Consider the following 55,096-nt stretch of genomic DNA (forward strand, 5'->3'; position numbering starts at 1 on the left):
TCTCGGCGCATCAGAACTATTCGGCTTCCGAGCGCGGCACTGGCAAAGGCTTTGCTGTGCTTGCGTTGCAGGTCAGGCGGGAAGTGCTTGCACAACGATAGGCGCCGGTTTTCAGGCAAGCGCGGTCATGCGTGATCAGCGCCTAACGAAACTTCCCACTCCAACGCTTGAACGCCCGCCGCCCGCACAAAACACCCCAGCACAACCACAGCCCAGCACCCGTCGAGGCAATAAAAACGGCAATGGCCATCAGCAGATAAAAACCGAAGCGCCACGGCTGTTGACCGAAGACCAAGTGCTCGCGGACTTTGGAAACGCCTCGCCCCGTCGTGACGTCGAACTGCCAAAGGGTCGCGGCGTTGTGTATCACATCAGCACTGGCCAATGCCCCGAGCAGACATAACAGCGCACCGATGAGCGAGTAGAAGCGAATTCGATAATTCGGGATCACGTACGTTTCCTCTCCCTGGAAGGCCGACAATCACCGCGCTCAGGCGATGTAGAAGAAGTAAAGCGCCAAGCCAAGCAACTGCATGAGCAGCAGAATGGAAAGCAAATGATTACACCCCTTCCAGACGTTGCTCACCGGTTTGTTTCTGGCGACTCGGTAACGCAGGTAACTGTCGAGTGAAAGCGACGCCGTGGGGATCAACACGAACAAAAACGTCAAAAAGAAATTAAACATTTCCTTTGCCCATCGACTCCCAACATGAAACCGGATTTGTTCGCTGCATCGTGCGCTGCTCAAGTCGTCTGAGCAGACAGCTTAGCTGATCGGCATGTGCCCGGAATCCTTGGGGTTGTGCACCGCAGTGATCCCGGGCGATACCACTCGTTGGGGACCAGTCAGTGACATGCAAACCCGCAACACCGCCATTAAGTGGCAAAATCCCCTGACCCTGATGATTTCGGAGACCACAATGCTTCGCGTGTTTGAACAACGGCTCGACCCATTTCCTCCCGACGAAGCACCGCCTCCACCCGTCGGCCTGATGCGGTTCCTGTGGGCCTGCACGCGCGGCGCACGCGGTTATATCCTCGCGCTGGCGCTGCTCAGTGCCGGCGTGTCGATCTATGAAGCCTGGCTGTTTTCCTTTCTCGGTCAGGTCGTCGATCTGCTCTCGACGTGGCAGGCCGGCGGCGGTGTCAACGCGCAGGAAAGCCGCGTGCTGTGGGGCATCGGCATCGTGTTGTTCATCAGCATCGGCCTGGTGGCGCTGCGCACCATGGTTCAGCACCAGATCCTCGCGATCAATTTACCGTTGCGGCTGCGCTGGGACTTCCATCGGCTGATGCTGCGGCAAAGCCTGTCGTTCTTCTCCGATGAGTTTTCCGGACGGGTCACGACCAAGGTCATGCAGACCGCACTGGCCGTGCGCGAAGTGTTGTTTACGCTGATCGAAATCGCACCGGGCATCGGCGTTTACTTCATTGCGATTATCGCCTTGGCTGGCGGCTTCGCCCTGAAACTCATGCTGCCGTTCATTGCTTGGCTCGCATTATTCGGGCTGGCCATGGTTTATTTTGTGCCGCGCCTGGGGAAGGTCGGCCAGGAACAGGCCGATGCTCGATCATCGATGACCGGGCGCATTGCCGACGCCTACACCAACATCACCACGGTCAAACTGTTCTCGCACTCCAAACGCGAAGCGCACTTCGCCCGCGCGGCGATGGAGGATTTCAAGCTCACCGGTTTTCGCCAGATGCGTCTGGTCAGCCAATTCGAAATCGTCAATCAGGCGCTGGTGGTCGGGCTGATTATCGGTGCCGGTGGCTATGCCCTGTGGCTGTGGCATCTGGGTCAGGTCGGCACCGGGGCCGTGGCGGCGATCACCGCCATGGCGCTGCGCATCAATGGTATGTCGCACTGGATCATGTGGCAGATGACGTCGCTGTTCGAAAACATCGGCACCGTGCAGGACGGCATGGCCACCCTCACCCGTGGCCCCAAAGTGCAGGACGCGCCGAACGCCACTGTGTTGGTGCCTGCCGGCGGCGCGGTGTCTTTTGACAAGGTCAATTTCAACTACAACGGCGAACGCCAGGTCCTCGACAATTTGAGCCTGAACATCCGCGCCGGCGAAAAAATCGGTCTGGTCGGCCGTTCCGGTGCGGGCAAATCGACGCTGATCAATCTGCTGCTGCGTTTTTACGATGTCGACAGCGGTGAGATCCGTATCGACGGGCAAAACATCGCGCACGTGACCCAAGACAGTCTGCGCAGCGCAATCGGCATGGTCACCCAGGACACGTCGCTGCTGCATCGCTCGATTCGCGACAACATCGCCTACGGCCGCCCGGACGCTACCGACGAAGACATCCGCCGCGCCGCCGCCAATGCCCAGGCCGACGGTTTCATCAGCCAACTGAGCGACAAGCAAGGGCACAGCGGCTACGACACCCTGGTCGGTGAACGCGGCATCAAACTCTCCGGCGGCCAGCGCCAACGCATCGCCATCGCCCGGGTGATGCTCAAGAACGCGCCGATCCTGCTGCTCGACGAAGCCACCAGTGCGCTGGACTCTGAAGTCGAGGTGGCCATTCAGGAAAGCCTCGATGAAATGATGCAGGGTAAAACCGTGATCGCCATTGCTCATCGGCTGTCGACGATTGCGGCGATGGATCGACTGATTGTCATGGATGAGGGGCGGATTATCGAGCAAGGCACCCACACTGAGTTACTCAACAGAAACGGCATTTATGCGCGGCTCTGGCAGCATCAGAGTGGTGGGTTTCTGGGTGAGGAGCAGGGTGTGGCGGCGGCGATGGATCAGGCATGAGGTATTCAAAAGGCTCAGGCCGGCCACCGACGCATCTCACGTTGATCAGTTCCTTGGACGCCGATACCGGCAGCCTGGTGTTTGCCCACACCGAAGTCGGGGAGCACAGAGTGCATTACACATCACGTGTCGAGTTGCTGAGCCTGCTCAACAGCCTTTTGCGTCAGCGCGTGCCCATTGCTGTCGGGGGCATGCTCCCGGGACCTGCCGACGAAGTCGACAGGTTAATAGCGAACGAAGTACTTGAAGGGCCGCACATAGAGCTGTCCTGGTCCGGCCCCGGGCAATGGACCCTGCGCGAAATCGACGGCACTGCTGGGCAATGGCGATTAGTCGCTGACACTCGAAGTATGGCCAATGTGTCATTCGATCCGGAGTCGCTGAAATTCTCAGGCCGGTAGAGGACGGCATCGGCCAAAAAGCGGCCATGCAAGGCGCCCAGGTAACACAGGATTACCCACGCCTTCATGGCTAAGCTTTCAACCCATCGGCACCGCAAACACCGCACTGGCTCGCGCAACCGTGCGCTCCCCGACATGCAAACTAACCGCCGCAAACGCCAGTTGCCGGCCTTTTTTCGAGTACTCCAGACGCACTTCCAGCCACTCGTTCATTTTCACGGCGCCGAGATAATCCAGGGTCATGCTCGCCGTGATCAATGGCTGCGGAGGGTCGCTGGAAAAGGCCATGGCGTAGCCCATCCCGACATCGGCCAATGTCGCCAATACCCCGCCATGCAAGGTGCCACGGCCGTTGGCATGGCGTGCGTCAGTCAACAAACCCAGCTCCAATTGCAGCCCGCTGCCGCGCGCGTAGATCGGGCCCAGCAAATCCAGCAACGGGCTGCTGCGGGTAAACGGGGTGAAACCCTCGGGAATTGCGCTGGCGTCCATGATTCCTCCGTGCGCCGGCGACTACCGGCGTCATTGACCTGAATACTTCGGTTCAGTGGGAGGGTTTATGGGCGAACACGTGACGGGGCAAGCACTATACGGATGCGGAATCTGCGGTGATAAAGCCCGACGTCCTCAAAAGATCAGCGCAAACCGCTCCCTTTTTTACCCCACCGATGTAACTCGCGCCGCCGGCGCAGGATGACGCGACGTCACCAGGCCAATAAAGGAAATCGCCAACGCCAGACCGATCGTTGTGGTGACTTCGGTGCGGTGTTCCGGGGTGATCATCATCACCGCCAGCGCGGCACAGATAAACACGATTACCAGCCATGTCAGCCAGGGAAACAGCCACATGCGAAAGGTCAGCTCGACGTTGCGCTGGCGCAGTATCCGCCGCATGCGCAACTGCGATACCGCAATGGCGAGGTACACCAGCAAGGCAATCGCGCCGGAACTGGCCAGCAGGAATTGAAACAGCCCGGCAGGCATGAAATAGCTCCATACGGTGATCAATGCACCCAGCACGGTACTGGCGATGACAGCTGCGCGCGGCACGCCCGCCGACGAAGTCACCTTGAGCATCTTCGGCGCATCGCCACGACGACCGAGCGAGAACAACATGCGCGAAGCAATGTAGATCGAGGAGTTCATGCAACTGGCCACAGCGATCAGTACGACGACGTCGACCATGAACTTGGCGTGGGGAATGTTCATGATTTCCAGGGCGCGCTGATAAGAGCCGACCGAGGCCAGCAACGGATCATTCCACGGCACCACGGAGATCACCACGAAGATCGACAGTAGATAAAACACGCCGATACGCCAGATCACCGAGCGCGTGGCCTTGGCAATGTTTCGCGACGGGTCGTTGGATTCGGCGGCGGCGATGGTCACCGCTTCGGTGCCGATGAAGCTGAACATGATGGTGATGAACGCGCCGACAACCGCCGACAGACCGTTGGGCGCAAATCCGCCGTGGTCGGCCATCAACCCGCTCAAGCCACTGACTTCCCTGTCGGGAATCCAGCCCATCAGCACGGCAAACCCGACACCGATGAAACCGATGATCGCTACGACCTTGGCCATGGCGAACCAGAACTCGAATTCACCGTACTTGGACACGCTGAACAGGTTGGTCACCACCAGCGCAATGATCGAGCCCAACGCAAACAGCCAGGCATCGACCTGAGGAAACCATTGGTTCAAAACATGGCCGGCCGCCAATGCTTCGATGGGAATCACCAACACCCAGAACCACCAATAGAGCCAACCAATGGTGAACCCCGCCCAGCGCCCGATCGCTTGATCGGCATAGGTCGAGAACGAGCCGGTGTCCGGATTGGCCACCGCCATTTCGCCGAGCATGCGCATGACCAGCACGACGAGCAGACCCGAGAACAGATAAGCCAGCAGCACCGCCGGCCCCGCTGCGGCAATGGCATGCCCCGAGCCGACGAACAAACCGGCGCCGATAATCCCGGCGATGGACAGCATGGTGACGTGACGAGGCTTGAAGCCCTGCGCCAATTGGCTACTCGAATCCATGGAGTTCGGGCTGATCATTGGTTTTTTTATTCTCTGCTGATCGACATTTGAGCGAGTTGATGTGAGCAGACGATCATCATCGTTGCCTGTAGAACTCCCCGAAAGAAGCCTCCCTCAACCGCCGCAGTTCCTATCAACCCCATGATCTGTATGGGGTTATCTTGACTTAAAGACACCTCACCTTACCCGGCCTGTCCGAGGAGTCAGTAGCCTGATTGCGCCATGATCGTGTCTGATATCGACATTCGAGAACTATATGTTCACGATAAAAACTGGCTGGTCACCTCGCGCACATTGCAACCTGTGTTCGCTGCAGCGCCTCATAACTCGGCAACTCAATCGCATCCGCCTTCGGCGAAAGGACTTTGTTTATACCCCGGCAACGCCAACACAACCCGCGCCCCGCAAGGCGCATTCGCCTCCGCCCACAAGCGTCCGCCATGCGCCTCGATGATCGTGCGACAGATCGACAGCCCCATTCCCAAACCGGTGGCTTTGGTGGTGTAGAACGCGGTGAAGACTTCTTCCGCGCGCTCGCAGGCAAACCCCGGCCCGGAGTCGCTGACCGTAATCTGCACGTTATCACCGACGCAATCGCTGCTGATCGACAGTCGACGCGCGCCCTCCTCCATCACCTCCATGGCTTCGAGGCCGTTGACGATGAGATTGAGCAATACCTGTTGCAACTCGACCCGGTCGGCCAATACCGCCGGCAAGTCGCTGGCCAATTGCACGGACACCTCTGCCCCGTATCGAGTCGCCTCACCACGGGTAAACCCGACCATTTCGCCCACCACCGCATTGAGGTCCAGTGCTTGCCGTTGCGGTGGGGTTTTGCGGATCAGCGCGCGGATCCGGCCGAGTACGTCGGCCGCGCGGTTGCCATCGGCGATGATGCGTTTGAGCCCCAGTTCGACTTCATCGGTGTTCGGCGGTTGTGCGCCGAGCCAGCGCAGTGCGGCGTTGGCATTGGTCACGGTGGCGGCGATCGGCTGGTTGACTTCGTGGGCGATGGACGCCGCCAACTGGCCCATGGTCGCCACGCGGTTGGCGTGGGCCAGTTCCGCTTGTACCTGGCGGTAACGGCGCTCGCCTTCGCGCACTTGTTCTTCCGCTTGTTTGCGCTCGCTGAGGTCGAGGACGAACGCCACGCCCTGTTGCTGACTGGCTTCAAACGCGGCCAGACCGACGATCACTGGCAGGCGAGTGCCGTCCTTGCGGATGTATTCCTTCTCGAACGGCTGGGCGCGCCCGGTGCGGATCGCCGTCGCCAGCGCCGCTTCGCTTTCGGCGCGTCGTGCCGGCGGGGTCATGTCACGCCAATGCACTTTCCCCGAAAGCAGATCCTCGCGCTGATAGCCGACCATGCGCAGGAACGCGTCGTTGGCCTCGATGATTTCCCCTTCGACGCTCCAGACAATGATGCCGATGATATTGGCATCGACCAGCCGGCGGATCTTCGCCTCACGCTCGGCGACGTCGCGATACAGCCGCGCATTGTCCAGCGAGATCGCCGCTTGTGAAGCGACCAGCCGCAGCACGGCAATGCGCGCCGGGCTGAACACCCCCGCCGACAGATTGTTCTCCAGGTACAACGCCCCGGCGACCCGGCCCTGATTCATCAACGGCAGGCACAGAATCGACCGGGCGCCGTGCTGTTGCATATAAGGATCAGCGGCGAATGCCGGATCGGCGACGGCATCGTCCAGACACAGATTTTCGCCGGTGCGCAGCGTCTGGTAGAGCACCGACTCGGCCAGCGCCATCGCATTGACCGGTTCATTGCACATTAATGTGGCGCTGTCGCCAATGCGCGTTCGCGCGGCGATATACGACGTCTCGCCTTCGGCAAGAATCAGCACACCCTGCTCGGCGCCGGCCTGCTCGATGGCGGTGCGCATGATCGTTTCGATCAGCCGGTCGAGGACAATTTCGCCAGACACGGCCTGGGAGACCTTGAGCACCGTGGCCAGGTCCAGATGCTCGACGGCAGTAATGATGGTCGCCGTCGGGCTGGGCAGCGCGTCGTCCTGGCGCAGAAAACGGTGCCGTCGCTCCAGTTGCCGCACCTTGCCATCGGCGCCCCAACGCAAGTAACCGTAGCGCGCGTCTTGCAGGTAAACGCGGGCGATTTTCGCCAGACCGCGAGCACCGTAGAAACGCGCCGCCAGTTCGTTGGCCAAAGCCTCGATGTGCACGAAACCGCTATCCACCGCCAATTGAATCGCCCGCTCATACAGCGACTCTGCTTCAATCAGTTGCCCCGCAACCCGAGCGATTTCCGCGCCGACCAGTGTCACGTGACTGGCGAAGGTTTCGGCACACTGTTGCGCCCAGGTCTGCAGTTGATTGTGGTGTTCTGCCAAGCGTTGCAGTTGATCGCCATCGACGGCGCCGTGGGCGGCCAATGTCAGCGCTGCGTAGAAGTGGTATTCGGCCTCCTCGAAAAAAGAAGAAATAACCCACATCAATTCCCGCGCCTGGGCCGCGCAGTCAGCGGCCGCCGCGTAATCTGCCGCCAGATAGCGCGCCTGCAACTTGCGCACCCAATACTTGCCCCGAGCCAGCGCCAGATCAGGCGCAGCGAGGTTTGCCTCGAAGCGCGTTTCATCGAATTGTTCATCATTGAAACTACCGAACTCCGCAGTCTGCCCGCGCAACATGCGGATCAGTGCCCGCTGGCAACTCATGAAACTCACCACCAGCCCGAAACGGATTTTCCGCGCATAAGCCAGCCCCGCCTCGGCTTGAACCTGCACCTCCGCCAGCGGCTCACCAATAAACAGCAAGTCGGAAATCAGGCTGTTGCCGGCATAGGCCGCATAGGGCAAATCGCCAATGCGGTTGCCGGCGCTGAGCGCACGTCGCAGCAATTCGCGGCACTCGCGTACCGGTCGCATCCAGCGCACCACAAAAATCGAGAAGCACAGGTAGGTACGCGCTTCGTATTGCGTAAGGCCTCGGCGGTCAACCAGATCGCAGCCCAAACGGCCAAAGCGGTAACCGCTGGTGTAGTCACCGAAGCGCCGCCCGGCGACCCGCACAACGTTGGCGTAGAGCATGCAGGAGGCGTCGCAATTGCCGTGCTCCAGACTCAGACTGACGGCTTTACAGATGGTCAGGCATGCGAGGTTCGCATCGGACTGCAACGCCGGGGCCAACAGCTTGCTCAACGCATCCAGCGTCACCAGTGAGGCCGGATCTTCCATCAGCGGCAGGTCGATCAATTGTTCGATGCTGCGGTCACCCAGTTGCGTCCAGATCTGCTGGTATTCCTGGCGCACTTGCTGATCGTCCGGATGCGCCGTCCAGTCGATGCCAACCTGACGCAAATAGGCCAGGCAGACCGCCACCGCACGGTCGCTGCGATCAAGCAACAGGTAGACGTCCATGTGCAAACACGTCACCGCCGCGCGCTCCACCGTGGTTGCCGCACGCTCGGCCAAAACCCGCAAACGGGCGTCGGCCAGCGTCAATTGCCCGGTGAGAAATTGGCACTCGGCGCGGTTCAGCTCCAGGGCAAATGCCAACTCATGGCGACTGTCGTAGCCTTGCTCGCCAAGCACTGTTGCACCCGCGCCCAAATAGGTCAGCGCTGAGGTGTATGCGGTCGAAGCCTTGGCGCGCTGACCGGCGAGCAGGTTGTATTCGGCCAGTTGTTCACGCTCGGCCCGGTCGCTGATCAGGCTGGCGCCGCGATTGAGCTGGCCGACGATTTCGAAGATCGCCTCTTCGCGCCCCTCGAACGGCGTTTGCAGCGCCAATAGCCGGCCGATGCGCAAATGCGTCTGCGCACGTTCGGCTTCGGCGATCAGCGAGTAAGCCGCCTCGTGCACACGGTCGTGGGCAAACGCACAGGCGCCGTCCAGACGTTCAACCAGATCCTGACGCACCGCCGGCCACAGCGCCGTGTGCACGCGAGCCGTGGACAGATCGAGCACGGTGGCCAGCGTGTCGATCCGCGCGACGTTTCCCAGGCACGCCAGTTGTTGCAGGGCCTGCCGGGTTTCCAGCGGCAAACGCGCAAGCTTGCCGACCATCAGATCGACAACGTTGTCGGTGTAGCCTTTGCCGTTGATCAGCTCAAGATCCCAGCGCCACCGATTGAGCTGATGGTCGTAAATCAGCAGTTCTTCCTCGGCGAGGGCCTGGAGAAACTGAATGACGAAAAACGGATTGCCGCCAGTCTTGTCCAGCACCAGCCGCGCCAGCGTGACGATGCTCGCGGGTGGGCAGCGCAACGATTCGGCGATCAGTTGTTCGATGTGCACGCCGGCGAGCGGGGTCAGGCGAATCTCGTCGATGTGCGCGCCGGCACTACGAATGGCTTTGAGCTTGCCGCTGAGCGGATGGTCAGCATCGACCTCGTTATTGCGGTAGGCGCCGACCAGCAGCAGGTGGCCAACCTCAGCGCGGGTCAGCAGTTCTTCGAGCAGATCCAGCGTCGCCGCATCCAGCCATTGCAGGTCATCGAGGAACAGCGCCAACGGGTGTTCCGGTCGGGCAAACACGCTGATAAAACGCTGAAACACCCGCAGGAAACGCTGCTGCGCTTGTTGCGGTTCAAGCTCCGGCACCGCTGGCGGTTCGCCTATGATCAGTTTCAGTTCGGGGATCAATTCGGTCATCAGCCGCGCGTTCGGCGACAGTGCCTGCAACAGCGCCGCGCGCCATTCAACGAGCACCTCGCGGCGCTTGCCCAGCAGCGTGCGCACCAGTCCTTGAAAGGCTTGAACCAGCGTCGCATAGGGAATATCGCGCTTGTACTGATCGAACTTGCCGGAGGCGAACAGCCCCCGCGACGGCACCAGCACCTTGTGCAACTCGCTGACCACCGAGGATTTGCCAATCCCGGAATAACCGGACACCAGCACCAGCTTCGGCGAATGGCTCTGCACCACGTGTGCGAACGCCTCGATCAGCGTTTGCACTTCGCGCTCACGACCGTAGAGCTTCTCCGGGATCAGCAGGCGATCGATCGCGCCCTGCTCGTTCAGCGTGAAAGTCTCGATGTGCCGGGCACGCTGCCAATCGTTCAGGCACCGACGCAGGTCGTGCTCGACGCCAGCAGCGGTTTGATAGCGTTCCTCAGCGGTCTTGGCGAGCAACTTCATGACCACCCGCGAGAGCATCACCGGCACGGTGGCCACCCGTTCGCACGCCGGCATCGGTAACCGCGCGATGTGGCAATGCACCCATTCCATCGGATCATTGGCGCTGAACGGCAGCGAGCCGGTGAGCATTTGATAAAGGGTCACGCCAAAGGCATACAGATCACTGCGCGAATCGATCGAGCGATTCATCCGCCCGGTTTGTTCCGGCGCCATGTACGCGAGGGTGCCGGCGATGGTTTCCGGTGGTTCCGGCGCCTGCCGTTCACGAGGCAGACGTGAGGCGAGGCCGAAGCCGGTCAGGCGTGTCTGGCCATCGCTGCAATTGACCAGAATGTGGTGCGGCTTGAGGTCTTTGTGCACCAGCCCGCACTGGTGCAGGCGGCCCAGCGCCACGGCGATGTTGATGGCCAGCAGCAGGCCGGTCTCGGTGTCCAGCGGCGCGGTCAGCAAGCGTGACAACGGCTCGCCGCCGGGGTCGTCGAACAGCAGACGCGTGGTTGCGCCTGCGCGTTCAAGGGCCTGCGGTTGCAGCGCCCATTCACCGTTGAGATCGTTCTTGAGGCTGTATTCGTGTGCGAGTCGATCGAGAGTCGCAGGCAGCGGTTGAGCGAGGGTCGGGCGCATCACCAGAACATTGCGGCTGCCCTCCCCCTGGCCGAGTTCGCGGGCAAACACCCGTTCGCCGTCGTCCCACAAAATCTGCTTTTTGCTGGCCATGTGTGCGAGACCGTCAAAGGGTTGCTGCTGCGCGGTGGATGATCCGCGCTGATTCAGCTCAAATTGTTCGCCGCGCCGGCTCTATGCCCAGCGATTCGGCCATACGCACCAGATCCGCCACCGAGCGTGCCGACAGCTTCTTCATCACCTGGCCGCGATGGACTTTCACCGTCACTTCGCTGAGGTTGAGCTGCGCCGCAATCTGCTTGTTCATCAGCCCGCCGATGACGAAGCCGAGCACCTCGCGCTCGCGCACGGTCAGCGTCTCGAAGGCCAGACGCGTGGCGGCGCCGGACTGCTCGGCGATCAACCGCGCACTGTCGCGGGCCAGTGCACTGGCGACGGCGTCGAGCATGTCCTGATCGCGAAACGGCTTGGCGAGAAAGTCCACCGCACCGGCCTTCATCGCCTTGACAGTCATGGCGATATCGCCGTGTCCGGTCATGAACACGATGGGAATGCACACGCCGGTCTTTTCCATCTGTTCCTGAAAAGTCAGGCCGCTTTCACCGCGCAGGCGCACATCGAGCACCAGACAACCGGGCACGTCACGTTTGGCCGCGGCGAGAAAATCCTGGGAGGTTTCGAACGTCTGCACTTGCAGGCCAATGGAGCGCAGCAAACCGTCGAGGGCCTGGCGCATCGAGGCGTCGTCGTCGACGACATAAACCACCGGTTCGCGCAACGTCGGCGGGTTGGCGCTGGGGCTGGAATGCGACCACAGGGTCATGCTGTCTCCTCGGCGAGATCGCACGGGTGCGATGTGCAGGTGAATAAATCTAGTCCATGATGGCAAACGCAGCCAGAGGCCAGCCAAACGGTCGCGCAGCAGGCTAGCAGTCGGCGCGCGTTGCCGACAGGCCAGAAACCCCTGAAAATCGGCCATGCCATCTCCACCCCACTTCAGCCGTTTGAACAGGCACGATTTCGATGTCCAGCGATTCCTTGCAGCTGCGGATTTCCACCGCGCCAACCCGCGACGTGGTGTTCATCGCCTACCCGCGAATGAGCCTGCTCGACCTCAGCGGCGCCCAAACGGTGTTCTGGGCCGCGAGCAGAGCCTTGGCCGAACGTGGCCAACCCGGCTATCAACTGCACACCGCCAGCCTTGCAGGCGGGTTGGTGCACACCGTCGAAGGTTTGGCCGTCGACACCCGAGCGTTGCGCGAACTGGACATTGCCGCGCTGGATACCCTCGTCGTCCCCGGCGCACCGGACATCTGCCAGACCCTCGATGAACACGGTGAGTTGACCGAATGGCTACGCCGCGAGGCCCCGAGCGCGCAACGCGTGGTCTCGGTGTGCAGCGGCGCGTTTCTGCTGGCCAAGGCTGGCCTGCTGAACGGCAGTCGCGCCGCGACGCACTGGGCCATGTGCGAGACGTTGCGCGAACGCTTCCCGGCGATCGAAGTGGATGCCGATGCAATCTTCATCCAGCAAGGGCCTGTGTGGACATCGGCCGGGGTCACTGCCGGAATCGACCTGGCGTTGGCGTTGGTCGAGGCTGATGTCGGCCGCGAAGTGGCTTTGCAGGTCGCCCGCGAACTGGTGGTGTACCTCAAACGCCCCGGCGGTCAGGCGCAATACAGCACACTGCTGCAAGCGCAAGTGCAGGACAGTCCGCTGTTCGACTCACTGCACCTGTGGCTGATGGAAAACCTCGACGATCCCAAGCTCAGTGTGGAGCGTCTCGCCGAGCAGGCCAGAATGAGCCTGCGTAATTTTACCCGGGTCTACAAACAGAGCACCGGGCGCACGCCGTCCAAAGCCATCGAATTGTTCCGCCTCGAAGCGGCCAGGCGTCTGCTGGAACATTCAGCGCACAACATCGACAAGGTCGCGCGTCTCTGCGGCTTTGGTGACGAAGAGCGGCTACGCGCCTGCTTTCAGCGGCACCTGTCGATTTCACCGCGTGATTACCGTAGCCGCTTCAGCCGTGAAGGCTGATCACCGTAGGCACTGACTAGCAAAGGATCTCGACGCGCTATACCTAGGTATAGTTTTGCGCCGGTGCGGACGGCGTATGGTGCAAGAACGACAGGAGTCGTCACGCGTGCCCATCCGGCCAGGGAGCCTTATGCACAACACGGTTGTCATTGCAGTGGTTGACGACGACGAGGCCATTCGCAGTGCGCTGGGAAGCTTGTTGCGCGCCAGTGGTTATCGGGTTCAAACCTATTGCAGCGCCCGCGCGTTCCTTGAGTCAACAGACCTCGATCAAGTGCATTGCCTGATTTCCGACATCCAGATGCCCGGCCTCAGCGGCCCGCAACTCCATGAAACGTTGCACGCGCAAGGCTGGCGCATTCCGGTGATTTTTGTCAGCGCTCATCCCGGTGCAATGCCCACCCGCACTCCCGACGTTATCGCTTGCCTGCCCAAACCCTTCCAACCCGAAGACTTGCTCCGCCATATCAAACAAGCCCTGAATAAAACACCTCCCGTGTAGGAGCAGCCTTCGGCAACGCCTACAGTTCGATACCTTCGTATACCTCCCTTCAACGCATGCGTAATCAACGCACACTGATGGACAACTGCGCCCGCAGCCCTCACGCCATAGCATTGTTTTCGACAGCGGGCGATTAAGCGCCATGCAGTACGGCAAGCAGTTTGCGGCGGCCAGTGATCGTCACGCCAGAGTCGAAATCACGACTCGGTTTATCCATCCATCAGCGTCAGGGAGCACATTATGAAACAGCAATTATTGGTGATCGGTGCAGGGTTCGGTGGACTCTGGAGCACGTTGAGCGCCGCGCGTTTGCTGGATATGCATCACCGTCAGGACGTGGAGATCACTCTGCTCGCCCCGCAAGCCGAACTGCGCATCCGTCCGCGTTTCTACGAACCCGATGTGCACAGCATGTATGCGCCGCTGGACGCGCTGTTCGCTGCCGTCGGTGTGCGTTTCGTCAAAGGCACCGCTGAAAGCATCGACGGCCAGGCACGGCGTGTCGGTTATCGCGATGAAAGCGGTCGCCCGGGTGAGCTTTCTTACGATCGCCTGGTGCTGGCCAGCGGCAGCCAACTGGCTCGTCCGCCAGTGCCGGGCCTGAAAGAACACGCCTTCGACGTTGACCAGATCGAATCGTCGGCGCGCCTGGAACGTCACCTGATCTCGCTGGCCAGTCAGCCGGCCAGCAAGGCTCGCAACACTGTAGTCATCGCCGGCGGTGGTTTCACCGGGATCGAAACCGCGACCGAGATGCCAAGCCGTCTGCGCGCCATTCTGGGTGAAGATCAAGACGTTCGGGTGATCATCGTCGACCGCAGCAAAGACATCGCCGCAACCATGGGCGACGGCATTCGCCCGTCCATCATCGAGGCCTCCAAAGAACTGGGTATCGAGTGGATCGTCGACGCCACGGTCGCCGCCGTTGATGCCAACGGCGTGACCCTCGCCGACGGCCGCCACATCGAGAGCAACACGGTGATCTGGACCGTCGGTTTCCGCGCCAGTCCGCTGACCGAACAGCTCAACGCCGAACGCGATGGCCAGGGCCGTCTGCACGTCGACGGCAACCTCAAAGTGCAAGGTCTCGATCACGTATTCGCAGCCGGCGATGTCGCCCGTGCCGCCACCGATGACGTCGGCAACTTCTCGGTAATGTCCTGCCAACACGCCATCAGCCTCGGTCGTCACGCCGGCAACAACGCCATCGCCGATCTGCTCGGCGTCGCGCCAACCACTTACCGTCAGCCGAAGTACGTTACCTGCCTCGACCTGGGTACCTGGGGCGCCGTGTACACCGAGGGCTGGGATCGCCAACTGAAACTGGTGAAAGCCGAAGCCAAAGAATTGAAGACGCAAATCAACAGCGTGTGGATTTACCCGCCGGTCGCCGAGCGTAGCGCCGCGCTGGCCGCTGCTGACCCGGCGATTCCGGTGGCTTGATCGCCCCGTTCAACCTCGAACCGATGTCTTGCCTGAGTACAAGGAGAACACCATGACCGTGCATCTGGATTCCTTCACCGCCAACAGCGCAACCCTGCAAACCCCACCCGAAGAACTGGTGCCGTCGCGCTACGCGCTGCGCCTGGGTGACATCGACGTGATGGTGATCAGCGACGGCGTCCTGCCGCTGCCGACCCAGACCATGTCGACCAACGCCGATCCCGAAGCCCGTGCTGCGTGGTTCAAGGAGATGTATCTGGGGCCCGACGCATTCGACTGGGCACTCAACGTGCTGGTGGTGCGTAGCGGCGAACAGGTGATCCTCGTCGACGCTGGCCTCGGCGGGCAGTTCCCCGGGTTCCCCCGCGCCGGGCAATTTCCCAAACGCCTCGCGGCGGCCGGGATCGACCTCGCAGACGTCACCGATATCGTCATCACCCACATGCACATGGACCACATCGGCGGGCTGCTCGTCGACACGGTGAAAAACCGTCTGCGCGACGACGTGCGCATCCACGTCACCGCCACCGAAGTCGACTTCTGGACCTCGCCGGACTTCACCTGCACCGACATGCCCGCACCGGTGCCGGACGTGCTGCGATCCACCGCCAACGCGTTCATCCAGCAGTACCAAAGCAAACTGCGGATCTTCGAAGACGCGTTCGAAGTCGCCCCCGGCGTCGTCGCCAAACTCACCGGCGGCCACACCCCGGGCCACTGCGTGGTCTATGTGAGCTCCGGCGAAGAACGCCTGACCTTCGCCGGCGACGCCCTGTTCCCGGTGGCCTTCGACCACCCGGACTGGCACAACGGCTTCGAGCACGACCCCGATGAAGCGGTGCGCGTGCGCGTGCGCTTGCTGCAGGAGGCCGCCGCCAGTGGCGAACTGTTTGTCGCCACGCACCTGCCCTTTCCGTCGGTCGGGCGGGTTGCCGTGAATGGTGAAGCGTTCCGCTGGATTCCGGCGATCTGGGATTACTGATTCAGCTAGCGAAACATCGCTTCGCCCGGCCTTGGCCGGGCGAAGTCGTATTCGCCTTTTACCGGTCCGTTCCGGAACAACCGCTACCATTGCTCCGTTACATGGAACGACGGTCGATCCTTGTTCTCTACCGCTGAACCTACAACGGAGGGATTGGCCATGATTGCCCCTGAAACCGGTATGAAACCGGGTGAGCGTTATCGCATTGAAAGCGTCGAGCGCGCGCCGCAGTTTTCTGGATTTTTCCTCGACGGCAAGTATTACCTGGGCCCCGAGTTGCAAACGGCCGTGGGCTGGCTTGAAGGGCAGAATTTCCTGTATGACCAACTCGATCCCAATGGCGAACCGGTTTATCCGGACAGACTCGTCGGCACGATCACCGGGCGAACACTGGAGCTAACAGACGGCCTGCGTCTGAGCATAGAGGAAATACCGTTTCAGGCCGAAGCCGCTACGCCACTCCAGACGCTTGACGAAGCAACCATTGCAACCCGACCACTGGCGATATCGCAGCGGCAAACAGCAGCAGGCTTGCGCCAACCGATGCAACCTTCGGCGCTTCTGGTTGCAGGCGCAGCATTGCTGGTCGGGCTGTGCCTGTTGGCGATCAATCGTTCTGGTCGTCGAGTCAGGTAGCCTTCACGACGTGGGTGGTGGCCGCTCTCTTGTCACGACCCGCGCTCAAAGGCTGATCACAGCACCTACTTCGCGCATGAAGATTTCCACGGTTTTCGGACCGATGCCGTCGAATTCTGCGAGGCGTTTTTCAAAGGCCTGGCGATCAGCACTGGCCTCGACCATATGGCTGACCTTGCCCGCGTACTCGTCGTTTAGCTTGCGGGCCAAGGCGTGAAGTCGCACGGCGGTGGTCTCGTCATAACGCACGTAATGCGCCTCCCCGAGCATTGCGACCAGCTCACGATGGCTGCACGCTGCCAGTTTGCGCGGTGTATCGCGACCGTGTTTATCAGCGATCACCCGATAGGCTTCGGCAGCGATTTCGGCCTGTATCCGCTTGCCCATCAAGAAACTGGCAAGCAGCCACTTAAACAGTGCAGCGTCATCGTTGTGCTTGAAATGAATATTCAAATCCTCGGCGCTGATCGTCTTGTTCACCGGTTATCTCCGGGGCTGAAATCGTGGGGTATTTTCGTCCGCGTGTGTGCTTGGCAGACGCTTGATCTTTAGGCCGCCGCCGGTTCCAACCGTTCAAAGCAAAGCGTTTGTCAGCAGCCTGAAACAAACCCCGAAAATCCTTTGAATTTTTTTTGTCGGCAAAACTCATTTGCGTATGAGCGTAAGGAGGAACTCATGAGCAACGTCGACATCTTCGTCATCGAATACAAACTTCACGGCCAGCCAAAGTCATTCGTCATTCGCGCAAAAACCATGCGCAACGCTGACGCATGGCATTGGGCGAGTTGTGACGCCGGCATTGCACCCATTCCCAAACCCGGCAAACCACCGTTGAAAGTCATCTCCAAACCCCAGGCCGAGCGCTTCGGCATCACCGAAGTGAAGTGGCGTGAAACGGCGACCGTGGACTGGACAGAGGCATAGTCATGCTCAAACAAATCGGTAATACGCTGATCCGCCGCGACCATCGCGCGAGTTGCCATTGCGGTGCGGTCATTCTTGAAATCCACTTGCCCGACGGCCTGCCCACGCCGCACCGCTGCGACTGCTCGTTCTGCAAACGCCGAGGTGCGATTGTGGCGGCGGTACCGGCGGCTGACCTGAAGGTGATTCGCGGTAAATCAGCGTTATTGAAGTACAGCTTTGGCCAGCAAGTGGCCGAGCATTTTTTCTGCGGAAATTGCGGTATTTACACCCACCATCGACGCAGCACCAATCCGCATGAGTTTGGTTTCAATGTCGGGTGTCTGGAAGGGGTCAATCCTTATGATCTGGGTGAGGTGCCGGTGGCGGATGGTGGGGTTTGGCAGTCACCGTGAGGGCAAATGACCGCTGGCGAGCACATCAAGGTTCGCCAGCGGTTCAATGAGCAAGATCGGCATTACCTAAAGAAGCCTGCCTTACTGCACTTTCAGATCAAGCAACTCACCGCCCTCCTTGCCCAGCCGCTCCAGATACGCACCGGCCTCAAGCAACTGATAAGGGAAGTACAGGCCTGGCGAAGTGGGTGACTTGCCATCCAGCCCGAGCAGTCGCTCCAGCAACATGGCCACGCTGAGCCCCGTCAATGCTGCGGCGCCTGCCGGGTGAACGACGGCATGCCGCGTGTGCAACGTCCGACCCTTGCGATCCTCGCCGACCATTTCGATGAGAATTTCGGTCGACATCGGCCGACCCGCGCGCCGCGAAGAACTCACCCCGCTGGCCAGATTGAACTGCACATTGGGCGCATCGGTGGCGGCAGCCAGCCCAGTGACGTCAATGGACGAGAAACCGCTGGCTTGCATCGACGTACCATCCACCGCGCGGAAGCTGACGTTCTTGTCCACTCCTTCGCGCCAGATGTATTCCCCCTCGCGCCGAGTCAGGGCGGCGGGCAGCATCTTGTTCAGGTGCTCGAAATCCTTGGCCACGGTCGGCCCGCCACCGTCCTCCTCGTCGACCAGCGCATCAATGCGGATATCGCGCACCCGGGCAAAGGCCTCGGCAAGGTGCAGCGTCGCCACCGTCGTCGCGCCCACCATCCACTCGTAACCCAGCACGATGGGCGCCGCGTCAGGGCGATGGATGTAGTTCGCGATTTGCGGTGCAATCTCGAAAATGCCGGAAGAAATGCTCAGGTGCGGAATCTTGCGCTTCTGTGCGAAACGCAGTCCGGCCAGGGAATGATCCATATAGAAAACCGCCACGGCGCTGATCGGCCGATCGCCCAGCCCCAGGTCATCGGCAGCAGGGTCAATGACCACGCCCTGCGCCCCGCCCATTTCCTCGGCGGCTTGTTGAGCCTTGGACAAGTCACGGCCGCCGATCAGCAACGGGACATCGGGATAGGCAGCACGCAACGCTTTGGCAGAACGGTGGCCGATGGCGCCGGAGCCGCCCAGAAACAAAATCGGATGAACTGACATGGGTATCCTTCCTCGTCTTTTTTGGGTTGCAACTTAGTGTTGGTGCGTTACCTGTCGTGAGGGTTCCAACGCAGTGATCTGAGTACTGACGCATGTCATTTTGAACGGCGTGTTGATGGCGTGTGTTTAGGAGTTTTCCGTAGCTGTTTAAAAGACACGTCGCGTTACCTGCTTAAGGCTACAACGTCTTGCGCCATTGCCTACGACTACGCCAGAATCCGCCGGCTTGTGCGTCTGGGGGGCGGGTTTTATCGTACCGGGGTCACTGAAAAACAGTGATGGGGTTTGGTAGCCCGCTTCCATATGACGCATAACGTCACCGTGCGCAGATGCTGTTTCAGCGTTTGTCTTATGGTGGCCATGCGCAGGGCGTCTTCGGGCGCGCCGGATTTTCCATATGGGCCGGTCTACCAACCTTCGTATGGCCACCACCTTTCGTTTGGTAGCGAAGGTGATGGCTCCTTAAGTCCCATATGGAGCTTCATCTATGTTCAAACGCAGCCGAACGCGCCCTTGATTACTACCTCACGCCAACCCAACGCATCATGGGCAGCGACCAAAAACACGCTCCCATGTTTCTGGCCAACGCCGACTACGACAGCGAGTCCCTGCTCGTTAACGCCAGCGAATCCCTAAGCTCAGCCACCGAAATGCTCTGCAACTTCGCCGCCCTCCTTGACCCAGGCCACCGCAAAACTGCGCTGGGGATTGCGCAAGTGGTGATGCTGGGAGAATTGGCGGTGAATCAAGCGCTGGATAATGTTGTGCCGGTGGATTGATAGGTAATCCCTTTGTGGCTGTGGTGTGGCTGCTGTCACAAAGGGATCAAGATTGCATTGGGTGTCTGCTTTCGGCCAGAAGCGCCCGGTCTGCCTGATAAATAAATCTGTCCCAATCCACACGGCAATGAGTTCCCCTTCCTTGAACCATGGAGGCAATGTGATAGCATGGGTTCGCCCCCCGGAGAGGGGGAATTTTTCTACATCCCGCAAGGAATATGCCCCTGTGAAAGACTTCGTCATCAGCGTCAACAACACCGTCCTCTATCTCTCCCTGGCGTTCATCTGGCTGGTCGCTATCGTCGCGATTTTCACCAGCGGGTTCCTCCCGGCGCTGGGTATCTTCGTGGCCGGCACCCTGTGCTGGTGCATCATTTCCGGCTTCTGGTTCGTCCAGTCGGCGACCTACGAAGAACTGCGCAAGCTGAACGCAAACAAAGGCTGAAACGTCAGGGTGGAGCAGTAAGTGGCCCGCCTACCCTGAGCGCTTGGCTCCGTGCCGAGCGCTCTCGCCCACTGCGAATGGCTCGCATAAATCCCGCATTCTCCGAAATCCTGAGATCCCCGCCATTCCCTAGCCCCGAGCGCAGAGAAAAACCTGTAATCCACCCACAAACCATCGTAATTTACCCACCATAACTACAAGGTCGTTTGGGGATACACGTGGGAGCCTACCGTCTGCTGTTGGCCGTTCTGGTCGCTGTTTCGCACATGGGCAAGTTGTTCATGGGGTTCAACCCGGGTGTGGTTGCCGTGATTTCCTTCCTGCTCATCAGTGGTTTCGTGATGACTTCACTGATCGAGCGCAACTACAAGGCGCCCGAGAAAGTCGGTCGGTTCTACCTGGACCGGGCCTTGCGTCTTTACCCGCAATTCCTGTTCTACTTCGTCGCTTCTTGTACGGTGATCTATTTCCTGCTGCCCGGCACGCCACAGTGGGCCGAACTGACCTTCAGAAACATCGCCGCGAACCTCGCGATCGTGCCCCTCGGTTTCTATATGTTCGGCGCGAGTGGATCGTGGATTGTGCCGCCGGCGTGGTCGCTCGGCCTTGAGATGTGCTTCTACCTGGTGATCCCGTTTCTGCTCATCTACCGAGCACGGGGCGTGGCTTTCGCCTTGTCCGTTGCGGTCTTCATCCCCGCGTGCCTGGGTTTCATCAACACCGACTACTACGGCTACCGCTTGTTGCCGGGTGTTCTGTTCATATTCCTGTGCGGCAGTTACCTCTACAAACCGCAGGCCAAGGGATTAGTAATCGCCGCAGGCACCGCTGTGGCGGCGGCACTGATCTTTGTGGCGATCATGGCGGGCTGGATCGAACGCCGACCGTCCAACGCTGAAGTGGCCGCGGGAATTGCGCTGGGCATTCCTGCTGTGTACGTGTTGACGAAGCTGAAGTTTCACCGGATTGACGAGTTTCTCGGGAACATCAGCTACGGCGTGTTCCTGAATCACTTCGTGGTGATCTACTTCCTGCACGGTCTTTGGCCGATCACTTCATTCGATTGGCAAAAGGTTGCATTGGTGCTGGTGTTGTCGTTCTTGCTGAGTGGTGTTTCGTACTATTGCGTCGAGCGGCCGGCGTTGACGCTTCGGCATGCGCTTCGGGCGGGTAAGAAGGATCGAGTGAAGGAAGTGCAGATGGGTGAAGCAGCGGTTTGATGTCGGTGGGAGACAGGGCATGCGTATGGGAAGGAATTTGTCTCTGTATCCAAGTCGCTTACCCCCACCCTCCTTAGTCACAACACCAAAAATACTGGAAACAATGCTCGATGAAGATTACTTGGCAACGCTACAAGACATACGAAGAAGCTAAAAATCAGTGTCGCGTTATTTATCTCCATGAATGGGACGACAAACCGTTCTACTGGGGAAAAGCACACAACAGCTTCTTTGGTGGCCACAAGCGCCAGATCGACGACCTTCATGCGAGCGGAAGGTACAACTCTGGCTATCGCCACTGGATTGAAGGGTGTTTGAGGCATGGCGCCAAACTCTATCTCGGAAAGCTTAGTGATCTCGCCTTGGCAAATATCGACGATGTAGAGAATTGGCTTATTTACACGTATGGGCACGAAATGAATTCGAAAGTACACGCACCATCAGTTGACCTGACCATTACGCATCTAGGCGACGTGCCAGCCTCAATCACACAATCTGACTTCAACACTCCATATCAAAGGCTGGTGGATTCGAATGCGATTGTTTAGCCAAGTGAATAGTTGTGTCCGTTTCTGACTGAATGCAGTCATTCGCGAACAACGGCTTGCGGCGCTATGATCGCAACACTCGATCTCGTGGACCAACCCCATGTCCCCCCAAAAAACCCGCCCAACCCCCGCCCCGCTCCTCAACCCCGGCGAATCCGTGGTCCTGTTCGACGGTGTCTGCAAACTCTGCAACGGCTGGGCGCGTTTTTTGATTCGTAACGATCATCAGCGTCGCGTACGTTTGGCAGCGGTTCAATCGCCGGAGGGGCAGGCGTTGCTCGCGTGGGCCGGCCTCCCCATCGATCAATTCGACACCATGGCCGTCATCCGTGATCGTCACTACTGGGAACGTTCAGACGCTTTCTTCGAGGTCATCAGCCAGTTACCCGCCCGCTGGCAGCCATTGCGACTGCTGCGCGTCTTCCCGCGAAGTCTGCGCGACTGGGCCTACGACCGCATCGCGCTAAACCGCTATCGACTGTTCGGCAAGTACGACACTTGCCTGCTGCCAACGCCAGACCATGAACAGCGCTTCCTCAAAGCAACGGCACCTACGCCAGCAAACTGAACAATTGCAGCGGTGTCATCTTCGTCACCATCATCAGCACGATGACAAACATCCCGGCAAACCCGAGCACGCCCATCCACAACCATTGGCGATACACGCCCTGGTATTGTTGATCGAGACTCGCTCCCGTCTCGTTCGCCCTCGATGCCATCACATACAAGCGCTTTTGCAGGAGCAAAACCGGCAACCACAGCGAGCCGACGCAGAAGAAGATGATCAACGAGGTCAGCACCCACTCGGTGCTCATGCTCAGCCCCGAAAGTCGCATCAACAGATACCCCGTGATGATTTGCACGAACCCGGCCGGTGTGGTGATCCACGTGTCGAAACGCACGACCATGCGCGCGACGTGCGCTATGACCTGCGGGTTGCGCGTGCGGCTGGCGGCGATCAGGTAGAGGTAGGAGCCCATGCCGAAACCGAACAGGAAGATCGCGGCGATGATGTGCAGGTATTTCAGGCACAGATAGAGCATGTCAGCGCTGCCCGTCCGAGAAGTGCACGGCCAGGCTCAGGTTGGCCGGGTCGTTGATGGCAGCCATGTACTCGGCGACGCGGATTTCGCCCACACACGGTCGGGCGCCGGGTGGCGGCGCGTAGCCTCGGGCCATTTTCGTCGCCAGCGCGACGGCGGCGCAGCTGGGGATTTCCGGGCCTTTGTCGTTCAGGGCGGTGAGTTGCGCGGTCATCGACAGCGGTTTGCCGTCAACGCCGAGGCCCTGCACATCGATGTACATCGCGCTTTTACCGTCGCCGAAACGCTCGAAGCGCAGGCCGAGGCGATGCAGTCTTGCTGCCCACAGGGCATGGTCGCGCACCAGTCCGACCTTCAGCGCTTGAGCCAGCAGACCGTTGGCGATGCCGCCGAGTTTTAGCCCGGCGCCTGCCTTGAACTTCAGGCTGCGCGCGCCATAACGGCCGGCGAAAATATCCATGTCCGGCACATCGACGTTGGCCAGCAGCCGCGTGCCCATCTGCGGCATTTTGCGCAAGGTCAAGTCCAGCCAGCCCGACACTTCGTGCACCTTGCCGTTTTTCAGTTGTTTGATCGGTTTGCCGGCGTAAGCCAGTACGCCTTCGATGGTCGACAGCCCGGGCATTTTCGCCGACGAAGAAATGCCATGTTCGATCGAGTCGATGCGCGAAAAACGCTGGCGCTGTTCATCGATGATCGCTGACGACAATGTCGGCACCGAGCTGCAACCGCTGAGGATCGCCACGCCTGCCTGCTTCGCTCGCGTATCGAGCGCGTCGATACCGTTGACGAAGGTGCGGCAGTCCGCCAGGTCGCAGTAGTTCACGCCGGCGTCGATGCAGCTCTGTGCAACAGCATAGGATTGCCCTTGAAACGGCCCGCCGGTATGCACGACCAACTGAATGTCCAGCGCGCGCAATGCGGCTTTGAACTCGCTGCCCATGGCATCGCCGCACCAGCCTTCGCAGACGTTGCCCGATTGGCTGTTCAGCTCATCGACTTTGCGCTGCAACTTGCGCGGATCACGGCCCGAAAGCACCAGGCCGATGTCCGGCATCAACGCCAGATGCCGGCAGACGATACTGCCGAAATTTCCGTAACCACCGACCACCATCACCCTGAACGGCATGCAATTCTTCCCTAAGTCGTTCCATCACACAGGCGTGCAGGATATAGGGCCGAACGTCAGCAAGCCATTCAGATCAGTTGCTCGCCACCCACTTGCGGTACTGGCGGGTACGCAAGGCGTTGCCGATTTGTTGCATGATCAGCGCGCGCAGCGGTGACACGTGCGGATCGGGTGTTTTCGCCTGACTGAGTTTGCGCAACTGGAACTTGACCACGGCCATGTTGGCCAGCGACGCCATGGCCTTGTTCTTCCAGGTGATCGGCGGCAGTTCCGGGGCGCTGTCCTTGCCCAGCAGCCAGTCACGCGGCAGGTTCGGATCGATGGCCAGTGCCGTGCCGATGCCGACCATGTCCACGCCACTGTTAACGACCATTTCCGCAATGGGCCGACGACGCACGCCGCCCGTGACCATCAGCGGCATCCGCGCGACTTTCTGCAGGTCCTGGGCGAACTCGACGAAGTACGCCTCGCGCGCCAAGGTGCGGCCGTCCCGTGCTTCGCCCTGCATGGCCGGGGCTTCGTAGCTGCCGCCGGACAACTCGACCAGATCCACACCCAGATCGTTGAGCCATTCGACGACTTGTCGTGCGTCATCGGCGCTGAAGCCGCCGCGCTGAAAGTCGGCGGAATTGAGTTTCACCGCCACCGCAAACTCAGCAGAAACCAGCGCCCGCACAGCCTTGACGATGTCCAGCAACAGCCGCGCGCGGTTCTCCAGCGCACCGCCCCACTCGTCCGTACGCTGATTGGTCAGCGGCGACAGAAACTGACTTAACAGATAGCCATGGGCGGCGTGGATTTCCACACCGGTGAAGCCGGCCTGCTCGCCAAGCTGTGCGCTGCGGGCGAAACGCTGGACGACCTCTGCGATCACGCTGGCGGTCATCGCGTGGGGCGTGGCGAAGTGTTTGGACAGGCTGCCCATGTTCAGCGGCACCGCTGATGGCGCCCAGGTTTTCTGCCCGAGATTGGCCTGCATCTGTCGGCCCGGATGGTTGATCTGCAGCCAGAATTGCGCACCGCCCGATCGGCCAATCTGTGCCCAGCGCTTGAACCTGGCCAGTTGCTGATCGTCCTGCAGCACCACGCCGCCCGGCCCGGTCATCGCGCGGCCATCGACCATGACGTTGCCAGTGATCAACAGCCCGGCACCGCCATCGGCCCAGGCTTGATACAGGCGCATCAGTTCTTGCGAAGGTGCCTGATCGGCGTCGGCCATGTTTTCTTCCATGGCGGCTTTGGCGATGCGGTTCTTGAGTGTTGAACCGTTGGGGAGTGTCAGGCTGTCGAACACGTTCATGAGGAGTCCTCGATTGGGCGTGGGACAACCATAAGATTAAAGCCAGCTTTAAGGTCAAGGCCTTTTTATCAACTGTGATTATTTGGCCGTAGCGGCCTTCTCCTCGCGCATCTGGTTGATCAGCAACTGCGCGTTGTCGGCACAGCCGACGTCGGCGGGTTTGCTCTCGATGCCGTGAATGACCCGCAACAGCTGCGCCTTGTTATGCGCCAAGCGTTGCTGGAGGATTTCGATTTCCTCGACCTTGCGTTTAAGCCCGACCAGCATTTCTTCGTGCTGCCAGTCCTGCGCGTTCACCGGCAGTAACTGGCGGATTTCCTCGAGCGAAAACCCCGCTGACTGCGCACCGGTGATGATCTGCAGGATCCACTCGGTTTCCGGGGCATAGTCGCGATAACCGTTGGCCTTGCGCCCAACTGATTTGATCAGGCCGCTCGCCTCATAGAAGCGGATGCGCGAAGGCGCCAGACCGCTGATTTTTGCCAGTTCGCCGATTTTCATGATTGACCTGAGCCGTAATTGAACTTGAAGTGAACTTTAAACCTTCACCTATCAAACGACCAAGTGCGACCTCGACCTGTTTTTAATGCAGAGCAGAGATCCTGTGGGAGCGAGCTTGCACGCGAAGAGGCCGGGTCAGTTACATCATTGTTGATTGACACTACGCCTTCGCGAGCAAGCTCGCTCCCACAGTGGTTAGAGGAGTACGCACGCATGCAAGTTGACGAACGGTCATCCGAATGTTCAGATGCCGCCCAGTTTCAGGTGTCCCATGCCGCCGTGCATGGGGTGAAACGGGAAACCGGTACGTTCTTTTCGAACCAGTCCGGTGCTGCCCCCGCAACGGTATGCGCGTGATGCTTTCGATACACCACTGTGGCCGCACGACCATGGGAAGGTGAAAGCCTCGATACGCGCGAGCCCGGAGACCGGCCTGAATTGCTGTTTGGCAAAATCCTGCGGTGGGCGGGCATGGGCCGGTATTGGCTGTGCGCGATGCCTTCTCCTGCATGCTCTTCTGCGAAGATCCTTTTCGAGAAGACAATGATTCGACCTTTCAACACTTCTGCTCCAACCCTTCTGTTCGGCTGCCTGTTCAGCCCGCTGCTGCTGGCCGATGACGCGCCACTGGAACTCAATCAACAAATCGTTTCTGCACCGTCGGTGGAGTCCACCACCGTCGCTGATATGGCGAAGTTCGGCAGCAAGGTCGAGATCGTTACCCGCGAGCAGATCGAGCGCGCCGGCCCCAGCGCCGATGTCAGCCGCGTGATGCAAATGTTCATCCCCGGTCTGTATGTAGCACCGAAAAACGGACCGTTCGACTACGGCACTTATTCGCTGCTCGGTGGGCGCAACGACGATACGCTGATCCTGCTCGACGGCGTGCGCCTGAACAATCGTCTGTACGGCGGCCTCTATCTGGACACGCTGCCGGCCAACGCCATTGAACGCATCGAAGTGCTCAAGGGCGGGCAAAGCCTGTTGTTCGGTACTCAGGCTGTGTCTGGCGTGATCAACATCGTCACCCGCAGCCCGCAGTCGCGCAAAGCCTCTGGCGAGGTCAACCTGGGCGTCGACAGCTTCGGCGGCACCACCGAAGATGCGCGGGTCGAAAATATCTTCACTAATGGATTCGGCGATCTCGGTCTGCTGGCGTATGTCAGCCACAACGTATCCGACGGCTATCAGCCGTATCGCAACCGCGACATGAAAAACGATTCAGGGAAAAACCGCGCCTACGAAGTCACCACCTTCGGCGGCAAGGCGATTCAGTCGTTTGGCGATGACGCGAGGCTAGAGCTGTTCTACCAATACGCCGACGCCAACCTCGACTTCGCCCGCCCGGTCGACAACCACAACACCACCAACGACCGCGTGCAGCAGATCGCCACGGCGACCTTCGAGCAGACCGTCAACGAGCGCCTGAGCTACTTCGTCAAAGGCCATATCAACGACTGGGACACGCGCTACACCCGCGTCAACAACGTCGAGGGCGGCGGAACCAAAGTCATCAACCACAACGACTATTGGGGCTTCACCGACTGGGGCGTGCAGGCCGAAGGCAAGGCTGAATTGCCCGGCGGCCATGTGCTGGTGTTCGGAAGCGACAACCAGTGGTTCAAGGGCCAGGACGACGTGCTGATCATCGACAACGACAAGGCCGAAGCTCACGCGCTCTACACGCAACTGCGCCCGCAGATCGACGCCCTGCCCGACTGGCACCCGAGCATCGGCGTGCGTCATGAGGCCATGGGCGGTGGCGACAGTGCCACGGTCGGCATGCTCACGTCGCTGTATGACCTCAACGACAACTGGTCGGTGCGCGGCCAATACGGCAGCGCCTACAAACTGCCGAACGCCGAGCAACTGTTCGTCAACGAACCGGGCGACGAGATCGGCAACCGCAACCTGAAACCGGAAAAAAGTCGCAACGCGGAGCTGGGTGTCGACTACAAAGGCTTTCTGCTCGACCGCGAATTCAGCGCCAGCGTGACCCTGTTCAAACGCAAGATCGACGACCTGATCACCCTCGATGACATTCAGTGGGTCAACGGCGAAGGCACGATCCAGATGCGCGGTTTCGAAGCCGACGCCAAACTGGCGCTCAACGATCAATGGAGTTTGCAAGCGGACATGACCCGCAACCTCACCGAGTCGCGTACAGGTGTGACGATCAACGACATCCCGAGTTTCTTCGCCCGGTCACGGGTCGGATATGAATCGGAAAATCGCCTGTGGGGCGTTGGCGGTGCGATCCGCTATATCCGCGACATTAAAAGTTCGAAGCAAGTCGAGTACGGCAATTATTCAGTGGTCGACGCCGACGCTTATCGCTACCTCGACAACGCCCACCAGCACCGCGTGAGCCTGCTGGTGGAAAACCTCTTCGACCGCGATTACATCACCAGCCGCTCTAGCAACGTTGACAACCTCGGCCGGCCGTTCACCTCTGAAGTGCGCTACACGTACCGCTTCTGATGAGTGAGATCACAACCATCGACGGCGTCGACAGCCACCCAGACTGGTCACATGTGCCCGAGCACGCGCGCCATGTGTTCCTCTGCACCGGCCCGCGCTGCACCCAGCGCGGCGCCTTGCAGTTATGGAAAACCCTGCGTCGGCACTTGCTCGCGCACGATCGCATCGAAACGCCGGGCGGCGTCTTGCTGACGCGTACGCACTGCCAGTTTCCGTGCAATCTGGGGCCGATTGTCACGGTGTATCCGGAGCGCTGCTGGTATGGCGTGCACAGCAATGATGAGGTGCGGCGGCTGGTCGAGGGGCATCTGGTCGGCGGTGAAGTTGTTGCGGATTTGCTGATCAAGGCGCGGACATGAGATCGATCCTGGTGGCGCTTGGCGCCCTGCTCTGCTCACTGCCCGTACTCGCCGAAAGTTATCGCAATTGCAGCGAACAATGGAACGCCGTGAAGCCTTCACGCATCGTCGCGCTCAATCAGCATGCCGCCGATATCGTCCTGGCGCTCGGCGCGGGGCCTGCATTGGTCGGCGTGGCTTACCTGGATGACAACGCTGCTGGACAGCGACCATCCGAGTATTTCGGCGTTCCGGTGATCGCCCGGCAGTATCCGGCCAGCGAAGTGCTTTACGCTGCGAAGCCGGATCTGGTGATCGGCGGGTTTGCCACGGCGTTTGGCGATGGTGTGACTTCGCGCTCGGGGCTGGCGCGCAATGGCGTCGGTTCGTATCTATTGGAATCGGCCTGCAACGGACACTCGCTGGATTACTTCGCGCATGTGCGCAATGACTTGCTGACTCTGGGCAAACTGCTGCACAAACAGGCCCAGGCGCGACAGTTGAGCGAGGCCATGGATGCCGACCTCGCCAGCGCCCGAGCCTTGGCTGGTGCGGACAAGCCGCTGTCAGTGTTCTATCTCGACAGCGAGGTCAAAGGCCTCGACAGCGAAGGTCAGCGCGGGTTTGTCACCCCGCTGCTGGCCGCCGCCGGTGCGCGCAATGTGTTCGCCGACATCAATCTTTATCGGGTGACCGTCAACCGCGAAACACTGCTGGCCAGCGACCCCGACGTGATTCTGCTGGCCGACGCCGAATGGTCCCCCGCCAGTCGCAAACGCTATCTGCTGAGCCACGACCCGGTGCTGTCGCAACTGCGCGCGGTGCGCGAAAACCGGATGATCGACATCCCCTTCACCCACCTGCTGCCGACCTTCAACAGTGGTCGAGTGGCCCTCGAACTGGCTCGCCAGCTCAATGCCCTGAAGAAAAATAAATGAACCCGCCGCGCCACACGCCACCTAACGAACAGACCATCAGGAGGTAGCCAATGCAAATCGAAACCGTGTGGATCGTACTGGCGGCAGTTCTTCTGCTAATCGAACTCTGGGCCATCAATCGGGTGCGCAAGAGCGAGGGGAAATCGAGCAATAAAGGCGTGTGGATCGTGCTGATCGTGTTTGTGCCGTTGTTCGGCTTGATTGCCTGGGCGTTGGCGGGGCCCAAGCATGTCCGTCAGCAGTCAGCGTCGTAACCCTATTCATTTGCTGTGGTGCGGGGCTTGCCGTTGGCACTGCCCCGCTGTTCAGGCTTGATCAACTGACGGGCACCAACGGCGGCATCTCTTCCATTTGCGCCAGCGGCACATCGCTGCTGCCGGGGGTCAGAATGACCTTGCGGCAGTTTTCTTCTTTCTTGTCGAAAATCTTGTAACCCTCGGCGGCCTGCTCAAGAGACAGGCGGTGGGTGATGATCGCGTCGGGTTGCAATGCGCCGGTTTCGATGTAACCCAGCAGTTCCGGCAAGTAGCGCTGCACATGGGTCTGACCCATTTTGAAAGTCAGGCCTTTGTCGAAAGCATCGCCGAACAAAAAGCCATGGATGAATCCGGCATAGACGCCTGGCACGCTGACCACGCCGCCGCGCCGCACCGCCGCAATGCATTGACGCAAAGCCTTACCGCTGCTGCCTTCGAGTTTCAGCGTAGCCAGTATCGTCTCGGTGGTGCTGCCCTTGGCTTCGAACCCCACCGCATCGATCACTGCATCGACGCCTCGACTGCCCGGGGTCTGGCGAATGATGGTATCGGCCGGGTCATCGTCGTCATCGAAGTTGATGGGTATCACGCCATAGGTGCGCTGCGCGTATTCCAGCCGATACGGGTGATGGTCGACCATGAAGATGCGTTCAGCGCCAAGCATTTTCGCGCAGGCAGCACTGAGCAATCCAACCGGTCCGGCGCCGTAGATGGCCACGCTCGATCCCTGGCCGATCTGCGCATTAAGCACCGCTTGCCACGCGGTCGGCAGAATGTCGGACAGAAACAGGACTTTCTCGTCCGACAGCGTGCCGGGGACGATGAAAGGCCCGGTATTGGCCTTGGGCACCCGCACCAACTCCGCTTGGCCACCGGGAATGCCGCCATACATCCGGCTGTAGCCGAACAGCGCGGCCGGCGGTGGTATGCGCTTCTTGTTCATGGCCGCACCGGCACCGCTGTTGGTGGTTTCGCACGCTGCGTAGAGTTCTTGCTGGCAGAAAAAACAATCTCCGCAGGCGATCACGAACGGGATCACTACCCGGTCACCGCGCTGCACAGCAGTCACACCTGGCCCGGTTTCCTCGACAATGCCCATGAATTCATGGCCGAAGATATCGCCATGCTCGACCGTCGGTATCTTGCCCCGATACAGGTGCAGGTCCGACCCGCAAATAGCCGTTGCTGTGACGCGCAGAATAACGTCGTCGGGGGCTTCGAGTTTCGGGTCAGGCACTGTTTCGACTCGCACGTCGTGGGCGCCGTGGTAGGTCATGGCTCGCATGGCAAAGTCCTCGTACTGATGAGTGAATGGCTGCTGCTTCACATTGGGAAGGCTCGCCTCAGAACGAGTTCAGATAATTTCTTCAAGATCGGATCAGTGGGATCCGTCATCGCCGTTCACGCGCACCTTGCCGCTGAATACCCGAAAGCCGAACGTGTTGTAGATCAGCGTCACCGGGATCAACACGGCAAATCCGATCAGCATGAACACCTGGCTTTTCGGGCTCGACGTTGCGGCCTTCAAGGTCAGGTCCGGTGGAATGATCAGCGGAAACAGCGCCACCAGCATCAGCGCGAAGGCCAGCACGAAGACACCCAGCGCCGCGAACAACGGGAGAAAATCAAAGCGCCCGGCGAACCCGCAAAAGAAAACCAGCAGGCATGCGCAGAGTAGCGCTGCCGTCGGGACCCACACCCGTGGGTCAGTCAATCGTTGCGCATATTGTTCGTGCAACGTTGCGCTGCAGATGACCAGTGCAATCAACGCCAATACCGTCAGCACCGCCAGAGCCTGTGCCTGCCGGGCGGAACGCCGTTGCAGTTCGGCAACCGTTCGCCAGTACAGCCAACAGGCGCCCAGCCACGTGTACCCCAGCACGAGCACCAGCCCGCAAAACCACGGAAACCACCGCAGCCATTCACTGCCGTCACCGACGTATTGCCCGCTCTCATGCGGCACGCCCTGCATCAATGTGCCCAGCACCACACCTTGCAGCGCGCCGGTCAATAATGAGCCACCCATCAAGGCGCCATCGACCCAGCGCTTGATGCGTTCGCTGGGTGAATAATCGCGAAATTCCAGTGCCATTGCCCTGAGCATCAAGGCCAGAAACATCACAATGAACGGCAGGTAGAGTGCTGGCAGCAGAATCGCGTAGGCCAGCGGGAACAACGCCAGCAGACCGCCGCCGCCGAGCACCAGCCACGTCTCGTTGGCATCCCAGATCGGCAGAATCGTCACGGCCATGGCTCGGCGCTGGTTGCGGCAACGGGTCAGCCCCATCAGCACGCCGACACCGAGGTCGGTGCCGTCGAGCAGCACATAGTTCAGCACCGAGAAGCCGAGGGCGGCGGCGCACAGCAGGGTTATCCAGTCAGTGTCCATGCGAGCGATCCCCTGCGTGCCCCGTTTCATCGGCCAGCGTCGGCTGCGGTCCGGGCTGATTCTCATGGGCAGGCTCGCGCAGGATGCGCAGCAACACCCAGAGCCCGATGCCGAAAACCAGCAAGTAGAACAGCAGAATCAGCAGGGTCGAACCGAGCACTTGCTCGCGCGAGACCGGGGACAGACTGTCGGCCGTGCGCAACAGACCATAGACCGTATAGGGTTGGCGCCCGACTTCGGTGACCGTCCAGCCGCTGAGCATGGCCAGAAAACCGGCCGGCGCCATCAGCACATTGCCCCACAACCAGCGGCGAGCGATGTAGAAACGTCTTCGCCGCCGCAGGATCAGACCGATCAAGCCTTGCCCCAGCATCAACAGACCCAACCCGACCATCAGACGAAACGCAAAGAACACCGGCGCCACGGGCGGAATGTCCTGCGGCGCGAACTCATCCAGCGCCTTGATGGTCCCACTCAGATCGTGACTCAGATACAAAGAGCCAACACGTGGAATCGCGACTTCCCAGTGATTGCGTCGCTCGGTCATGTCAGGCCACGCGAACAGACGCAAGGGTTCGCCCGCACCTTGTGGCGGGCGTGTCCAGCTGCCCTCGATGGCCGCGACTTTCTGTGGCTGGACTTTCAAACTGTGCTGCCCATGCAGGTCACCGACCACGATCTGCACGGGTATCAATACAACGATTGCCCAGAGCGCCATGGAAAACAGCAGGCGTGCGCGGGGATTGTCGGGCGCCTTCAACAATTGCCAGGCGCCGGCGCCCGCCAGCACAGTCGCAGTGCCGAGCATCGCAGCCAGCGTCATGTGCGCCAGTCGATAGGGAAAGGACGGATTGAAAATAATCGCCCACCAATCCTCGGCAATGAAACGCCCGTCAGCGGCAATCGAATAGCCGGCCGGCGTGTGCATCCAGGAATTGGCCGAGAGGATCCAGAACGCGCTCATCAGCGACCCCGCCGCCACCGCACAGGTCGCGAAGAAATGCAGACGCGGGCCAACCTTTTTCAGCCCGAACAGCATGATGCCAAGAAAGCCTGCCTCAAGAAAAAACGCCGCGAGCACTTCGTAAAACATCAGCGGCCCGAGAATGTCCCCGGCCTGCACGGCAAGTCGCGACCAGTTCAGCCCGAACTGGTATTCCAGAATCAGCCCGGAAGCGACGCCGATCGCGACGTTGAGCGCAAAGACCTTGAGCCAGTAGCGATAGACATCCAGATAGACCTGACGGCCGCTGCGTAACCACAATGCTTCAAGGACCATCAGAAAATTGGCCAGGCCGATGCTGAACGCCGCGAGCACGATATGGAAACTGATGGTGATCGCAAACTGCATGCGCGCCGCCATCAAGGCGGAATCAATGGCGTCCATGCAAATTGCTCTGTGACGAAAACGGCCTCTGACCGTTTGCGTCGATCTGCTTCTCGTTCAGCATGAAGTCCACCTCGAGGAACACCCGGATGCGCGTTGGACAGCTACGTCGGGGTGCAAATTCAGACGGGGTTGTGAACTGCAATGCTCGCACGATGCAGGTCATGCAGCCTGCACGAAGGCAGTTTGCCACGAGCGCAGTAAGCCTTTGAAGCAGCGGAATTTTGCCGGAACGATGAATTGGCATGGCAAATGCCACAGTTCCAGAGCATTCACAGCGCCGTGAGACAACGGTCTGTGTTCACTCCGTGACAGCAGAGGCAACGCCATGAACGCCATCGACCTTCTCAAAGCCGATCATGCAAAAGTCAAAGACATCCTCAGCCAGCTCAGCGACTCAACCGAGCGCGCACTGAAAAAACGTGTCGAGCTGTTGGGCAAACTGGAAATGGAAATCTCCATCCATACCCGGCTCGAAGAGGAAATTCTCTATCCCGCCTTCAAGGAAGCGGGCAGCAAAGAACAGGACATCATGTATTTCGAGGCCAAGGAAGAACACCGCACCGTGGACTCACTGGTGCTGCCCGATCTGAAACTCACCGACCCGGGCACCCCGGAGTTTTCCGGTCGGGTGAAAGTGGTCAAGGAACTGCTGGAGCACCATATCGAAGAAGAAGAAACGGAAATGTTTCCGCAAGCGAAAAAACTTCTGGGCAAGGAAAAACTCGAAGAGTTGGGCGCGCAGATGGAAGCCATGAAAGCCAGCTGCAAAAAGGAAATGGCTGCCGGAAATATGGCGGCTTAAATCGTTGCAAGTGGACCAGCCCGGCTTTGGCCGGGCTTTTTTCTGGTTGCTCGCCGCGTCTCCCTGCTGCAGGATCAGCCGATCGACAACAGGGAATGTTGAAATGGATCAGAAAGCATGTGGACGAATTGTGGTGGTCGGTGCGGGCATCGTCGGCGCCTCACTTGCGTACCACCTGTCAGGCAAAGGGGCGCAAGTCACGCTGATCGAGGCTGACGAGATCGCGAGCGGCGTGACGGGAGACTCCTTTGCCTGGATCAACGCTACGCACGCCAGCGTTGATCCGATTGCGCAGTTGCGCGGTATGGCCATAGAAGCCTACCGACGACTCGAAACCGAGCTGCCGGAACTGCAGATTCGCTGGACCGGGGCTTTGTCGTACGACGAATCGGCGGAACATCCTGCTTCGGCAATGCTGTTATCAGCGACCGAGGTGCTCGCCCGCGAGCCCAACCTGAAAAATCCCCCACGGTGCGCGTTATTTCGCGCGGAAGAAGGCGCACTCGACGCCGTGCAGGCCACCCACGCCTTGATTGCCGGCGCCCAGGCGCTGGGGGCGCAATTGCTCACGCAAACCCGAGTGACCGCTTTCAAAACCTGCAACGCAGATGTCACCGGCGTTGAAACCACAGCGGGCACGGTTGATGCCGACCTTGTTGTGCTTGCCGCAGGGACTGGCACCCGACAGTTGACACAGATGCTCAACGTCTCCCTGCCCATCGACGCCTCGCCCGCCATTTTTATCCGCTACAAGACCCAACCGGGCCTCGTCAAAGGCATCATCTCCAGCCCCGAAATGGAAATTCGGCAAAGCGCCAACGGCACGTTGCTGGCCGCTGAAGATTATCTGGGAGAGGCGCCGGGCAACTCGCCGACAGACATCGCCGGGCAAACCGCCGAAGCCATACGCAAAGAACTTCACGGAGTGGTTTCCATTGAGGCGCAAACCGTCGCCGTCGGGCTGAGACCCATGCCCGCTGATGGCATCCCCGTGGTCGGTTACTTGCCAGGGGTCGGCGGGGTTTACGTTTGTGCGATGCATCCCGGTGTGACGCTGGCAGCAATCGTCGGGCGCCTCGCCAGTGAAGAGCTGCTGGATCGCCAGTCATCTGCGGCCCTTGAATCGTGCCGCCCAGAGCGTTTTTTTCAGAATTCCGGCACAGTGACAAACAACGCTGCTCTTACCCGCTGAAAACCCGCCGCACTATCACCAACAACTCGAGAGGCACCGACGCACATGGAAGTCATCAATACGTTACAACCCGCCGAATGTGCGGACATGCAAGATATTCGAAGTGAAATCGACCGACTCGATCAAGCGGTGATCAAACTGCTGGGCAAGCGCTTTCAGTACGTACTCGCTGCCTCGAAGTTCAAGACCTCGGCGACCTCAGTGCGGGCACCGGAGCGTTTTCAGGCGATGTTGGCAACCCGTCGCGACTGGGCCGAAAGCGAAGGCTTGAATGCAGATGCCATTGAGAAAATGTACAGCGACCTGGTCAATCACTTCATTGCTGAAGAGATGAAGCACTGGGCGGCGGCGCAAACGGAAAGCTGACTGTTTTGGCACAAACTTCCGCTTGCTCCGTAGGCTGACAATCAAGGAAAACAGCATTGACGCCCCCCAAGGACACCGCGTTCGCCTATCAAGCGGTCTACCACTACCTCATCGGATTGATCGAGGCGGCCAGTGGCACGACTGAACAGAAACTGCCGTCCCTGCGACAACTGGCCCTGCGCCTCGGCGTTTCGGTGTCGACGACCAAACACGCCTACGCACTGCTCGAGGACGAAGGCAGAATCCACGCCAAAGCCAGGTTCGGCTATTTCACCCGGTCAATACCGGCCGCGCCAGTGACGGCCAACTCCGGCAATCTTCTCGACCATGTCTTCTCCAGCGCCCGTCAGCCCGGCATGCTGGCGCTGAGCAGCGATGCGCCGGCGATGCTGCTGTCGTTGCAGGGGCCATTGTTGACGATGGAGCGCGAACTGACCCGCCAATACCCGCGCACGCACGCGCCGCTCTATCAGCCCCTCGGCGAGCCGGAATTACGCGCGGCCCTGGCCGAACGCTACACCCGTTGCGCTCGCAACCACTGGCAGGCCGAACAGGTGTATATCGGCGCGGACCTGCGCAGCGTATTGGAGTTGTCGCTCAGTGCCTTGAATCTCGGTGGCACTGTGGCGTTGGTAGAGTCGCCCTGCTCGTGGGCGATTCTGCGCCAATTGCAGGCCGCCAACATTCGTGTCCTCGAAGTGCCCCTCGGCGATGACGGCCGCTTCAACCTGCCTGCATTGAAGGCGTTACTCACGCGCGAACCGGTGCGCCTGGCGGTGCTCTCCTCCACGGTGAATATTCCTCAGGGCCAGTTGATGCCCGCGCAGGATAAACAGCAGATCTGTCGCTGGCTGACCGAGCGGGAAATCTGGCTGTTCGAAAACGACACGTGGGGCGAGTTGTGTTTCTCCGATTCACCCGCGCGCTATCGCGATTTTGCCGACCCGGACAAGCTGCTGGTGTTCTCGACGTTCGACAAGATCATTGGCGGCGAAGCGCCGTATGGTTATGTGCTGTGCCGCCAGCATGCAACGCAATTTCATCGATTGTTTATGCAGCGTGGGTTTCGCCTCTCGCCCATTCGGCAGAAAGCGATTGCCAGACTCTACAGCTCCAGGCGCATCGACCAGCACCTGACCACCCTGCGAGCACTGTTGCGCAAGCGCATGCAACAGCTGCAGACCTTGTTGGAAGAACACGGTAACGGTCAGTGGCAGGTAGTCGCCCCACAGGGCGGTGCGAGCTTCTGGCTCAAGGCTGTGCGCCCGATCGACATGCAGCCTGTGTTCGAGCGCTTGCTGGCCGAGCGGATCGTCATCGCCCCCGGCGAGATTTTCAGCCAGCAAGGCGCCTGGAAGCAGCACCTGCGCCTGAGCTACAGCCTCGATTGGGACAAGGACATCAGCCATGCGGTGCAACGACTGGCGCAGGCGTTCACCGAAGAAAACCGCGTCTACAGTCCATAGCAATGCCGCGCCTCAGGAAACCGCCCATGACGCACATCCTCGGCAAACTGCGCGCACGCCTCGCTGATCACCGCGCCGACATCGGCGTAGCGTTTGACGAAACGCGGCAGATGCTCACCGCCCAGGCCGAGTACATCTTCGGTGACCAGCACCTGCCCGTCGCAGGCCGGTGAAGCGCCGATGCCGATGGTGGGCATTGTCGAGTCCAGCGTAATCTGCCGCGCCACGCCCTCGGCCACACCTTCGAGCAACAGGCTGAAGGCGCCCGCGTCGAGATTGGCCCGGGCGTCTTCGGCAATCACTGCACCGGTTTCAGCCGTCAGGCCCTGAGCCTTGAAACCGCCCATGACATTGACGAACTGCGGCATCAAGCCGACATGGGCCATGACCGGAATCCCGCGCGCCACCAGAAACTCGACGGTCGGCGCCAAGGCCTTGTTGGCCTCCAGCTTCACCGCATCACAACCGGTACGCGCCAATACCTGAGCGCAATTGCGAAAGGCCTGTTCATTGGATTCCTGATAACTGCCAAAAGGCATGTCGGCCACCACACAGGCCAGGCGCGTGCTGTCGACCACTGCCCGCGTGTGGCCGATGATTTCTTCGAGCTGCATGCTCAGTGTCGAGGCGCGTCCGTAACCGACCATGGCCGTGGAATCACCGACCAGAATGAAGTCGACGATGGGGTCGATCAGCGTGGCGATACTGCTGGAATACGCCGTGAGCGAGACGATTTTCTGTTGGCCTTTCATGGCGACCAATTGCGGTACAGTCAGGCGTTTGGTGCGGGTATGCAGGCTCATCGGCGACTCTCCGAGGCTGCCGTCCGTGATCGATAAATGTCGCCAGATTTAATGCGTAACGCTTCCATACAGAGCCCAACTCCAAAAGATTCTAGCGCTCGATTATTCGTTTAACGCCGAAACATTCAATGCACAGATTGGCCTGAAAAAGCGACCCAGGTGCACCCTGCCTCGTTGAAATGCGCGCAGGATCCTGGATGCTTTATTTCGCCGTTTACCGCAGGATGCGAAGCTAATGAACACATCCCGGGAGCAATTTTTATCATGGAAGAAGTCATCACCTACCGCATTGCCACTGCTGACGATGCGCTGGTAATGAGCGAATTGGGCCAATTGCTCAATTCGGTCCACCACGCCGCCCGCCCCGATATCTACGCCGCCGCCACCGAAGATTTCGCCCGCGACTTGCCGCATTGGGCCGGGGTATTCGAAAAGTCCGGTCAGATCGTCTTCATCGCCAGCGCCGGTGAACAGCCCGTCGCGTTCATTACCGCCAACCTGTCCGCCAGTTCCGGGCCGTTGATGCAGCCACAGAACGTGGTGCGCATTGGCTCGGTGTGTGTGGCCGAGCCGTTTTGGGGGAAAGGTATTGGCCGCGCGCTGATTCAACGGGTGAAAGACTGGGCCGTTGAGCAGAATGCGCAGGACTTGCGCCTGACGGTCTGGCCTTTCAACGAGCGCGCGGTGCGCATGTATGCCGAGTTCGGCTTCGAGACCCGTGCCCTGGAGATGGGCGTTCGATTGTGAGGAGCGAACACATCCGATCATGAATAAAGGTGAACAGCTCCATCAGCAGGGTTTTGCCCTGCTCCGTCGCGCCGTACCCGCCGAGTGGCTGGACGACCTGCGCCAGGCGTTCGATGCGGGTGTGCTGCCGTCAGATCGCTGGCCCGTCCCACGGGGTCAGGACTGGCGCCATTCGCTGCTGGATGAGCATGCGACCGTGCGCGCGGTGTGCCGCTTGCCAGCGCTGTTGGCGGTGGTGGGTGAGCTGATCGCGGAGCGCTTCTTTCTGTCCCAGGTTGAAGGTCGCGAACCACTTGCGGGTGGCGGCCATCAGCAACTGCATCGCGACTTGTCCGCGCAACGCCCCGGCGACTGCGTGGTGGCCCTGGCTTTTTTCGATGACTATGGCAACGAGAACGGCGCGACCCGCCTCGTCCCCGGCAGCCATCGGCCCGCGTCCGGGGCGCCGCCCGCTGATGTCCAGGATGAGACGCGATCAGTCCAGCTCTCGGGCCGTGCGGGTGACATTCTGGTGTTCGATGTCGACCTGCTGCATGCGGGAAGCCGGAATCTGTCGGGCGCACGCCGACGCTCGATGCTGATCAACTATTGGGCCGAGCCGCTGTACGCGTCTCACCGGCAAACCGTGGCCCTGCGAAATATCCGCATGGACCCTATCGAATGGTTCGATCCGGCCGACAACATCCTGGTGGACACCGAGAGGTTTTAACGGCGCAAGTCCATCACGTATAAAGCCACTTTCTATTACGATTCAAGAGGCTGCACCCATGAGCAACGCCTGGAACGAAGGTTATTTCACCGACGAAGGCTACACCTACAGCTATAGCCGGGAAATCAATCCGGTTTTCCAGCGTTACTGCCTGTTGTTGCGTGGCTTTGCCGGTCTGGACAATCCCGACGGTTATCACTGCGAACTCGGTTTTGGTCAGGGTGTGTCGATCAATATCCACGCCACGGCCAACCCGGCAGGCTTCGTCGGTACGGACTTCCATCCGGGTCAGGCAGCTCATGCGATTGAACTCGCAGCGCTCAGCAACAACGGTGCGCAGCTGTACGACGATAGCTTCGAGCAACTGCTGGCGCGCCATGATTTGCCGCAGTTCGACAGCATCAGCCTGCATGGCATCTGGACCTGGGTCAGCCGCGACAACCAAAAGCTGATTGTCGAATTCGCCCGCCGCCACCTCAAACCGGGTGGTCATCTGTACGTCAGCTATAACGCATTCCCGGGCTGGTCGCCTTCAGCGCCGTTGCGCCAGTTGTTCAGCCTGCACGACCGCTTTGCCAGTCACTCGACGCGGGCGGATCAGCGCATCGATGCCGCGTTGCAGTTTTCCGAAGCGCTGCTGGCGGCCAACCCCAAGTACGCCATTGCCGCACCGAGTCTGGGCGCCCGGCTGCAGACCATCAAAGGTCAGGACCGCCAATACGTCGCCCACGAATATTTCAATCGCGACTGGAACTGCATGTATTTCGCCGACATGGTCGACGCACTGGCCCCGGCCAAGCTCGATTACGTCACGACGGCGGTGCCGATGGATTCGGTGGATGCACTCAATCTGAGCGCCGAAGGCCTGGCCTTTCTCGACGGGATCGAACATCCGGTGATGCGCGAGCAGGCGCGTGACTATTTCGTCAACCAGGCTTTCCGTCGCGATCTGTACGTGCGCGGTGCCAACCGACTCAGCGCGACCGAGCGCCGGTCGCGCATGCTCAGTTCGCGTTTTGTCCTGATGCAACCCGTAGAAAACGTAGCCTCCAGCGTCACCGGCCCCGCAGGCGAAGCGTCACTGCAACCCGAAATTTATGGCCCGGTCCTCGATGCACTCGCCGGCCAGACGTACGAAGCCAAAACGATGCAGCAGTTGCTCGATTCAGTGTCGCCAATGGCCTATGACGATCTGGAACAGGCCATTGCCATTCTGGTCGGCATGGGCGCGGTAGCCCCTTGCCAGAGCGAAGCTGCCGAGGCGCTGGTGTACGAACGCTGCGCTGCGTTCAACCTGCAACTGTGCAAGCGCGCGCTGTTCAACGCCGACATTCAGGTGCTGAGCAGCCCGGTCACCGGGGGTGGCGTCATGGTCAGCCGCTTCCAGCAACTGTTCCTGATCGCAATCCGCCAAGGCAAACAGCACCCGGCGGAATGGGCGCAACTGGCGTGGAGCGTCATTGCCGAACAAAACGAAGTGTTGGTCAAGGACGGCAAAACGCTGACCACCGCCGAAGCCAACATCGCCGCGCTGACCGAACAGGCCCAGGCATTTGCCGAACAATCGCTGATCGTGCTGAGCGCTTTGAAAATCGTCTGACACTCGAATGAAGCGGACCTCGTCGTGCCTCTCGACACCGCCCGACAGGAGCTATTCCATGGATTTGAAGTTCAGCCACATCGACGTACTGGTCAAAGACCTTGAACAAGCCTGTGCCTATTACGCGCAGATACTGCAGGCGCGGATCTCCACAACGCAGATCTGGAATCGTGGTGGCCTGCACGTGCGCTATGCCGTCGCGCTGATCGGTCAGGAACGCTTCATGTTGGTCCAGCCGCTGGCGGGGAATCTCAAGGACCTGTTGGATACAGTGGGCGAAGGCATGATTTACCGTCATTGCTACACGACCCCTGATATCGAAATGGCCTACGACGAACTGGTCGCCAGCGGGGTTCGGCCGGAGGACGAAAACGGCCAGCCGCTGACTCGCGAGCACCTGCAATCGCCGTCCGGAACGCGTATCATCTGGCTGCCCAAACGCTTCGGCCATTTCTCTATCGAGATTCTTGAGGAGAAGGCGCTGGGGGCGTTTATCGAGGCGGCGTTCGCTTCCAAATGAAACTCCTCCGGCCCTGATCGATACGTCTACGCTTTCTCCATCGCCATCACGCTTGGAGACTTCGTCATGACTCGCCCGCTACTGACCGCCCTCGCCCTTCTTGCCCTAAGTTTCCAGGCTCATGCCGACGTCGTCCCTTTTCCTGCGACCTTCCATACTCAGGACATCAAGGTCGACGGCGCGACGATGCACGTGCGTGTCGGTGGCAAAGGCCCGGCCGTGGTGTTGTTGCATGGCTTCGGTGATACCGGCGATATGTGGGCGCCGCTGGCGGCGGATCTGGCCCGCGATCACACCGTGGTGGTGCCGGATCTGCGTGGCATGGGCTTGTCGTCGATTCCCGAGGGCGGCTATGACAAAAAGACTCAGGCCGGCGACATTCGCCAGGTATTGAGCGCACTGAAGATCGAGCACTCGGTGGTCATCGGGCATGACATCGGCACCATGGTCGCGTTTGCCTATGCCGCGCGCTATCCAGAGCTGACCGAGCGCCTGGTGGTAATGGACGCTCCCGTGCCCGGCATCACACCGTGGAACGACATCGTTCGTTCGCCGATGCTCTGGCACTTCGACTTCGGTGGCGCGGACATGGAGCGTCTGGTCGCCGGCCGTGAGCGCATCTACCTCGACCGTTTCTGGAACGAGTTCGCCGGCACCCCGGCCAAAGTCGATGAAGGCACCCGCCAGCACTACGCCAAGCTCTACGCCCGCCCTGGCGCCATGCACGCCGCATTCGCCCAGTTCCGCAGCATTCGTCAGGACGCCCTCGACAACGCCCCCGTTCTGCAGAAACACTTGAGCATGCCAGTGCTGGCCGTCGGTGGTGAAAAATCCTTCGGCAACAACGAAGCGATCGTCATGCGCAATGCTGCGGACAACGTCACCGAGGTGGTCATTCCAGCAGCCGGACATTGGCTGATGGAAGAAGCCCCGGCGCCGACCATCAAGGCTGTACGCGACTTCATCGCAATGTGAGGAATTGGCATTGCCTTGGCCCGAGGCTTACGTCAGGATTCGCCCCTTTTCGAGCGAAAGGAGCAAACGTGGAGCGTCTATTCGTTTATGGAACCCTGGGACCAGGGCGCCCGAATGAGCATGTCATGCTGAACATCGGCGGCACATGGCAAACCGCCTCGCTCAAGGGTCGCTTGGCTCAGGCAGGCTGGGGCGCGGAAATGGGTTTCCCGGGGCTGGTGATTGCGGAGGATGGCGACGCTATCGAAGGCTACGTTTTCTCGTCTGAAAACTTCGCCGCCCATTGGGCGGGCCTCGATGAATTCGAGGGCGCCGAATACCAGCGTGTTCTGACTCAAGTGACGCTGGCTGACGGCTCGACCCTTGATGCGTACGTTTACGCCCTTCGCTAATCGACATTCAAACTTGCAGACCGGGTAGAACACATGAATCGCCAAAAGAAACTCAAGCAGTTGTTCAAGGAAAAGGCCAAAAAGGCCAGCGCCAAACTGGCACCGAAGAAGCCCAAATACATCAGTAAGGCTGACCGGGCGAAACTGGAGGCTGGAGCCGCAGAGCCCGTCGAGACCAGCGAAAGCTGAAATCCCCCTCACCTACAACGGCAGCGGCCGATCCTGCACCACCCGTTTCATCACCAGCGTCGAAGTCAGCCGCTGCACGTTGGGCAAGGTCGACAGGCTTTCGTCATACAGACGCTGGAACGCAGGCAAGTCCTCAGTGATGACGTGCAGCAAGTACTCCTGCGGGGTTTGGCTCTCAAGTCGTGCTGCGGGCCCGACCTGCGGCGGCGCGCTGGGTCAGCCGAACGTCTGCGTTGATCATGATCATTACTGCGCTGGTGCTGCTGATTGAGCCGGTGTCGCGAGCTTTATCGTCGCGATGAAAAAGACCGGTAACCTGGCCAGCCCTTCTTTGTCCAGAAGCGCTGGCCGGGTCTGCTGATTAATCAGAAACAACCATTAATCCACGTTATCTCTCGAATCATTGATAGCTGAAAGGGATTTAAATTCTACTTCCGGTCGAGTACTCACATACCCGTAATAGGTTTTAACCGCTTCGGATTTTCCGGGATACGGCTGTTCATGGGCGACGGTTTTCAAGCTCAGGCCCATGCTGCTGTGGAACGTTCCGCTGGCCTGAGCAGTTACCCCGCCGCCCTGTACGATGTAGCCGGAAGTGCTGATGATGTTATGTTGAATACACTCGGAGAAAACCTGCTGAACCGGGATGAACCACAAATAATGGTAATCACCGTTATTGTTGATTGCCACTTTATTATTGAACCAGATGGCAACATACCCTTGCAGCCAGACATTACCGACCCACTGGGTATTTAGCTCGGTGAAACTCAAGTCAACTTCACCCCAACCGTGGGTGTGGGGAGAAATTGGCACTTTGGTCGACGCACCATAATTAGAGGCTTTGGACTCGCTCGCGCCCTGCGTGGAAGACAGGGTCATTTCAACGGTACTGCTTGTTTCCGCGCCACCCACAAGTGGAATGCCCGCATTGGCTTTAACCGTGACGCCGACTTTGAGTTGTTCCGTTACGCTCCAGGTGAAAGTATCCGTCAACCCTTGTTGCAAGCTCACCACATGTTCAATGACCTGACCGCCGTCATTGACAGTGTCGTATTTGCCTAATAGAGCGCTACCACCATCTTTTTGTGCAAAACTTGAGTACACCAGATCTTTCGGCGGCGTCACATTGGTTTGATACTGCATGTAGTTTTTGGTGTCTTTGTTACGGGCATATTGTGTGCTTTCAGTAAACCAGCAGGTTGTTCCGTATTGAGCAGTTTTCCAGCGCCCCCAAGCGTTCGTGATCGTGTCGATATCATTCATGATAGTTTTCTCCATTATTTTAGGCAGATTCTTTACCGTACCTGGCTGCGCATCAACGGCAGCCACGATCAGGGTGGTTGAAAAAAAAGCCCTATGACTACTAATGTTGATAGTTTTTCAACGCATTCATGTGCTACGCGACTTTGCCGCTGAGTAAGACTTGCGCCTGTCTGGTTGAAAACTCTGCAACCTCTAGCTAGCCTGACGGTTCGCCCCTGATACCGAATCAAGGATAGATATGGTCGTGGCTAAACATAACGTTGATTATCGACAAGCATTTGACTACACACGAGTTTCATTTGCGGGTACGTTTCAAAAGGAACTGACAAGAAGGATCCTGCTAAAGACAAACTGCAGCCATTACGCAATTTTCTACAAGGCGGCAGTCCCTGTATCACTTCCGAAAGTCTATCTCACTGACAATTTTGACTTTTCCTGCCGGGTTATCTACGACCAGGAAAAAATCTGGATGATGGATCCGGTTCTGGATATAGCCAGTGACGTAGAAATACATCACTGGAGCAACGGGCTGCCCCTGTCGTCACCGAGCATTGTCACAGTGGTAAAAACGTCCGTAGCCAATCGCCTGGCAGATGCTTCGACTTTAATTTATCCCATGCGTAACGGCAGCGTGGCGTCACTGACTCTGATTTGGGCGAACAAAAGCCGACCTGACATTGACTTCAATGAAACCTACGAAACATTGTTTTCGGAATCACGCATGGTCGCCAAAAAAATAAGTCATCTGTCGAAATGCAGCCAATCCGCTGCAAGTAGTCAATTAAATACGCGTGAAGTACGCATCATGCGACTGCTTGCTGATGGCCTGACGTCCAAGCAGGTGGCCGACACCATCAATGTCACGCGTGCGACGGTATACTTTCATGTCAAACAGTTCACCCGAAAGATGAATTCGTCAACACGATCAGAAGCCATTATCAAAGCTGCGTTGCTTAGAATGATATAAGGCAAATTATTTGCCGGATAAAAAACCCGAATCATCAAAGCAAGCTCTTAGACCGAGTGGCCCCACGAATCCCCGTCGAATTGGATCTTTCCTTGACCGTTCCCCGCCCTAAACTGGCCGCACGCCCCGGATCGACCAGGAACGAACACCATGCCTGTAAACAAATTCGACTGCCAACCCGCTCTGCACGGAAGCACGCTGACACTCAGAGCGTTGACCGCCAGTGATTTTGAAGCATTGTTTCTAGCCGCCAGTGACCCTCTCATCTGGGCCGACCACCCCGCCAGCGATCGCTATGAACGGCAGGTATTTGAAGCGTACTTCGCGGCACGACTGGCCAGCGCAAAAGCACTCGCCGTCATCGATATCGAGTCGGGGCAGATCGTGGGAACGTCCAGCTACTACACCCCGCCTGATCAACCCGAGAATATCGCCATCGGCTACACCTTTTTGGTGCGGGAAAAATGGGGTGGCGATGCCAATCGTGAGTTGAAGGCACTGATGCTGGAACATGCATTCACGGTCTACGACATCGTTTATTTCCACGTCGGCCCCGCCAACCTTCGCTCGCAAAAAGCGCTGCTGAAAATCGGCGCCGTGCACTTGTATGATGCCGAGCTGAACCTCTCCGGTGCACCTGCCCTGTGCAAGTGCTACGGATTATCCAGAGCGCAGTGGCTGGCGAACCCGCAGGCCCAGCAGCATGGCGTGCACGTGCCCTGATCCCAAGGGGATCGCGAGTAACACCAGCAAGATCGAAAACCAGTCAAAGAGGCTTGGATACTGGCCGAAAATCACCATCGAACTGAAGATCCCAAACAGTGGGATCAACAGTGACAACGGCGCGACACGCGACATCGGGTATTCGCGCAATAGCAGGTTCCATCCCCAATAACTGAAATGTGTCGCAGCGTAGACCTGAAACGCGAGTGAAAACACGGTTATCGCATTGAGCTGCGACGGCAACGCAGTGAACGGAGCCGAACCGTGCAGCAGCCATGTCAGCAGCATGAGCGGGATGGGAGGAAACACGCTGGCCCACACCACAAACGCGAAGATCTCACGCACCTTCGAGACCTTGATCACGACGTTGCCGATGCTCCACGCCAAGGCGCTGCCAATGACCAGTGCCAAACCGGCCATCGAGGCGTCGCCGGGGCGACTCAGTACGATGCCTGTCAGGCCGGATGCGGCCAGCAAAATGCCAAGCCATTGCAGCCGTCCCAGGCGTTCACCGAAAAAAACCACACCCCAGCCCAAGGTAAAAAACGCACTGAACTGGATCAGCAGCGATGCGGTTCCGGGTGACACGCCCCAGGCGATGCCCAGGTTGATCAATGCCCACATGGCCACACCGAAAATCAATCCGTAAGCAGCCAGCCAGCGAAACGCCACGCGTGGACGCTCGACGAAAAACACCCAAGGCAATGCAGCCAACGTGAAACGCAGCGCGGTCAACAACAGCGGGTCGATAGCGGCCAGTCCGAGTTTGGTCACGGGGAAGTTCAATCCCCAGACAGCCGTCACCAGAACGGCGAGTACAAGATGCTTCTTTTGCATGGTCAATCTTTCCCGGCGCCGAGCGGAAGTACCCGGGCGCGGAAAATATGCCGGCAATCGACATGGCCTGCTTTCAGTCACAGGCCAACTTTCATTAGAATCGGGCCATGCGAGAAATCTCCAGCCATCCCTATCAGAACACCCCGCGCGATGCCGTCGTGACCGCCATCGATTACGCGGACGGGACGCTGTTCCCGCTGCACGATCATCAGCGCGGCCAATTTGCCTACGCTGCGAGCGGCGTCATCACGGTTTTTACCGATGACGGCAACTGGGTCGTGCCGCCGCAACGTGGCATCTGGGTTCCTGCGCAACTGCCCCACTCCATGCAAATGCGCGGGCCTGTCACGCTGCACAACACCTATATCCGTAAACAAGCGGCGCAGCGCCTTGGACTGCCGGGGCAATGTCAGGTACTGGACGTGTCGCCGTTGTTACGCCATCTGCTGTTAAAAGCCATCGCTGTGCCCGCACGCTATTCCACTCAAGGGCATGACGGCCATTTGATGGGGTTGCTACTGCATGAAATCGCCAGCATGCCTGCGCTTTCGCTCAACGCGCCGTTACCGGCAGAACCGCGTCTGGCGACGGTGTGCCGCGCATTTGTGCAGCAGCCTTCTTTGGAGGTCGGTATTGATGAAATGGCGCACCGTGCGGGCATGAGTCGACGCACCTTTACCCGACACTTTCGGCTGCACACCGGGATCAGCTTTATCGAATGGCGGCAACAAGCCTGTCTGCTGGCAGCGATTGTCATGCTGGGCAAAGGTCAGTCGGTCACGCAGGTCGCCATGGACTTGGGTTACAGCAGCTCCAGTGCGTTTGCGACGGTGTTCAAGCAAGTGTTGGGGGAAGTGCCAAGTCGCTACTTTTAGAGGCTTTCGTTTTTACACGTCAGCCACGCCCCCCAAAATAAACTGCTGAAGAACCGCGTCGCCTCGCCAAACCCGGCCTCGCGCAACAGCGTTTGAACCGCTGCCTCGGAATGCGGTGGATCGGCACCTTGCAGAATCTTGCCCAGCTTGGCCTTCACCTCCTCCGCACTCGCCCCCTGCTGCCGCCACCGCTGCCCCCACGCTTGCAGCAATAACGGTTGACTGGCATAGGCGTAATGGTTGCCCGCGACAATCAGCGGCGCGCCCGGCTTGAGACGTGCCTGAATCGATTGCAGGATCTGGCGCTTGGGATCGTCACCGTTCAGATGATGGAGCACGCCGATCAATGTTGCTGCGTCGAATGACGCCTCGGCCGGCAAGTCCTCGACATGCCCGAGATGAACCTGCGTGCGATGCAGCAAGTCGTTGGCCTCCAACTGCTGCACGGCGGCTTCCAGCATCGGCGCGGAGGGATCAACCGCAATGAAACGCCACTGCGGTTCCAGCGCCGCCATCGCAATGATTTCCTGTGCCGTACCGCCCGCGCCGACCACCAGTATGTTGGCCGGTCGCGAACCGAGACTGGCCGCCAACATGCAGGCTGCCAGATCGTGACAGGCGTCGTAGCCGGCCAGGGCGATGCGGCTTTGTCGGGCGTATTCGCTGGCGCGAGAGGTGTCGAATTTTTCCGCTGACGTTGGGTTCACGACGAGGCTCCTTGTTGTTTCAGAGGAAACTACGCCGAGAAACCAGATAAGAAAAATTCATTAATTTTATGTCCTGCATTCCTTGCGGGAATAAGGGCGTGTGAACCGTGTGTTGTCAATGCTGAGCGAGCAATGCCTGCAACCCATTGTGCCCCTCAACGATCAGGCTGCGGATCACTGCCTGATAGTGCTCAGCGTCATTCGGCTCTCGAAGATCGAAACTCGCCGACCAACTGATGAGCGTTTTGTCTTGCTCGGTCAAAGCCACCAGTTTCACGCTGGCCACATAATTATCCAGCGGCAAAGGTGCCTCTTCAAAGCGGTAGGACAGCATTAACGCTGAGTCATCAACCGACAACAGACGCTCTCTGACAACCGCCCCATCGGTCAGCGCGAGTGCGCGAATGCAACCCACCCTTTCAGCCCCCCCGCCTTCGATATGGCTGCTCGCAATCGCAGGATGCCAGGCCTGAATCTCGCCAAACTGCCTCACTACGTTCCAGATCTTTTGTGCATCGCCGTCCAGGACAGCGGAAAATTCAACCATCGACATGACATGAATCCTTGAAATTGATGTTCGCCGATCCCGGCAGCAGACTGCCGGGACCGATGGGCACTCAGCCCTCGAACTGGTGATACACCTTGGCGATGACCTTCCAGGCGCCGTCGATTTTGATCAGGGTCAGGTAGTCGTTGTAGTCGGCGCCAATCGCATCCGTTTCCATGTCCACACGCACCACCGCAGTGGTCGGGGTGATCGCCAGCACGTCGAGTCGCGTGCTGATTTCGGGGGCTGCGCCGTTTTCCTCGACGAAATCGAACAGGTTCTTGATCGGCCCGCCGAGCAGTTCCCCGTTGGTGAAACCGTACATCACTGCCTCTTTATGGAAGGCTTGAGCGACGCCTTGCGCGCTGCCAATGCGAAGGCCTTCGACGTATTGATTGGCGGTTGCGATGACAGCGTTGTATTCAGCCGTCGGCACGGCTTTGATGTTCTTGGACATGATTGTTCCTATCGTTGCAGGTGAATGACAAAGTCTGCCGGGAGCCGGGATTGGCACTCGGCAGCGGGAGTAGCCGACGTTCACCAATCCTGGCGCGTCGGCGAAATGATCAGGTCGTTGACGGTGACGTTTTCCGGTTGGTTGAGCGCGTAGATCACGGCACGCGCGATATCGTCGGGCGCGATGGCGATGCGGTTAAGTTCCTGGGCGGCCTTGCGCCCTTGTGGATCGCTGACCTTGTCCGCCCAGCCGGTATTGATGACGCCGGGGCTGACCGTATTGACGCGGATGCCGTGCTGCACGCCCAACTCCTTGCGCATGGACTCGGTCATGGCCTGCACGAAAAATTTGGTGGCGCTGTAAACACCCGCCGCTGGCCCGACCTGGTGACCGGCCACCGAGTCCATGTTGAGGATCTGCCCGGACTTCTGCTCCAGCATCTTTGGCAGCACGGCCGCTGTGGCATTGAGATAGCCTTTGATGTTCACGTCGATCATCTTGTCCCAATCCGCCACGGCCAGATCGACCCAGTTGGAGAACAGCATCAGCCCGGCGTTGTTCACCAGAATGTCGACAGCGCCATAGGTGTCCTGCGCGAATCTGGCGAGCGCCCGGGTTTGATCCGGCCGGGTCACATCAGTGGTAAATGCACACACGTCATGACCGGCTTCACGCAACTCGGCGACGAACGTATTCAGACCCTTTTCGTCCAGCGCGGCGGCGACGACGCGAACGCCGTGTGCCGCCAGCGCACGTGTGGTGGCCGCCCCGATACCGGACGAAGCACCGGTGACGATGGCGACTTTGTTGTGCAGATAATTCATGTTCCGTTCCTCTTTACAGTGAATGCGATTGCGTCCGGGCAGTCATTCAGGTGTTGGCGGTGGGCCAGTCGATGTAGCCTTTGGCGCCTCCGCCGTAGTAACTCTCACGCGGTGCAATGGTCAGTTCGAAACCGTGCCGCAGACGTTCCACCAGATCGGGGTTGGCAATAAACAGGCGACCAAACGCCACCGCGTCGATGCGGCCCTGCGCCCGACGCTCAAGCGCCATCGCCAGGTCGTAATTGTTGTTGCCAATGAACGCGCCTTCGAACTGCGCACTCAACGCGTCCAGATCCACGCCCGCCGGCACGGTGCGCGAAGTGGCCGTGGCGCCTTCGACGAAATGCAGGTAGGCCAGATTGAATCGATTGAGTTGCTGGATCAGGTACCCGTATGTCGCCATGACGTTGCTGTCGGGCGGCGTATTGCCGGCATCGGGCGTTACAGGTGAAAGGCGGATACCGACGCGATCGCTGCCCCATATCGAAACCACCGCTTCAGTCACTTCCAGCGTCAGCCGCGCACGGTTCTCGATGGAGCCGCCGTACCGGTCGGTGCGCTGATTGGTCGAATCGCGCAGAAACTGGTCGAGCAGATAGCTGTTGGCCGAATGCACTTCCACACCGTCGAAACCGGCGCGCTTGGCGTTCTCGGCAGCCAGTTTGTACTGCTCGGTGATTCCCGGAATTTCCGAGGTCTCAAGCGCACGCGGCATCGACACTTCGACAAAACCTTTCTCGGTGTACGTGCTGCCCTCGGCCTTGATGGCCGAGGGAGCCACAGGCGATTCGCCATTGGGCTGCAACTCGACACTGGAGAAACGCCCGACGTGCCATAGCTGGCTGACGATTTTTCCGCCCGCGGCGTGTACGGCATCGGTGACTTTCTTCCACCCGGCGACCTGCTCTTGCGTCCAGATACCCGGAGTCATCGCATAGCCGCGCCCCTGGGCGGAGATGTTCGTCGCTTCGGCGATGATCAGGCCTGCACTGGCGCGCTGGGCGTAATAGGTCGCATGCATTTCATTCGGCACGCCGTCTTCGGCCATGCGGCTGCGGGTCACCGGTGCCATGACAATCCGGTTGGCTAACTGCAGCGCGCCCATAGTCATGGGCGAGAAAAGGTCGGTATCTACAGCGTTATCAATCATCAGAACTCCAAATCAATAGACCGGTCGTCTAGTAAAAAGACCCAAAAAAACGCCCCTGTGCCAGCGGGCGTGCACTCGTTAAAAGTGCGATTCAAAAGCGAATGTCCGCGAAAAACTCACACTTCGGCTGCGGTACGAGCACGTGAGGGTTCAAGCGCAGCCTTTTCCCACTTGGCAATCACCAGCGGTGCGATGGCATTGCCCAATACATTCAGCGTGGTCGTGCCGCTGTCGATGATCCTGAAAATACCTGCGATCAACGCCACACCCTCTAAAGGAAGACCGGCTGAAGCCAACGTTGCGGAGAGGATGATGATGGCAAACCCGGGCACCCCCGCCGCGCCTTTCGAGGTCAGCACCATCGTCACCACCAGCAGGATCTGCTGCGACAGCGACAGGTCGATGCCATAGAGTTGCGCCACGAAAATCGTCGCCACGCCGAGGAAAATCGAAGCACCGTCCAGATTGAAGGCATACCCGACCGGCACCACGAAACTGACGATCCGACGCGGTACACCGTAGCTCTCCAACCGAGTCATCAACTGCGGCATGACGGCGGCCGATGCGGCACTCGAGAACGCCAGAATCAATTCACTGCGAAAGTAGCGGATCAATTTGAAAATGTTCTCGCCAATCAAGTAACAGATGCCGCCGAGTATCACCAAGGCGAACACCACCAGCGCCAGGTAAACCACCCCGATCAACTTGAGCAACGGCAAGAGCGAGGCAAACCCAAACGTCGCGACAGTCGCACCGATCATGCCGAAGACACCAATCGGCGCGTAGGCCATAACCATTGATACGACCTTGAACATCGCATCGGAAATGCTTTGGACGAGTGCAATGGCCGCTGCACTTTTTTCTCTCGGCAGCGCATTCAGGGCGAGTCCGAACAGCACGGCGAAGAACAGCACCGAGAGCAATTTCGCCTCCGACATCGCCACCAGAACGTTGTCCGGCACGATGTTCTGCAAGATCACCAGCGCGCCTTTTGACGGCTCCATGTTGATCGATGCCGTACCGTGGGACAGGCCGGAAATATCGGTACCGTTACCCGGTTCGAAGATATTTGCGAAACACAGGCCGACAACAATCGCCAGCGCGGTAATTGCAAAAAAATACCCCAGTGACTTGATGCCCATGCGGCCAAATGACTTGTTATCGCCACCGCCGGCAATGCCCAGAATCATGCAGCAGAACACAATCGGTACCACCACCATCTTCATCATCTTGATAAAGATATCGCCCAAAGGCTTCAGGATCTCCGCGCTGACCCATGTTTGATACTGCGGATGAGTGTTGAAATACCAACCGACGATCACGCCAAGCAACAGCCCGGCAACGATTTGCCACACCAGGGGAATACGTTTCATGTCTAGCCTTTTTGTTGGAAGGAAAGGTCTGCGCTAAGGGCAGTTGCTAGAGTCATGAGCTTCCAGCTCACTTGAGACCAAATGGCACAACCGGGTTGTGCCATGACGGGTGTCACTTGGCGAAGAGCTGGCTCATATCCTTGAAAGCCTTGAATTCCAGAGCGTTGCCGCATGGATCAAAGAGAAACATGGTGGCTTGCTCGCCAACCTGCCCCTGAAAGCGAATGTACGGTTCGATCACAAACTCGGTGCCAAAGGACTTCAGGCGTTCGGCCAAGGCTTCCCACTGTTGCCAGCCCAGAATGATGCCGAAGTGCGGAACCGGAACGTCATGACCGTCGACCGGGTTGCTGTGAACACTTTCCTGGGACGCGGTTTTCGGGTGTTCGTGGATGACCAGTTGGTGGCCATAAAAGTCAAAGTCGACCCACTGAGTACTGGAGCGCCCTTCTTCAAGACCAAAGACTTCACCGTAAAAAGTGCGCGCTGCAGCCAGATCGTAAACAGGGATAGCGAGGTGAAAAGGCGAGAGGCTCATCAGAACTCCGATCATATTGTTGTGGGTTGGCGAACGTTCCTGCCGTCATCGGCGTTTTCGGTTCAGCCGCTGCCGGGGGATGGGAAACATCCTAGGACGGAAAACCAAACATAAAAATCAATATATATTTCTCAGAAACACAATTAATATTTGTGAATGATCAAAGAACTGAAGACACTTATCGCCGTTGCGCGCGAAGGTACTTTCGCTGCTGCCGGCAACAAAATCGGCCTCACGCAGGCCGCCGTCAGCGCACAGATCCAGCGCCTGGAAGCTGAACTCGGCTTCGAGCTTTTCGACAGGAAGGGGCGCTCGGCACACCTCAACAAAATGGGCCAGCAGATCCTCCTGCAGGCGCAAGAACTGCTCAGGCTTTACGACAGCCTCGGTTCGACAACGATGGGACTGCCGCCCAGCGTGCTGGTCAACATTGGCGCGATTGCTTCAGTGCAGCGCTCTTATTTGCCGGACGCGCTGGCTAAGTTTCACCAGCACTGCCCGCAGTGCAGATCTCGGGTCGTGCCGGGTTTGTCGATGGAACTGGTCAACCTGGTGGATGCTGGCGAGATCGACATGGCCGTGATCATCCGTCCGCCCTTTTCACTGCAGAGCGACCTGCGCTGGACGACGCTGGCGCTGGAGCCTTACCGGTTGATCGTGCCGCGTGATATGCCGGGAGATGACTGGACCCAGTTGCTTTCCAGCCAGCCGTTCATTCGATATGACCGATCTTCCTTTGGCGGCAGGCAGGTCGACCGCTTTTTACGGCAGATGCATTTCACGCTGCGTGAGGTCTGCGAACTGGATGAGCTGGAGGCGATTATCAAACTGGTCGAGAACGGTGTCGGCGTGGCATTGGTGCCGCAAACGGCGCCCGACTTTGTTTGGCCTGCCGGTGTCCGGGTGCTCGACCTCGGGCAGCACACCTTCCACCGTGATATCGGGCTGGTGCACCGCTCTCGTCAGACCTTCACCGAACCCGTGCGGATGCTGGCTGAACTGATCAGTGCTCAGGTGAAGATCGGTTATGAGTAAGCCTGATTTATGCCTTGATGTCTTCAGAAAGCCCAATCATTAACCGCATCAATAACAGTCATTGATTCAATGAAGTTCTCTTATCAGGCGCGCGGCGTAAGATCGGCTCCAGACCCAACCACTACCCCACGGAGCACACACTCATGAAACGCCAAGCCCTTCTCAGCATCGCTTTCTCACTGTTCGCCCTCAATGCTTTTGCCGCTGAACCTGCCACCCAGACTGATCCACTGTTCAGCGATGCGGTCGCCGCCGCCACTCAGACCGATCCGCTGTTCAGCGACGCAGTAGCCGCCGCCACCCAGACCGAT

The 55,096-nt window shown here is 59.2% G+C and carries 59 protein-coding genes, 2 pseudogenes and 1 riboswitch (2 of these 62 running past the window's edge); of the genes and pseudogenes, 35 read left to right on the forward strand and 26 right to left on the reverse strand.

The annotated features are described in order from the left end of the window. Positions 1–101: the end of a hypothetical protein gene (locus ACIF4X_RS04080; RefSeq protein WP_397481034.1), read on the forward strand. The gene continues 310 nt to the left of window position 1, outside the view; 101 of the gene's 411 nt are visible here — the last part of the coding sequence; its start codon lies off the left edge, out of view; it ends in the stop codon at positions 99–101. 41 nt (positions 102–142) lie between these two features. On the opposite strand, the gene ACIF4X_RS04085 is transcribed toward ACIF4X_RS04080, so the two are convergent. Both ACIF4X_RS04085 and ACIF4X_RS04090 read right to left on the reverse strand, forming a co-directional pair. Then, positions 143–451: a hypothetical protein gene (locus tag ACIF4X_RS04085; RefSeq protein WP_397481035.1), complete on the reverse strand. Its 309-nt coding sequence runs from the start codon at positions 449–451 to the stop codon at positions 143–145. A gap of 39 nt (positions 452–490) precedes the next feature. Further along, positions 491–685: a hypothetical protein gene (locus tag ACIF4X_RS04090; protein WP_093433302.1), complete on the reverse strand. Its 195-nt coding sequence runs from the start codon at positions 683–685 to the stop codon at positions 491–493. 235 nt (positions 686–920) lie between these two features. Here ACIF4X_RS04090 and ACIF4X_RS04095 point away from each other — a divergent pair, with 235 nt between their 5' ends. Both ACIF4X_RS04095 and ACIF4X_RS04100 read left to right on the forward strand, forming a co-directional pair. Continuing rightward, positions 921–2,780, forward strand: a complete 1,860-nt coding sequence (locus tag ACIF4X_RS04095) for an ABC transporter ATP-binding protein (RefSeq protein WP_397481036.1) — start codon at positions 921–923, stop codon at positions 2,778–2,780. Next, on the forward strand, positions 2,777–3,181 hold the full coding sequence (locus ACIF4X_RS04100; protein ID WP_397481037.1) for a hypothetical protein: 405 nt from the start codon (positions 2,777–2,779) through the stop codon (positions 3,179–3,181). Before ACIF4X_RS04095 ends, ACIF4X_RS04100 begins: the two co-directional genes overlap by 4 nt. A 78-nt stretch (positions 3,182–3,259) precedes the next feature. Here the strand turns inward: ACIF4X_RS04100 and ACIF4X_RS04105 are convergent, their stop codons facing one another. The 4 genes from ACIF4X_RS04105 to ACIF4X_RS04120 form a co-directional block, all read right to left on the reverse strand. Then, complete coding sequence (locus tag ACIF4X_RS04105) at positions 3,260–3,673, reverse strand: PaaI family thioesterase (RefSeq protein ID WP_397481038.1); 414 nt, start codon at positions 3,671–3,673, stop codon at positions 3,260–3,262. A gap of 165 nt (positions 3,674–3,838) precedes the next feature. Continuing rightward, the gene (gabP, locus tag ACIF4X_RS04110) at positions 3,839–5,239 is read right to left on the reverse strand and encodes a GABA permease (protein WP_397481039.1); all 1,401 of its coding nucleotides are present in this window, start codon (positions 5,237–5,239) and stop codon (positions 3,839–3,841) included. Positions 5,240–5,556: 317 nt separating this feature from the next. Beyond that, positions 5,557–11,052, reverse strand: coding sequence for an AAA family ATPase (locus ACIF4X_RS04115; RefSeq protein ID WP_397481040.1), 5,496 nt, complete (start codon positions 11,050–11,052; stop codon positions 5,557–5,559). Between the two features lie 58 nt (positions 11,053–11,110). Further along, on the reverse strand, positions 11,111–11,782 hold the full coding sequence (locus ACIF4X_RS04120) for a response regulator transcription factor (protein WP_397481041.1): 672 nt from the start codon (positions 11,780–11,782) through the stop codon (positions 11,111–11,113). Between the two features lie 200 nt (positions 11,783–11,982). On the opposite strand from ACIF4X_RS04120, the gene ACIF4X_RS04125 reads away from it, so the two are divergent. From ACIF4X_RS04125 to ACIF4X_RS04145, 5 genes are all read left to right on the forward strand, one after another. Then, positions 11,983–12,999, forward strand: coding sequence for a GlxA family transcriptional regulator (locus ACIF4X_RS04125; RefSeq protein ID WP_397481042.1), 1,017 nt, complete (start codon positions 11,983–11,985; stop codon positions 12,997–12,999). Between the two features lie 130 nt (positions 13,000–13,129). Further along, a complete protein-coding gene (locus ACIF4X_RS04130) occupies positions 13,130–13,501 on the forward strand; it encodes a response regulator transcription factor (RefSeq protein WP_397481043.1) in 372 nt (123 codons plus the stop codon). A 240-nt stretch (positions 13,502–13,741) separates the two neighbouring features. After that, on the forward strand, positions 13,742–14,944 hold the full coding sequence (locus ACIF4X_RS04135) for an NAD(P)/FAD-dependent oxidoreductase (RefSeq protein WP_397481044.1): 1,203 nt from the start codon (positions 13,742–13,744) through the stop codon (positions 14,942–14,944). A gap of 52 nt (positions 14,945–14,996) precedes the next feature. Continuing rightward, on the forward strand, positions 14,997–15,926 hold the full coding sequence (locus ACIF4X_RS04140; RefSeq protein WP_397481045.1) for an MBL fold metallo-hydrolase: 930 nt from the start codon (positions 14,997–14,999) through the stop codon (positions 15,924–15,926). Positions 15,927–16,085: 159 nt separating this feature from the next. Further along, on the forward strand, positions 16,086–16,562 hold the full coding sequence (locus tag ACIF4X_RS04145; protein ID WP_397481046.1) for a short chain dehydrogenase: 477 nt from the start codon (positions 16,086–16,088) through the stop codon (positions 16,560–16,562). 45 nt (positions 16,563–16,607) lie between these two features. Here ACIF4X_RS04145 and ACIF4X_RS04150 read toward each other — a convergent pair whose 3' ends face one another. Next, entirely contained in the window at positions 16,608–17,042 is a 435-nt protein-coding gene (locus ACIF4X_RS04150; RefSeq protein ID WP_397481047.1) for a DNA methylase, read from the reverse strand. A gap of 195 nt (positions 17,043–17,237) precedes the next feature. On the opposite strand from ACIF4X_RS04150, the gene ACIF4X_RS04155 reads away from it, so the two are divergent. Together ACIF4X_RS04155 and ACIF4X_RS04160 are read left to right on the forward strand one after the other, a co-directional pair. After that, the gene (locus ACIF4X_RS04155; RefSeq protein WP_077572547.1) at positions 17,238–17,486 is read left to right on the forward strand and encodes a DUF6555 family protein; all 249 of its coding nucleotides are present in this window, start codon (positions 17,238–17,240) and stop codon (positions 17,484–17,486) included. Positions 17,487–17,488: 2 nt separating this feature from the next. Beyond that, the gene (locus ACIF4X_RS04160) at positions 17,489–17,881 is read left to right on the forward strand and encodes a GFA family protein (RefSeq protein ID WP_397481048.1); all 393 of its coding nucleotides are present in this window, start codon (positions 17,489–17,491) and stop codon (positions 17,879–17,881) included. An 81-nt stretch (positions 17,882–17,962) separates the two neighbouring features. Here ACIF4X_RS04160 and ACIF4X_RS04165 read toward each other — a convergent pair whose 3' ends face one another. Next, positions 17,963–18,970, reverse strand: coding sequence for an NAD(P)-dependent oxidoreductase (locus ACIF4X_RS04165; protein WP_397481049.1), 1,008 nt, complete (start codon positions 18,968–18,970; stop codon positions 17,963–17,965). Between the two features lie 491 nt (positions 18,971–19,461). Here ACIF4X_RS04165 and ACIF4X_RS04170 point away from each other — a divergent pair. From ACIF4X_RS04170 to ACIF4X_RS04190, 5 genes and pseudogenes are all read left to right on the forward strand, one after another. Further along, positions 19,462–19,749 (forward strand): annotated as a pseudogene (locus ACIF4X_RS04170) (DUF6124 family protein); the annotation flags it as partial. Positions 19,750–19,975: 226 nt separating this feature from the next. Further along, positions 19,976–20,194: a hypothetical protein gene (locus ACIF4X_RS04175; protein WP_007916145.1), complete on the forward strand. Its 219-nt coding sequence runs from the start codon at positions 19,976–19,978 to the stop codon at positions 20,192–20,194. Between the two features lie 218 nt (positions 20,195–20,412). Further along, the gene (locus tag ACIF4X_RS04180) at positions 20,413–21,414 is read left to right on the forward strand and encodes an acyltransferase family protein (RefSeq protein ID WP_397481050.1); all 1,002 of its coding nucleotides are present in this window, start codon (positions 20,413–20,415) and stop codon (positions 21,412–21,414) included. Between the two features lie 110 nt (positions 21,415–21,524). Further along, entirely contained in the window at positions 21,525–21,962 is a 438-nt protein-coding gene (locus ACIF4X_RS04185) for a hypothetical protein (RefSeq protein WP_397481051.1), read from the forward strand. Positions 21,963–22,062: 100 nt separating this feature from the next. Beyond that, on the forward strand, positions 22,063–22,530 hold the full coding sequence (locus ACIF4X_RS04190) for a thiol-disulfide oxidoreductase DCC family protein (RefSeq protein WP_397481052.1): 468 nt from the start codon (positions 22,063–22,065) through the stop codon (positions 22,528–22,530). Here ACIF4X_RS04190 and ACIF4X_RS04195 read toward each other — a convergent pair. From ACIF4X_RS04195 to ACIF4X_RS04210, 4 genes are all read right to left on the reverse strand, one after another. Then, entirely contained in the window at positions 22,514–23,005 is a 492-nt protein-coding gene (locus ACIF4X_RS04195) for a DUF2269 family protein (RefSeq protein ID WP_397481053.1), read from the reverse strand. The genes ACIF4X_RS04190 and ACIF4X_RS04195 overlap by 17 nt on opposite strands. A gap of 1 nt (position 23,006) precedes the next feature. Then, on the reverse strand, positions 23,007–24,134 hold the full coding sequence (locus tag ACIF4X_RS04200) for a saccharopine dehydrogenase family protein (RefSeq protein ID WP_397481054.1): 1,128 nt from the start codon (positions 24,132–24,134) through the stop codon (positions 23,007–23,009). Between the two features lie 73 nt (positions 24,135–24,207). Next, on the reverse strand, positions 24,208–25,434 hold the full coding sequence (locus ACIF4X_RS04205; protein ID WP_397481055.1) for an NADH:flavin oxidoreductase/NADH oxidase family protein: 1,227 nt from the start codon (positions 25,432–25,434) through the stop codon (positions 24,208–24,210). A gap of 78 nt (positions 25,435–25,512) precedes the next feature. Beyond that, positions 25,513–25,935, reverse strand: coding sequence for a MerR family transcriptional regulator (locus ACIF4X_RS04210; RefSeq protein WP_397481056.1), 423 nt, complete (start codon positions 25,933–25,935; stop codon positions 25,513–25,515). 245 nt (positions 25,936–26,180) lie between these two features. Further along, positions 26,181–26,387, forward strand: a riboswitch (cobalamin riboswitch). 91 nt (positions 26,388–26,478) lie between these two features. Between ACIF4X_RS04210 and ACIF4X_RS04215 the strand changes: the two genes are divergently transcribed. Genes ACIF4X_RS04215 through ACIF4X_RS04230 form a run of 4 tightly spaced genes read left to right on the forward strand, consistent with a single transcriptional unit; the run spans position 26,479 to position 29,946 of the window. Beyond that, complete coding sequence (locus ACIF4X_RS04215; protein ID WP_397481057.1) at positions 26,479–28,416, forward strand: TonB-dependent receptor plug domain-containing protein; 1,938 nt, start codon at positions 26,479–26,481, stop codon at positions 28,414–28,416. After that, complete coding sequence (locus ACIF4X_RS04220; RefSeq protein ID WP_397481058.1) at positions 28,416–28,775, forward strand: (2Fe-2S) ferredoxin domain-containing protein; 360 nt, start codon at positions 28,416–28,418, stop codon at positions 28,773–28,775. The genes ACIF4X_RS04215 and ACIF4X_RS04220 overlap by 1 nt, the downstream gene beginning before the upstream one ends. Next, the gene (locus tag ACIF4X_RS04225; RefSeq protein WP_397481059.1) at positions 28,772–29,692 is read left to right on the forward strand and encodes an ABC transporter substrate-binding protein; all 921 of its coding nucleotides are present in this window, start codon (positions 28,772–28,774) and stop codon (positions 29,690–29,692) included. The genes ACIF4X_RS04220 and ACIF4X_RS04225 overlap by 4 nt, the downstream gene beginning before the upstream one ends. Positions 29,693–29,742: 50 nt before the next feature. Then, positions 29,743–29,946, forward strand: coding sequence for a PLD nuclease N-terminal domain-containing protein (locus tag ACIF4X_RS04230; RefSeq protein ID WP_397481060.1), 204 nt, complete (start codon positions 29,743–29,745; stop codon positions 29,944–29,946). 61 nt (positions 29,947–30,007) lie between these two features. Here ACIF4X_RS04230 and ACIF4X_RS04235 read toward each other — a convergent pair whose 3' ends face one another. The 3 genes from ACIF4X_RS04235 to ACIF4X_RS04245 form a co-directional block, all read right to left on the reverse strand. Beyond that, positions 30,008–31,234, reverse strand: coding sequence for a zinc-dependent alcohol dehydrogenase (locus ACIF4X_RS04235; protein WP_397481061.1), 1,227 nt, complete (start codon positions 31,232–31,234; stop codon positions 30,008–30,010). A gap of 93 nt (positions 31,235–31,327) precedes the next feature. Then, on the reverse strand, positions 31,328–32,338 hold the full coding sequence (gene cydB / locus ACIF4X_RS04240; protein ID WP_397481062.1) for a cytochrome d ubiquinol oxidase subunit II: 1,011 nt from the start codon (positions 32,336–32,338) through the stop codon (positions 31,328–31,330). Beyond that, a complete protein-coding gene (locus tag ACIF4X_RS04245; RefSeq protein ID WP_397481063.1) occupies positions 32,328–33,725 on the reverse strand; it encodes a cytochrome ubiquinol oxidase subunit I in 1,398 nt (465 codons plus the stop codon). Before ACIF4X_RS04245 ends, cydB begins: the two co-directional genes overlap by 11 nt. 328 nt (positions 33,726–34,053) lie before the next feature. On the opposite strand from ACIF4X_RS04245, the gene ACIF4X_RS04250 reads away from it, so the two are divergent. From ACIF4X_RS04250 to ACIF4X_RS04265, 4 genes are all read left to right on the forward strand, one after another. Continuing rightward, complete coding sequence (locus ACIF4X_RS04250; RefSeq protein WP_397481064.1) at positions 34,054–34,530, forward strand: hemerythrin domain-containing protein; 477 nt, start codon at positions 34,054–34,056, stop codon at positions 34,528–34,530. A gap of 103 nt (positions 34,531–34,633) precedes the next feature. Then, complete coding sequence (locus ACIF4X_RS04255) at positions 34,634–35,722, forward strand: NAD(P)/FAD-dependent oxidoreductase (protein ID WP_397481065.1); 1,089 nt, start codon at positions 34,634–34,636, stop codon at positions 35,720–35,722. 45 nt (positions 35,723–35,767) lie between these two features. Further along, positions 35,768–36,088 (forward strand): isochorismate lyase, encoded by a 321-nt coding sequence (locus ACIF4X_RS04260; protein ID WP_397481066.1) that lies wholly within the window; start codon positions 35,768–35,770, stop codon positions 36,086–36,088. A gap of 56 nt (positions 36,089–36,144) precedes the next feature. Next, positions 36,145–37,554, forward strand: a complete 1,410-nt coding sequence (locus ACIF4X_RS04265; RefSeq protein WP_397481067.1) for a PLP-dependent aminotransferase family protein — start codon at positions 36,145–36,147, stop codon at positions 37,552–37,554. On the opposite strand, the gene panB is transcribed toward ACIF4X_RS04265, so the two are convergent. Further along, entirely contained in the window at positions 37,542–38,357 is an 816-nt protein-coding gene (gene panB, locus ACIF4X_RS04270; RefSeq protein WP_397481068.1) for a 3-methyl-2-oxobutanoate hydroxymethyltransferase, read from the reverse strand. The two genes, ACIF4X_RS04265 and panB, sit on opposite strands and share 13 nt — an antisense overlap. A 264-nt stretch (positions 38,358–38,621) precedes the next feature. Here panB and ACIF4X_RS04275 point away from each other — a divergent pair, with 264 nt between their 5' ends. The 7 genes from ACIF4X_RS04275 to ACIF4X_RS04305 all read left to right on the forward strand — a co-directional run bounded on the left by ACIF4X_RS04275 (position 38,622) and on the right by ACIF4X_RS04305 (position 43,489). Continuing rightward, positions 38,622–39,104 (forward strand): GNAT family N-acetyltransferase, encoded by a 483-nt coding sequence (locus ACIF4X_RS04275; RefSeq protein WP_397481069.1) that lies wholly within the window; start codon positions 38,622–38,624, stop codon positions 39,102–39,104. A gap of 19 nt (positions 39,105–39,123) precedes the next feature. Next, a complete protein-coding gene (locus ACIF4X_RS04280) occupies positions 39,124–39,813 on the forward strand; it encodes a phytanoyl-CoA dioxygenase family protein (protein ID WP_397481070.1) in 690 nt (229 codons plus the stop codon). A 58-nt stretch (positions 39,814–39,871) separates the two neighbouring features. After that, on the forward strand, positions 39,872–41,413 hold the full coding sequence (locus tag ACIF4X_RS04285) for a class I SAM-dependent methyltransferase (RefSeq protein WP_397481071.1): 1,542 nt from the start codon (positions 39,872–39,874) through the stop codon (positions 41,411–41,413). Positions 41,414–41,471: 58 nt separating this feature from the next. Next, on the forward strand, positions 41,472–41,933 hold the full coding sequence (locus ACIF4X_RS04290; protein ID WP_397481072.1) for a VOC family protein: 462 nt from the start codon (positions 41,472–41,474) through the stop codon (positions 41,931–41,933). 66 nt (positions 41,934–41,999) lie between these two features. Further along, on the forward strand, positions 42,000–42,908 hold the full coding sequence (locus ACIF4X_RS04295; protein WP_397481073.1) for an alpha/beta fold hydrolase: 909 nt from the start codon (positions 42,000–42,002) through the stop codon (positions 42,906–42,908). Positions 42,909–42,976: 68 nt separating this feature from the next. After that, positions 42,977–43,300 (forward strand): gamma-glutamylcyclotransferase, encoded by a 324-nt coding sequence (locus ACIF4X_RS04300; RefSeq protein WP_397481074.1) that lies wholly within the window; start codon positions 42,977–42,979, stop codon positions 43,298–43,300. Positions 43,301–43,333: 33 nt separating this feature from the next. Then, entirely contained in the window at positions 43,334–43,489 is a 156-nt protein-coding gene (locus ACIF4X_RS04305; protein ID WP_397481075.1) for a DUF2986 domain-containing protein, read from the forward strand. 12 nt (positions 43,490–43,501) lie between these two features. Here the strand turns inward: ACIF4X_RS04305 and ACIF4X_RS04310 are convergent. Then, positions 43,502–43,693, reverse strand: a pseudogene (locus ACIF4X_RS04310) (Lrp/AsnC ligand binding domain-containing protein); the annotation flags it as partial. Between the two features lie 174 nt (positions 43,694–43,867). Further along, positions 43,868–44,752 carry an ETX/MTX2 family pore-forming toxin gene (locus ACIF4X_RS04315; protein ID WP_397481076.1) on the reverse strand — a complete coding sequence of 295 codons (885 nt, stop codon included), beginning with the start codon at positions 44,750–44,752 and terminating at the stop codon, positions 43,868–43,870. 244 nt (positions 44,753–44,996) lie between these two features. Between ACIF4X_RS04315 and ACIF4X_RS04320 the strand changes: the two genes are divergently transcribed. Both ACIF4X_RS04320 and ACIF4X_RS04325 read left to right on the forward strand, forming a co-directional pair. Then, complete coding sequence (locus ACIF4X_RS04320; protein WP_397481077.1) at positions 44,997–45,719, forward strand: LuxR C-terminal-related transcriptional regulator; 723 nt, start codon at positions 44,997–44,999, stop codon at positions 45,717–45,719. Positions 45,720–45,869: 150 nt separating this feature from the next. Then, entirely contained in the window at positions 45,870–46,442 is a 573-nt protein-coding gene (locus tag ACIF4X_RS04325; RefSeq protein WP_397481078.1) for a GNAT family N-acetyltransferase, read from the forward strand. Here ACIF4X_RS04325 and ACIF4X_RS04330 read toward each other — a convergent pair. Then, positions 46,380–47,279 carry an EamA family transporter gene (locus tag ACIF4X_RS04330; RefSeq protein ID WP_397481079.1) on the reverse strand — a complete coding sequence of 300 codons (900 nt, stop codon included), beginning with the start codon at positions 47,277–47,279 and terminating at the stop codon, positions 46,380–46,382. The two genes, ACIF4X_RS04325 and ACIF4X_RS04330, sit on opposite strands and share 63 nt — an antisense overlap. 107 nt (positions 47,280–47,386) lie before the next feature. Here ACIF4X_RS04330 and ACIF4X_RS04335 point away from each other — a divergent pair, with 107 nt between their 5' ends. After that, positions 47,387–48,154: an AraC family transcriptional regulator gene (locus ACIF4X_RS04335; RefSeq protein ID WP_397481080.1), complete on the forward strand. Its 768-nt coding sequence runs from the start codon at positions 47,387–47,389 to the stop codon at positions 48,152–48,154. Here the strand turns inward: ACIF4X_RS04335 and ACIF4X_RS04340 are convergent. The 7 genes from ACIF4X_RS04340 to ACIF4X_RS04370 form a co-directional block, all read right to left on the reverse strand. After that, the gene (locus ACIF4X_RS04340) at positions 48,151–48,861 is read right to left on the reverse strand and encodes a class I SAM-dependent methyltransferase (RefSeq protein WP_397481081.1); all 711 of its coding nucleotides are present in this window, start codon (positions 48,859–48,861) and stop codon (positions 48,151–48,153) included. The two genes, ACIF4X_RS04335 and ACIF4X_RS04340, sit on opposite strands and share 4 nt — an antisense overlap. Positions 48,862–48,976: 115 nt before the next feature. Next, positions 48,977–49,414 (reverse strand): SRPBCC family protein, encoded by a 438-nt coding sequence (locus ACIF4X_RS04345; protein WP_397481082.1) that lies wholly within the window; start codon positions 49,412–49,414, stop codon positions 48,977–48,979. Between the two features lie 64 nt (positions 49,415–49,478). Continuing rightward, positions 49,479–49,865, reverse strand: coding sequence for a nuclear transport factor 2 family protein (locus ACIF4X_RS04350; RefSeq protein WP_397481083.1), 387 nt, complete (start codon positions 49,863–49,865; stop codon positions 49,479–49,481). Between the two features lie 80 nt (positions 49,866–49,945). Then, a complete protein-coding gene (locus tag ACIF4X_RS04355; RefSeq protein WP_397481084.1) occupies positions 49,946–50,689 on the reverse strand; it encodes an SDR family oxidoreductase in 744 nt (247 codons plus the stop codon). A 46-nt stretch (positions 50,690–50,735) separates the two neighbouring features. Further along, on the reverse strand, positions 50,736–51,839 hold the full coding sequence (locus tag ACIF4X_RS04360; RefSeq protein ID WP_397481085.1) for an alkene reductase: 1,104 nt from the start codon (positions 51,837–51,839) through the stop codon (positions 50,736–50,738). Positions 51,840–51,955: 116 nt separating this feature from the next. Beyond that, positions 51,956–53,212, reverse strand: a complete 1,257-nt coding sequence (locus tag ACIF4X_RS04365; protein ID WP_397481086.1) for a cation:dicarboxylate symporter family transporter — start codon at positions 53,210–53,212, stop codon at positions 51,956–51,958. A gap of 112 nt (positions 53,213–53,324) precedes the next feature. Next, positions 53,325–53,750, reverse strand: coding sequence for a VOC family protein (locus ACIF4X_RS04370; protein ID WP_026000724.1), 426 nt, complete (start codon positions 53,748–53,750; stop codon positions 53,325–53,327). Between the two features lie 156 nt (positions 53,751–53,906). Between ACIF4X_RS04370 and ACIF4X_RS04375 the strand changes: the two genes are divergently transcribed. Together ACIF4X_RS04375 and ACIF4X_RS04380 are read left to right on the forward strand one after the other, a co-directional pair. Continuing rightward, positions 53,907–54,785 carry a LysR family transcriptional regulator gene (locus tag ACIF4X_RS04375; RefSeq protein ID WP_397481087.1) on the forward strand — a complete coding sequence of 293 codons (879 nt, stop codon included), beginning with the start codon at positions 53,907–53,909 and terminating at the stop codon, positions 54,783–54,785. A gap of 143 nt (positions 54,786–54,928) precedes the next feature. Next, positions 54,929–55,096, forward strand: partial view of a hypothetical protein gene (locus tag ACIF4X_RS04380; protein ID WP_134177877.1) — the 5' portion only. The gene runs 66 nt beyond the window's last position; 168 of the gene's 234 nt are visible here — the first part of the coding sequence; the start codon lies at positions 54,929–54,931; its stop codon lies off the right edge, out of view.

The sequence above is a fragment of the Pseudomonas sp. NPDC085632 genome (genome assembly GCF_044541255.1).
In the GTDB taxonomy this organism is placed as follows: Bacteria; Pseudomonadota; Gammaproteobacteria; order Pseudomonadales; family Pseudomonadaceae; genus Aquipseudomonas.

Bases quoted from the DNA above. Each gene is read 5' to 3' on its own strand.
- ACIF4X_RS04090 (WP_093433302.1), bottom strand. From the start codon at position 685: ATGTTTAATTTCTTTTTGACGTTTTTGTTCGTGTTGATCCCCACGGCG.
- ACIF4X_RS04095 (WP_397481036.1), top strand. From the start codon at position 921: ATGCTTCGCGTGTTTGAACAACGGCTCGACCCATTTCCTCCCGACGAA.
- ACIF4X_RS04100 (WP_397481037.1), top strand. From the start codon at position 2,777: ATGAGGTATTCAAAAGGCTCAGGCCGGCCACCGACGCATCTCACGTTG.
- ACIF4X_RS04105 (WP_397481038.1), bottom strand. From the start codon at position 3,673: ATGGACGCCAGCGCAATTCCCGAGGGTTTCACCCCGTTTACCCGCAGC.
- gabP (WP_397481039.1), bottom strand. From the start codon at position 5,239: ATGATCAGCCCGAACTCCATGGATTCGAGTAGCCAATTGGCGCAGGGC.
- ACIF4X_RS04115 (WP_397481040.1), bottom strand. From the start codon at position 11,052: ATGGCCAGCAAAAAGCAGATTTTGTGGGACGACGGCGAACGGGTGTTT.
- ACIF4X_RS04120 (WP_397481041.1), bottom strand. From the start codon at position 11,782: ATGACCCTGTGGTCGCATTCCAGCCCCAGCGCCAACCCGCCGACGTTG.
- ACIF4X_RS04125 (WP_397481042.1), top strand. From the start codon at position 11,983: ATGTCCAGCGATTCCTTGCAGCTGCGGATTTCCACCGCGCCAACCCGC.
- ACIF4X_RS04130 (WP_397481043.1), top strand. From the start codon at position 13,130: ATGCACAACACGGTTGTCATTGCAGTGGTTGACGACGACGAGGCCATT.
- ACIF4X_RS04135 (WP_397481044.1), top strand. From the start codon at position 13,742: ATGAAACAGCAATTATTGGTGATCGGTGCAGGGTTCGGTGGACTCTGG.
- ACIF4X_RS04140 (WP_397481045.1), top strand. From the start codon at position 14,997: ATGACCGTGCATCTGGATTCCTTCACCGCCAACAGCGCAACCCTGCAA.
- ACIF4X_RS04145 (WP_397481046.1), top strand. From the start codon at position 16,086: ATGATTGCCCCTGAAACCGGTATGAAACCGGGTGAGCGTTATCGCATT.
- ACIF4X_RS04155 (WP_077572547.1), top strand. From the start codon at position 17,238: ATGAGCAACGTCGACATCTTCGTCATCGAATACAAACTTCACGGCCAG.
- ACIF4X_RS04160 (WP_397481048.1), top strand. From the start codon at position 17,489: ATGCTCAAACAAATCGGTAATACGCTGATCCGCCGCGACCATCGCGCG.
- ACIF4X_RS04165 (WP_397481049.1), bottom strand. From the start codon at position 18,970: ATGTCAGTTCATCCGATTTTGTTTCTGGGCGGCTCCGGCGCCATCGGC.
- ACIF4X_RS04185 (WP_397481051.1), top strand. From the start codon at position 21,525: ATGAAGATTACTTGGCAACGCTACAAGACATACGAAGAAGCTAAAAAT.
- ACIF4X_RS04190 (WP_397481052.1), top strand. From the start codon at position 22,063: ATGTCCCCCCAAAAAACCCGCCCAACCCCCGCCCCGCTCCTCAACCCC.
- ACIF4X_RS04195 (WP_397481053.1), bottom strand. From the start codon at position 23,005: ATGCTCTATCTGTGCCTGAAATACCTGCACATCATCGCCGCGATCTTC.
- ACIF4X_RS04200 (WP_397481054.1), bottom strand. From the start codon at position 24,134: ATGCCGTTCAGGGTGATGGTGGTCGGTGGTTACGGAAATTTCGGCAGT.
- ACIF4X_RS04205 (WP_397481055.1), bottom strand. From the start codon at position 25,434: ATGAACGTGTTCGACAGCCTGACACTCCCCAACGGTTCAACACTCAAG.
- ACIF4X_RS04210 (WP_397481056.1), bottom strand. From the start codon at position 25,935: ATGAAAATCGGCGAACTGGCAAAAATCAGCGGTCTGGCGCCTTCGCGC.
- ACIF4X_RS04215 (WP_397481057.1), top strand. From the start codon at position 26,479: ATGATTCGACCTTTCAACACTTCTGCTCCAACCCTTCTGTTCGGCTGC.
- ACIF4X_RS04220 (WP_397481058.1), top strand. From the start codon at position 28,416: ATGAGTGAGATCACAACCATCGACGGCGTCGACAGCCACCCAGACTGG.
- ACIF4X_RS04225 (WP_397481059.1), top strand. From the start codon at position 28,772: ATGAGATCGATCCTGGTGGCGCTTGGCGCCCTGCTCTGCTCACTGCCC.
- ACIF4X_RS04230 (WP_397481060.1), top strand. From the start codon at position 29,743: ATGCAAATCGAAACCGTGTGGATCGTACTGGCGGCAGTTCTTCTGCTA.
- ACIF4X_RS04235 (WP_397481061.1), bottom strand. From the start codon at position 31,234: ATGCGAGCCATGACCTACCACGGCGCCCACGACGTGCGAGTCGAAACA.
- cydB (WP_397481062.1), bottom strand. From the start codon at position 32,338: ATGGACACTGACTGGATAACCCTGCTGTGCGCCGCCGCCCTCGGCTTC.
- ACIF4X_RS04245 (WP_397481063.1), bottom strand. From the start codon at position 33,725: ATGGACGCCATTGATTCCGCCTTGATGGCGGCGCGCATGCAGTTTGCG.
- ACIF4X_RS04250 (WP_397481064.1), top strand. From the start codon at position 34,054: ATGAACGCCATCGACCTTCTCAAAGCCGATCATGCAAAAGTCAAAGAC.
- ACIF4X_RS04255 (WP_397481065.1), top strand. From the start codon at position 34,634: ATGGATCAGAAAGCATGTGGACGAATTGTGGTGGTCGGTGCGGGCATC.
- ACIF4X_RS04260 (WP_397481066.1), top strand. From the start codon at position 35,768: ATGGAAGTCATCAATACGTTACAACCCGCCGAATGTGCGGACATGCAA.
- panB (WP_397481068.1), bottom strand. From the start codon at position 38,357: ATGAGCCTGCATACCCGCACCAAACGCCTGACTGTACCGCAATTGGTC.
- ACIF4X_RS04275 (WP_397481069.1), top strand. From the start codon at position 38,622: ATGGAAGAAGTCATCACCTACCGCATTGCCACTGCTGACGATGCGCTG.
- ACIF4X_RS04280 (WP_397481070.1), top strand. From the start codon at position 39,124: ATGAATAAAGGTGAACAGCTCCATCAGCAGGGTTTTGCCCTGCTCCGT.
- ACIF4X_RS04285 (WP_397481071.1), top strand. From the start codon at position 39,872: ATGAGCAACGCCTGGAACGAAGGTTATTTCACCGACGAAGGCTACACC.
- ACIF4X_RS04290 (WP_397481072.1), top strand. From the start codon at position 41,472: ATGGATTTGAAGTTCAGCCACATCGACGTACTGGTCAAAGACCTTGAA.
- ACIF4X_RS04295 (WP_397481073.1), top strand. From the start codon at position 42,000: ATGACTCGCCCGCTACTGACCGCCCTCGCCCTTCTTGCCCTAAGTTTC.
- ACIF4X_RS04305 (WP_397481075.1), top strand. From the start codon at position 43,334: ATGAATCGCCAAAAGAAACTCAAGCAGTTGTTCAAGGAAAAGGCCAAA.
- ACIF4X_RS04315 (WP_397481076.1), bottom strand. From the start codon at position 44,752: ATGAATGATATCGACACGATCACGAACGCTTGGGGGCGCTGGAAAACT.
- ACIF4X_RS04325 (WP_397481078.1), top strand. From the start codon at position 45,870: ATGCCTGTAAACAAATTCGACTGCCAACCCGCTCTGCACGGAAGCACG.
- ACIF4X_RS04330 (WP_397481079.1), bottom strand. From the start codon at position 47,279: ATGCAAAAGAAGCATCTTGTACTCGCCGTTCTGGTGACGGCTGTCTGG.
- ACIF4X_RS04335 (WP_397481080.1), top strand. From the start codon at position 47,387: ATGCGAGAAATCTCCAGCCATCCCTATCAGAACACCCCGCGCGATGCC.
- ACIF4X_RS04345 (WP_397481082.1), bottom strand. From the start codon at position 49,414: ATGTCGATGGTTGAATTTTCCGCTGTCCTGGACGGCGATGCACAAAAG.
- ACIF4X_RS04350 (WP_397481083.1), bottom strand. From the start codon at position 49,865: ATGTCCAAGAACATCAAAGCCGTGCCGACGGCTGAATACAACGCTGTC.
- ACIF4X_RS04355 (WP_397481084.1), bottom strand. From the start codon at position 50,689: ATGAATTATCTGCACAACAAAGTCGCCATCGTCACCGGTGCTTCGTCC.
- ACIF4X_RS04360 (WP_397481085.1), bottom strand. From the start codon at position 51,839: ATGATTGATAACGCTGTAGATACCGACCTTTTCTCGCCCATGACTATG.
- ACIF4X_RS04365 (WP_397481086.1), bottom strand. From the start codon at position 53,212: ATGAAACGTATTCCCCTGGTGTGGCAAATCGTTGCCGGGCTGTTGCTT.
- ACIF4X_RS04370 (WP_026000724.1), bottom strand. From the start codon at position 53,750: ATGAGCCTCTCGCCTTTTCACCTCGCTATCCCTGTTTACGATCTGGCT.
- ACIF4X_RS04375 (WP_397481087.1), top strand. From the start codon at position 53,907: ATGATCAAAGAACTGAAGACACTTATCGCCGTTGCGCGCGAAGGTACT.